This window comes from Arthrobacter sp. B3I4 (assembly GCF_030816855.1).
In the GTDB taxonomy this organism is placed as follows: Bacteria; Actinomycetota; Actinomycetes; order Actinomycetales; family Micrococcaceae; genus Arthrobacter.
The window spans coordinates 3116962-3172964 of the sequence record NZ_JAUSYK010000001.1; the positions used below are offsets into that span (position 1 = coordinate 3116962).

54 protein-coding genes and 3 pseudogenes (2 of these 57 only partly in view) are annotated in these 56003 nt (G+C 67.9%); 12 read left to right on the plus strand and 45 right to left on the minus strand.

Going from position 1 to position 56003, the window contains the following annotated elements; genetic code table 11:
* From QFZ61_RS14735 to QFZ61_RS14820, 16 genes and pseudogenes are all read right to left on the minus strand, one after another.
* Window positions 1-335: pseudogene (locus QFZ61_RS14735) on the minus strand (alpha/beta hydrolase); it reaches 572 nt to the left of the window's first position.
* Window positions 332-1027 (minus strand): TetR/AcrR family transcriptional regulator, encoded by a 696-nt coding sequence (locus QFZ61_RS14745; protein ID WP_307037266.1) that lies wholly within the window; start codon window positions 1025-1027, stop codon window positions 332-334. The pseudogene QFZ61_RS14735 and the gene QFZ61_RS14745 overlap by 4 nt, the downstream one beginning before the upstream one ends.
* Window positions 1024-2637 carry a class I adenylate-forming enzyme family protein gene (locus tag QFZ61_RS14750; protein ID WP_307037268.1) on the minus strand — a complete coding sequence of 538 codons (1614 nt, stop codon included), beginning with the start codon at window positions 2635-2637 and terminating at the stop codon, window positions 1024-1026. Before QFZ61_RS14750 ends, QFZ61_RS14745 begins: the two co-directional genes overlap by 4 nt.
* Window positions 2634-2801, minus strand: a complete 168-nt coding sequence (locus QFZ61_RS14755; protein ID WP_307038293.1) for a hypothetical protein — start codon at window positions 2799-2801, stop codon at window positions 2634-2636. Before QFZ61_RS14755 ends, QFZ61_RS14750 begins: the two co-directional genes overlap by 4 nt.
* On the minus strand, window positions 2794-3861 hold the full coding sequence (locus QFZ61_RS14765) for a branched-chain amino acid ABC transporter permease (protein ID WP_373427164.1): 1068 nt from the start codon (window positions 3859-3861) through the stop codon (window positions 2794-2796). The genes QFZ61_RS14755 and QFZ61_RS14765 overlap by 8 nt, the downstream gene beginning before the upstream one ends.
* The gene (locus QFZ61_RS14770) at window positions 3858-4733 is read right to left on the minus strand and encodes a branched-chain amino acid ABC transporter permease (protein WP_307037270.1); all 876 of its coding nucleotides are present in this window, start codon (window positions 4731-4733) and stop codon (window positions 3858-3860) included. Before QFZ61_RS14770 ends, QFZ61_RS14765 begins: the two co-directional genes overlap by 4 nt.
* Window positions 4730-5503 carry an ABC transporter ATP-binding protein gene (locus QFZ61_RS14775; protein ID WP_307037272.1) on the minus strand — a complete coding sequence of 258 codons (774 nt, stop codon included), beginning with the start codon at window positions 5501-5503 and terminating at the stop codon, window positions 4730-4732. The genes QFZ61_RS14770 and QFZ61_RS14775 overlap by 4 nt, the downstream gene beginning before the upstream one ends.
* Complete coding sequence (locus QFZ61_RS14780; RefSeq protein ID WP_307037274.1) at window positions 5500-6264, minus strand: ABC transporter ATP-binding protein; 765 nt, start codon at window positions 6262-6264, stop codon at window positions 5500-5502. The genes QFZ61_RS14775 and QFZ61_RS14780 overlap by 4 nt, the downstream gene beginning before the upstream one ends.
* A gap of 58 nt (window positions 6265-6322) precedes the next feature.
* The gene (locus QFZ61_RS14785) at window positions 6323-7528 is read right to left on the minus strand and encodes a substrate-binding domain-containing protein (protein WP_307037276.1); all 1206 of its coding nucleotides are present in this window, start codon (window positions 7526-7528) and stop codon (window positions 6323-6325) included.
* Window positions 7529-7755: 227 nt separating this feature from the next.
* Window positions 7756-8241, minus strand: a complete 486-nt coding sequence (locus tag QFZ61_RS14790; RefSeq protein WP_307037277.1) for a DUF1579 domain-containing protein — start codon at window positions 8239-8241, stop codon at window positions 7756-7758.
* Between the two features lie 164 nt (window positions 8242-8405).
* A complete protein-coding gene (locus QFZ61_RS14795) occupies window positions 8406-9749 on the minus strand; it encodes a pitrilysin family protein (protein ID WP_307037279.1) in 1344 nt (447 codons plus the stop codon).
* A 122-nt stretch (window positions 9750-9871) separates the two neighbouring features.
* A complete protein-coding gene (locus QFZ61_RS14800) occupies window positions 9872-12121 on the minus strand; it encodes a polyribonucleotide nucleotidyltransferase (protein WP_307037281.1) in 2250 nt (749 codons plus the stop codon).
* 241 nt (window positions 12122-12362) lie between these two features.
* A complete protein-coding gene (rpsO, locus tag QFZ61_RS14805) occupies window positions 12363-12632 on the minus strand; it encodes a 30S ribosomal protein S15 (protein WP_290258342.1) in 270 nt (89 codons plus the stop codon).
* 208 nt (window positions 12633-12840) lie between these two features.
* Window positions 12841-14097: a kynureninase gene (locus QFZ61_RS14810; protein ID WP_307037283.1), complete on the minus strand. Its 1257-nt coding sequence runs from the start codon at window positions 14095-14097 to the stop codon at window positions 12841-12843.
* A complete protein-coding gene (gene kynA, locus QFZ61_RS14815) occupies window positions 14094-14948 on the minus strand; it encodes a tryptophan 2,3-dioxygenase (protein WP_307037285.1) in 855 nt (284 codons plus the stop codon). Before kynA ends, QFZ61_RS14810 begins: the two co-directional genes overlap by 4 nt.
* 28 nt (window positions 14949-14976) lie before the next feature.
* Window positions 14977-15990 (minus strand): bifunctional riboflavin kinase/FAD synthetase, encoded by a 1014-nt coding sequence (locus tag QFZ61_RS14820; protein ID WP_307037287.1) that lies wholly within the window; start codon window positions 15988-15990, stop codon window positions 14977-14979.
* Between the two features lie 292 nt (window positions 15991-16282).
* Between QFZ61_RS14820 and QFZ61_RS14825 the strand changes: the two genes are divergently transcribed.
* Complete coding sequence (locus tag QFZ61_RS14825) at window positions 16283-17095, plus strand: DUF937 domain-containing protein (RefSeq protein WP_307037289.1); 813 nt, start codon at window positions 16283-16285, stop codon at window positions 17093-17095.
* Window positions 17096-17260: 165 nt separating this feature from the next.
* Window positions 17261-17707: a hypothetical protein gene (locus QFZ61_RS14830; protein ID WP_307037290.1), complete on the plus strand. Its 447-nt coding sequence runs from the start codon at window positions 17261-17263 to the stop codon at window positions 17705-17707.
* 31 nt (window positions 17708-17738) lie between these two features.
* Here the strand turns inward: QFZ61_RS14830 and QFZ61_RS14835 are convergent, their stop codons facing one another.
* The gene (locus tag QFZ61_RS14835) at window positions 17739-18311 is read right to left on the minus strand and encodes an adenylate kinase (protein ID WP_307037291.1); all 573 of its coding nucleotides are present in this window, start codon (window positions 18309-18311) and stop codon (window positions 17739-17741) included.
* 26 nt (window positions 18312-18337) lie between these two features.
* Between QFZ61_RS14835 and QFZ61_RS14840 the strand changes: the two genes are divergently transcribed.
* Both QFZ61_RS14840 and QFZ61_RS14845 read left to right on the plus strand, forming a co-directional pair.
* Entirely contained in the window at window positions 18338-18763 is a 426-nt protein-coding gene (locus QFZ61_RS14840; RefSeq protein ID WP_307037292.1) for a GNAT family N-acetyltransferase, read from the plus strand.
* Between the two features lie 212 nt (window positions 18764-18975).
* On the plus strand, window positions 18976-19350 hold the full coding sequence (locus tag QFZ61_RS14845) for a hypothetical protein (protein ID WP_307037294.1): 375 nt from the start codon (window positions 18976-18978) through the stop codon (window positions 19348-19350).
* Between the two features lie 163 nt (window positions 19351-19513).
* Here the strand turns inward: QFZ61_RS14845 and QFZ61_RS14850 are convergent, their stop codons facing one another.
* Window positions 19514-21469: an HNH endonuclease signature motif containing protein gene (locus QFZ61_RS14850; RefSeq protein WP_307037296.1), complete on the minus strand. Its 1956-nt coding sequence runs from the start codon at window positions 21467-21469 to the stop codon at window positions 19514-19516.
* 3 nt (window positions 21470-21472) lie between these two features.
* The gene (locus QFZ61_RS14855) at window positions 21473-21628 is read right to left on the minus strand and encodes a hypothetical protein (protein ID WP_307037297.1); all 156 of its coding nucleotides are present in this window, start codon (window positions 21626-21628) and stop codon (window positions 21473-21475) included.
* Window positions 21629-22190: 562 nt separating this feature from the next.
* Here QFZ61_RS14855 and QFZ61_RS14860 point away from each other — a divergent pair.
* On the plus strand, window positions 22191-22799 hold the full coding sequence (locus QFZ61_RS14860) for an NUDIX domain-containing protein (protein ID WP_373427165.1): 609 nt from the start codon (window positions 22191-22193) through the stop codon (window positions 22797-22799).
* Window positions 22800-22848: 49 nt separating this feature from the next.
* On the opposite strand, the gene QFZ61_RS14865 is transcribed toward QFZ61_RS14860, so the two are convergent.
* The 5 genes and pseudogenes from QFZ61_RS14865 to truB all read right to left on the minus strand — a co-directional run bounded on the left by QFZ61_RS14865 (window position 22849) and on the right by truB (window position 26836).
* Window positions 22849-23280 (minus strand): MarR family winged helix-turn-helix transcriptional regulator, encoded by a 432-nt coding sequence (locus QFZ61_RS14865; RefSeq protein ID WP_307037298.1) that lies wholly within the window; start codon window positions 23278-23280, stop codon window positions 22849-22851.
* A 317-nt stretch (window positions 23281-23597) separates the two neighbouring features.
* A pseudogene (locus QFZ61_RS14870) lies at window positions 23598-24823 on the minus strand (IS110 family transposase).
* 201 nt (window positions 24824-25024) lie between these two features.
* Complete coding sequence (locus QFZ61_RS14875; protein WP_373427206.1) at window positions 25025-25507, minus strand: hypothetical protein; 483 nt, start codon at window positions 25505-25507, stop codon at window positions 25025-25027.
* Between the two features lie 22 nt (window positions 25508-25529).
* Window positions 25530-25883, minus strand: coding sequence for a hypothetical protein (locus QFZ61_RS14880; protein ID WP_307037302.1), 354 nt, complete (start codon window positions 25881-25883; stop codon window positions 25530-25532).
* Between the two features lie 2 nt (window positions 25884-25885).
* On the minus strand, window positions 25886-26836 hold the full coding sequence (truB, locus tag QFZ61_RS14885; RefSeq protein WP_307037304.1) for a tRNA pseudouridine(55) synthase TruB: 951 nt from the start codon (window positions 26834-26836) through the stop codon (window positions 25886-25888).
* Between the two features lie 68 nt (window positions 26837-26904).
* Here truB and QFZ61_RS14890 point away from each other — a divergent pair, with 68 nt between their 5' ends.
* Both QFZ61_RS14890 and QFZ61_RS14895 read left to right on the plus strand, forming a co-directional pair.
* A complete protein-coding gene (locus QFZ61_RS14890; RefSeq protein WP_307037305.1) occupies window positions 26905-28098 on the plus strand; it encodes a pyridoxal phosphate-dependent aminotransferase in 1194 nt (397 codons plus the stop codon).
* Window positions 28099-28159: 61 nt separating this feature from the next.
* Entirely contained in the window at window positions 28160-28354 is a 195-nt protein-coding gene (locus QFZ61_RS14895; RefSeq protein ID WP_307037307.1) for a hypothetical protein, read from the plus strand.
* A 98-nt stretch (window positions 28355-28452) separates the two neighbouring features.
* Here the strand turns inward: QFZ61_RS14895 and QFZ61_RS14900 are convergent, their stop codons facing one another.
* From QFZ61_RS14900 to rimP, 7 genes are all read right to left on the minus strand, one after another.
* Window positions 28453-28800, minus strand: coding sequence for a CU044_2847 family protein (locus QFZ61_RS14900; RefSeq protein WP_307037310.1), 348 nt, complete (start codon window positions 28798-28800; stop codon window positions 28453-28455).
* On the minus strand, window positions 28797-29246 hold the full coding sequence (gene trxA, locus QFZ61_RS14905) for a thioredoxin (protein ID WP_307037311.1): 450 nt from the start codon (window positions 29244-29246) through the stop codon (window positions 28797-28799). The genes QFZ61_RS14900 and trxA overlap by 4 nt, the downstream gene beginning before the upstream one ends.
* 171 nt (window positions 29247-29417) lie before the next feature.
* On the minus strand, window positions 29418-29927 hold the full coding sequence (rbfA, locus tag QFZ61_RS14910) for a 30S ribosome-binding factor RbfA (protein WP_307037313.1): 510 nt from the start codon (window positions 29925-29927) through the stop codon (window positions 29418-29420).
* Window positions 29928-30171: 244 nt separating this feature from the next.
* Window positions 30172-33069 (minus strand): translation initiation factor IF-2, encoded by a 2898-nt coding sequence (gene infB / locus QFZ61_RS14915; RefSeq protein ID WP_307037315.1) that lies wholly within the window; start codon window positions 33067-33069, stop codon window positions 30172-30174.
* Between the two features lie 152 nt (window positions 33070-33221).
* Window positions 33222-33590, minus strand: a complete 369-nt coding sequence (locus tag QFZ61_RS14920; RefSeq protein WP_307037317.1) for a YlxR family protein — start codon at window positions 33588-33590, stop codon at window positions 33222-33224.
* A 175-nt stretch (window positions 33591-33765) separates the two neighbouring features.
* Window positions 33766-34746, minus strand: a complete 981-nt coding sequence (gene nusA / locus QFZ61_RS14925) for a transcription termination factor NusA (protein ID WP_307037319.1) — start codon at window positions 34744-34746, stop codon at window positions 33766-33768.
* Window positions 34746-35360 (minus strand): ribosome maturation factor RimP, encoded by a 615-nt coding sequence (gene rimP / locus QFZ61_RS14930; RefSeq protein ID WP_307037321.1) that lies wholly within the window; start codon window positions 35358-35360, stop codon window positions 34746-34748. The genes nusA and rimP overlap by 1 nt, the downstream gene beginning before the upstream one ends.
* A 407-nt stretch (window positions 35361-35767) precedes the next feature.
* Here rimP and QFZ61_RS14935 point away from each other — a divergent pair, with 407 nt between their 5' ends.
* The 3 genes from QFZ61_RS14935 to QFZ61_RS14945 all read left to right on the plus strand — a co-directional run bounded on the left by QFZ61_RS14935 (window position 35768) and on the right by QFZ61_RS14945 (window position 38680).
* Entirely contained in the window at window positions 35768-36718 is a 951-nt protein-coding gene (locus QFZ61_RS14935) for a DUF4439 domain-containing protein (RefSeq protein ID WP_307037323.1), read from the plus strand.
* Between the two features lie 147 nt (window positions 36719-36865).
* The gene (locus tag QFZ61_RS14940; RefSeq protein WP_307037324.1) at window positions 36866-37597 is read left to right on the plus strand and encodes a VIT family protein; all 732 of its coding nucleotides are present in this window, start codon (window positions 36866-36868) and stop codon (window positions 37595-37597) included.
* 27 nt (window positions 37598-37624) lie between these two features.
* A complete protein-coding gene (locus QFZ61_RS14945; protein WP_307037326.1) occupies window positions 37625-38680 on the plus strand; it encodes an aminoglycoside phosphotransferase family protein in 1056 nt (351 codons plus the stop codon).
* Window positions 38681-38700: 20 nt separating this feature from the next.
* On the opposite strand, the gene QFZ61_RS14950 is transcribed toward QFZ61_RS14945, so the two are convergent.
* The 10 genes and pseudogenes from QFZ61_RS14950 to dxr form a co-directional block, all read right to left on the minus strand.
* A complete protein-coding gene (locus tag QFZ61_RS14950) occupies window positions 38701-40101 on the minus strand; it encodes a pyridoxal-dependent decarboxylase (RefSeq protein ID WP_307037327.1) in 1401 nt (466 codons plus the stop codon).
* Between the two features lie 53 nt (window positions 40102-40154).
* The gene (locus QFZ61_RS14955) at window positions 40155-40949 is read right to left on the minus strand and encodes a TSUP family transporter (RefSeq protein ID WP_307037330.1); all 795 of its coding nucleotides are present in this window, start codon (window positions 40947-40949) and stop codon (window positions 40155-40157) included.
* 15 nt (window positions 40950-40964) lie between these two features.
* Window positions 40965-42777: pseudogene (locus QFZ61_RS14960) on the minus strand (proline--tRNA ligase).
* A gap of 376 nt (window positions 42778-43153) precedes the next feature.
* Window positions 43154-44041, minus strand: coding sequence for a GNAT family N-acetyltransferase (locus QFZ61_RS14965; protein ID WP_307038240.1), 888 nt, complete (start codon window positions 44039-44041; stop codon window positions 43154-43156).
* Window positions 44004-45170: a flavodoxin-dependent (E)-4-hydroxy-3-methylbut-2-enyl-diphosphate synthase gene (gene ispG, locus QFZ61_RS14970; RefSeq protein ID WP_307037332.1), complete on the minus strand. Its 1167-nt coding sequence runs from the start codon at window positions 45168-45170 to the stop codon at window positions 44004-44006. The genes QFZ61_RS14965 and ispG overlap by 38 nt, the downstream gene beginning before the upstream one ends.
* A 62-nt stretch (window positions 45171-45232) precedes the next feature.
* A complete protein-coding gene (locus tag QFZ61_RS14975; RefSeq protein WP_307037333.1) occupies window positions 45233-45526 on the minus strand; it encodes a YciI family protein in 294 nt (97 codons plus the stop codon).
* Window positions 45527-45574: 48 nt separating this feature from the next.
* Window positions 45575-46234, minus strand: coding sequence for a hypothetical protein (locus tag QFZ61_RS14980; protein ID WP_307037334.1), 660 nt, complete (start codon window positions 46232-46234; stop codon window positions 45575-45577).
* A complete protein-coding gene (locus QFZ61_RS14985) occupies window positions 46231-46953 on the minus strand; it encodes a MarR family transcriptional regulator (protein ID WP_307037336.1) in 723 nt (240 codons plus the stop codon). Before QFZ61_RS14985 ends, QFZ61_RS14980 begins: the two co-directional genes overlap by 4 nt.
* A 290-nt stretch (window positions 46954-47243) precedes the next feature.
* Window positions 47244-48575: an RIP metalloprotease gene (locus QFZ61_RS14990; RefSeq protein WP_307037337.1), complete on the minus strand. Its 1332-nt coding sequence runs from the start codon at window positions 48573-48575 to the stop codon at window positions 47244-47246.
* A gap of 40 nt (window positions 48576-48615) precedes the next feature.
* Complete coding sequence (gene dxr / locus QFZ61_RS14995) at window positions 48616-49800, minus strand: 1-deoxy-D-xylulose-5-phosphate reductoisomerase (protein ID WP_307037339.1); 1185 nt, start codon at window positions 49798-49800, stop codon at window positions 48616-48618.
* 207 nt (window positions 49801-50007) lie between these two features.
* On the opposite strand from dxr, the gene QFZ61_RS15000 reads away from it, so the two are divergent.
* Window positions 50008-51486, plus strand: a complete 1479-nt coding sequence (locus QFZ61_RS15000) for a lipase maturation factor family protein (RefSeq protein WP_307037340.1) — start codon at window positions 50008-50010, stop codon at window positions 51484-51486.
* 142 nt (window positions 51487-51628) lie between these two features.
* On the opposite strand, the gene QFZ61_RS15005 is transcribed toward QFZ61_RS15000, so the two are convergent.
* From QFZ61_RS15005 to QFZ61_RS15020, 4 genes are read right to left on the minus strand one after another with little or no spacing between them, the layout of a single operon-like run.
* Window positions 51629-53161: a tripartite tricarboxylate transporter permease gene (locus tag QFZ61_RS15005; RefSeq protein WP_307037342.1), complete on the minus strand. Its 1533-nt coding sequence runs from the start codon at window positions 53159-53161 to the stop codon at window positions 51629-51631.
* Window positions 53154-53675 (minus strand): tripartite tricarboxylate transporter TctB family protein, encoded by a 522-nt coding sequence (locus QFZ61_RS15010; RefSeq protein WP_307037344.1) that lies wholly within the window; start codon window positions 53673-53675, stop codon window positions 53154-53156. Before QFZ61_RS15010 ends, QFZ61_RS15005 begins: the two co-directional genes overlap by 8 nt.
* Window positions 53676-53677: 2 nt before the next feature.
* A complete protein-coding gene (locus tag QFZ61_RS15015; RefSeq protein WP_307037346.1) occupies window positions 53678-54706 on the minus strand; it encodes a tripartite tricarboxylate transporter substrate binding protein in 1029 nt (342 codons plus the stop codon).
* A 52-nt stretch (window positions 54707-54758) separates the two neighbouring features.
* A complete protein-coding gene (locus QFZ61_RS15020) occupies window positions 54759-54881 on the minus strand; it encodes a hypothetical protein (RefSeq protein ID WP_307037348.1) in 123 nt (40 codons plus the stop codon).
* On the opposite strand from QFZ61_RS15020, the gene QFZ61_RS15025 reads away from it, so the two are divergent.
* Window positions 54880-56003 carry the 5' portion of a sensor histidine kinase gene (locus tag QFZ61_RS15025; RefSeq protein WP_307037350.1) on the plus strand. 574 nt of this gene lie beyond the right edge of the window, so only the first 1124 of its 1698 coding nucleotides appear in the window; its start codon is at window positions 54880-54882; the stop codon falls past the right edge of the window. The genes QFZ61_RS15020 and QFZ61_RS15025 overlap by 2 nt on opposite strands.

A 56003-nucleotide genomic window follows, 5' to 3' on the forward strand; every position in this document is an offset into this window, starting at 1 on the left:
CGAAGCCGCCCATTGAATGTCCCACCACGACGACGGGGCTCCGGGGCCAGCCCTGTGAGTACGGCAGCCATGTCCTCTGCGTGCGAGGCCATGCCGTACGGCGCGGGCAAGGAGTTGCTGCGGCCACGGCCGCGCAGGTCAGGCGCGATGATCCGCACGTCGGGCAGCGCCGCAGCCAGATACGCCCAGCATTTGTGCGAGGCGGTGACGCCGTGGACGGCCAGGATGGTGGGGGCGTCCTGATCCTCGGGACCCCAGATGGCGGTGTGCAGCGTCCCGCCGCGTACCGCCACTTCGGTGGTCCGGTAGGTTTCCTGGTTGGTTGTCTGGGTCATGACGGTGTCCCTTCCTGGGGCGGGGTGGGGTTCGCGGTCGTTTCTTGGGGTGAGGCGGTGGGCCGGCCGGAGCCAGGGTCGGGCGCGAGGGCCCGTTCAATGAACTGCATCATTTCGTCGAAGACCTCTTCGGGCACCTCGGGCCGGGCTCCGGCAGCCGGTTCGGTTCCTTCCTCGTCCCACAGCACCCACCGCATGCCGATCAGCTCGCCGATGCCCATCAGGGCCCAGGCTGCCACGTTGGGGTCCATGGCCCGGACTTCACCGCTCAGCTGGGCGGCTTTCAAGCCTTCGATGTAGCCGTTGACGACTCGGGTGTAGTGCAGGCGGAGCGCTCCGGGTGAGACGAACTCGGCCTGGCGGATGATCCGGTAGAGGGCGGGGTGCTGCGCGGTGAAGCGGAAGAACGCCCGGAACCCGGCCCGTTCCGCCTCAAGCCGGGTGCCGGCGCTCCGGGCAGCGTCGGTCATCGCGTGCCGGACCCGGCGGTTGAGGTCTTCGACGACTTCGTCGAAGATGGCCTGCTTGCCGTCGAAATACAAATAGAAGGTGCCGAGGCCGACACCGGCCGCCTCGGTGATCTTCACGATCGAGGCCTCGTGGTAGCCCACGGAAGCGAAGAGCGATTCGGCGGCTTCGAGCAGCTTGGCCCTGGTGCGGTTGCCCCGGGCGGTGCGCGGCGCGGCGCTCACCGCCGGCCGCCCTGCGGCTGTGTGCTTCCGGACGCAGCATTTCCTGACGCAGGGCGGCCGGCCAGCTCCTGGCGCAATTTGGCGCGGAGTACCTTGTTCAGCGCGGTGCGGGGCAGCGCCGAGACCATTTCGATTTGTGCCGGCACCTTGAAGCGGGCCAGCTGGGCGGTGCAGTGCTCCAGCAGCTCCTGTTCGTCGGTGGCCATGCCGGGGCGGACCACCACGAAGGCCATGCCGGTTTCCCCCCAGCGCGGGTCCTCCACGCCGACGACGGCGGCCTGGGCCACGGCGGGGTGGGCCAGCAGGGCTGCCTCGACCTCGGACGGCGCTACGTTCTCACCGCCGGAGATGTAGATGTCCTTGAGCCGGTCCACCACCTTGATGTACCCCTCGGCGTCGCGTTCGACGAGGTCGCCGGTGCGCAGCCAGCCGCCGGCGAGGACGGCCGCGGTGGCCGCCGGATCACGGAAGTAGCCGGCGAACACGCCCGGGCCGCCCACCAGCAGCTCACCGGCGGCGGCGCCGTCGAGGATTTCGCCGGTGGCAGGGTCAGCCACCGCGACGACGACGTGCGGGTACGGCTTGCCGGAGTAGCCGATCATCCGCTCGGCATCCTCGTTGGGCAGGCAGAGCACGTTCGGGGAGGCCTCCGTGAGCCCGTACCCCTGACTCAGCGCCACTCCCCTGCGGTGCCAGATCCGCAGCAGGGGCGCTGGCATGGGCGCTCCGCCGACGACGGCGTGGCGCAGGCTGCCGAGTTCCGCGGAGGCGAAGTCCGGGTGTTCGGCGAGCATCAGGTACTGGGTAGGGACGCCCATCAGCATGGTGACGCCGCGTTCGGGAATCAGCTGCAGGACCCGGCCCGGGTCAAAACCACGTTCGAGCACCACCGTGGCACCGACCCACCAGGCCAGCAGCGGCTGGATGTTCCAGCCGCCCACGTGGAATTGCGGCAGCACGGCCAGGACGACGTCGTTGCTGCCCATGTCCAGGGTGCGGGAGAGTGAGAGGTTGTTCCAAAAGCAGTTGGCGTGGGTCAGCACCGCTGCCTTGCTGGCCCCTTCGGTGCCGGAGGTGAAGATCATCAGCAGGGCGTCGTCGTCGCGCACTTCCCTTCCGGGCGCGTCTGCCGGCACGGCGGCCACCCGGGTGGGAGCCGGCACCGACTTTTCAACGCCGCCCGGGCCCAGCGGGGCGGTCCTTGGCCGGTGCGCCAGCAGGCCGGACGCCGCCGCTCCAAGGGTCTCGAGGTCGCCTTCGACCAGCAGCAGCTGCGGCTCAGCAAGCTCCAGCTGGGCGGCCAGCTCCCTGGGTGAGAGCCGCCAGGACAGCGGGACCAGGACGAGTCCGGCCTTGGCGCAGGCGAAGAAGGCCACCACATGGTCCGAGCTGTTCCCGGTCAGGGTCGCGATCCTGTCGCCAATCCGATAGCCCGCCACCTGGAACCCGGCGGCCAGGGCGGCGGCACGGCGCTCCAGCTCGCTGTAGAGCAGGGTGCAGCCGCGGTCGTCGATGGCGACGCGGTTCGGGGTGGCGAGGCTGCGGTCGCTGGTCCAGCGGCCCAGGGTGTGCAGGCCATCGGCCAGGTGGCTTCGGGTTGTGCCGCTCATGCAGCGTCCTCCAGGATGTCTTGGGGCGTCTCCGTACCGCCGCTGCCGGCACGGCCGCCGCGGCGCCGTTGTGCCAGCCGTTCGGCGGTTCCCGCCAGACCCCCGGGCAGGAAGAGCACTACCAGGATGAAGAGCGTGCCGAGGATGAACAGCGGTTCAGACAACGGTACCCGCAGGATGTCCGGCAGGGACTTGACGGCCTCGGAGTTGGCGAGGGCAGTGAGCCGCTGGTCGAGGATGGTGTAGAACACGCCTCCGACGACGGCGCCCCAGCGCGAGCCGACGCCGCCCAGGACCACCATGACCAGCAGCGTGATGGTCAGATCCGAGGAGATGGCCCGCGGTATCGCACCGCTTTGCAGCAGCAGGAAGACCATGCCGACCACGCTGACCAGGATGGGCGGAAAGAACAAAAATCAGCAGCTTGACCAGGTAGGGCTGCAGGCCAAGGACCCGGACGCGCAGTTCGTTCTCGCGGACTGCCGCCGCGGAGTGGCCGGCCCGGGACGACTGCACCCAGGTGACGACGACAAACACGACGACGAGCACGGCCAGTGCCAGCCAGTACAGGTTGCGGGTGTTGACGACGCCGACCAGGAAGTCGGGCAGGTTGTCGGTCCGCAGCGTCAGGCCCTCGTCGCCTCCGGTCCGGCCCTCGGGATTGCGGCCCACGATCACGGAACCGGCCTGGGCGAAGGCGAGGGTGACCATGGCGAAGGGGATGCCGCTGACCCGCAGGCTGATGCTGCCGACGACGTGGGCCAGGACGATCACGATCAGCAGGGTGAGCCCCATGGCCGGCAGCAGCGGAATGTCCAGGTTCTGCAGGATGATCGCGAGCCCGTAGACACCGGCGCCGAAGTAGAGCGCGTGCCCGAAGGACAGCAGCCCGGCGACGCCCAGGAGCAGGTGGTAGGTCAGGGCCGCGGCCGCCATCAGCATGCACATCGCCAGCAGTTGGAGTGAGCCCGGGGTGTAGCTGGGGCCGGGCAGCACGCCGGGCAGTGAGATGTTCAGCAGCGGGAGCAGGACCAGCAGCAGCACCCCGGCCAGACCTGCGGCCCAGGACGCGAGGCGGCGGCCCGTGACGCGGCGGCCTGCGGTGACCGCTGTTGCGCCCGGCGCTCCCCCGGCCCCGCGTCTGCCGGTTTTGCCCGCCCCCGCGCGGGCGCTTCCGTCGGCTGCGGGCTGGCCGGTGTTGTTGGTGTCAGTGTCGGTGGTCATGCGGTTCTCCCGAGCAGGCCGGTGGGGCGGAACAGCAGCACGAGCGCCAGGGCCAGCACGACGACGAAGTCGCCGGTGCCGCCGAGGTAGAAGTTGGCGAACTGCTGCAGGATGGCGACGGCGACGGCGGCGATGGCCGCGCCGGTCAGTGAGCCGAGCCCGCCGATCACCGTGACGATGAAGGCGAAGATCAGCAGCGAGCCGCCGAGCATCGGGGAGACGTAGCCGAAGTAGTGCGAGGCGAGGACGCCGCCGAGGCCGGCCGCCGCCCCGCCGATGGTGAAGACGAGGGTGAAGGCTTTGCGGACGTCGATGCCGAGGGCGGTGACCATGGAGCGGTTTTCGACACCGGCGCGGATGATCATGCCGTAGCGGGTCTTCTTGAGGAAGAACACCAGGGCCAGCAGCACCAGGACCGCGGCGAGGATGCAGACGAAGCGGTCGTTCGGAACCCGGGCGCCCAGGATGTCGGTGGTGTCCTTGAACCATGCCGGGCCCTGGATGTAGACCGGGTCGGTTCCCCACGTTCCGTCGAACAGCGCGACGGCGGCGAGCGAGAGACCCAGCGTGACGAGCACCTGCTCGATGTGGCGTTGGTACAACCTGCGGATCAGAACAAACTCGGTGAAGGCGGCAAAGACGGCACCGGCCACGGCCCCGACGACGAGGGAGAGCAGAAAGATTCCCCAGTTGTCGGAGCCGGCGCGGCGGGCCATCTCCCAGCCCGTGAATGCGCCCAGGGTCAGGAACGCCCCGTGCGCGAAGTTGAGCACGCCCATCAGCCCGTAGATCAGGGACAGCCCTGCGGCCACGAGGAAGTACAGCGCACCGAGGCCGAGGCCGGTGAACAGCAACAGGATGACGGTGCTCACAGGGCAGCGCCTTTCTCGACCGGATCCGCGTGGGACGCCGCGTCGGTGGAGACACCGAGATGTCTGTGGATCAGCCCTGCGTCGTCGAGGAAGTCGAGCGCGCGGCCGGTGTGGACCACGCGTCCGCCGGAGAGCACGACTGCTCCCTCGGCGAGCTGGCGGACCACGTGCAGGTTTTGTTCAACGAGCAGGATGGGGACCGTTTTGGCCGCTTCGGCAAGGGTCTCGGCCACCTCGCCGACGATCTTGGGGGCAAGGCCCTTGGTCGGCTCGTCGACCAGCAGGATTTTGTTGGTGTTCAGCAGGGCCCGGGCCAGGGAAACCATCTGCTGCTGGCCGCCGGAAAGCGTTCCGGCCATCTGGCCGGCGCGGGCCAGCAGGTCCGGGAAGAGCTCCTCGACCAATTGCCTGCGCGGGTTGGCGTCGCGTTCGGCGAGCCGGAGGTTCTCCGCCACGGTCAGTTCGGAAAAGACTTCGCGGTCCTCCGGGACGTAGCCGACGCCGCGCTGGATGATCTTGAAGGTGGCTTCCTTTTCGATCCGTTCACCGGCCAGTTCCACTGTGCCGGTGCGGTCGATCAGGCCGATGATGGCCTTGATGGTGCTGGTTTTGCCGACGCCGTTGCGGCCCAGCAGTGCGGTGATGCCGGTGGCCGGCACGGTGAAGGACACGTCCTCAACGACCTGCTGCCCGGCGATCCGGGCGCTGAGGCCCTCGACCCTGAGGATGGGCGCGGCCTCGGCGGCGCGGTGGTGGTCAGCTGTGCTCATACTGGTTCTCCGAGGTAGGCGCTTTGCACGGTGGGGTCGGCCATCACGGCGTCGGGGCTGTCCAGGGCCAGCAGGCTGCCGTGGTGCATTACGGCCACCCGGTCCACCAGGCCCAGTACGACGTCCATGTGATGTTCGACCATCATCACGGTGCAACCGCGGTCGCGGTGCATCCCCCGGATAATCGCGGTGAGGGACGGGACGTCCCCCGACGCCACCCCGGCCATCGGCTCGTCGAGCAGGACGACGGCGGGATCGGTCGCCAGCAGCACGGCGATTTCGACCTTGCGCTTCTCGCCGTGCGAGAGGTCTCCCGCCGCCGTCGTCAGCTTGCCGGTGAGACCCACCTCGGCGATGGTGCCGCGGGCGATCCGGGTGGCTTCGTCCGAGGCAGAGGGAAAGCGCAGGATGCTGAAGCTGCCGCCCAGTTTGGCCTGGGCAGCGAGCCGGACGTTTTCCAGCACGCTGAGCCGGGGAAACAGATTCGAGGTCTGGAAGGTCCGTCCCAGCCCTGCCTTGGCCCGGCGATGGATGGGCGCGGCCGTGATCTCCCTGCCGTTCAGCGTGATGCTGCCCGCAGTGGGCCGCACGACGCCGGAAATCAGGTTGAACAAGGTGGTCTTGCCGGCCCCGTTGGGCCCGATCACGCCGACCATTTCGCCGGCGGCGACCGCGAAGCTCACATCCTGCAGGATGCGTGCACCGCCGATCTGCAGACCGAGGCCGTCCACCGCGAGGGCAGGCAGGGCTGGGGTTGTCATACGGATCCTTCGTTCTGGCTAGCTAGAGGCGGAGCGGGCCGAGGCGCGGCGCCGCCGGCTACTTCTTTTTTTCCGGCGGAGCGACGGTGTCGGCCGGGACGGCCTTGACCAGCTCGGGGGCCCAGGTGTCACCCTTCTGGACCAGCTTTGCCTGGTACATGTCCTGGATCAGGGCGTGGTCCGAGGCGCGGACGGTTTCCTTGCCCTTGGGGCCGTCGAAGCTGAAGCCTTCGAGGGACTTGACCATGGCGTCGGGGTCGGTTCCGCCGCCTTCCTTGATGGCTTGGGCGATCAGCTGGCCGAGGACGAAGCCGTCCGGGGTGAAGAGGTCAGCCTTGCCGCCGGCCTTCTCGACGCCAGCGATCATTTTCTTTTCCACTTCGGTGCCGGAGGCGCCCGGGAAGTAGTGGCTGAGGAAGCTGATTTTGGAGCTTGCCGGGCCGTAGGCGCCGAAGCTGGACGCGTCGCCCAGGCCGGTGACCACGGGCGCGGCGTCAAATACTCCCTGCTGGCTCAGCGACTGCCACATGGTGCCGGTGGTTGCCCCGGCCCAGGCGACGAAAACCATGTCCGGCTTAGCGTCCAGAAGCTGGCGGGCGAACGGGGTGAGTTCCTGGTTTTCGGGGACGAGCACCGAGCTCACCGCGGCACCCTTGGCACCAAGCACTGCCTTGACCGCAGCGACGTTGCCCTGGCCGAAGGCGTTGTCCTGCGCGAACACGACGACTTTCTTGTCCTTGGGGTCGATGAAGGTGCCGGCGGTGGCGACGTCCTGCAGGCTCTGGCGGCCCGAGCGGAAGGTGTACTTGTTGACGCCCTGGATCGCATCGGTGGCGGCGGCGCCGGAGATGTACAGGATCTTGTTCTGCTGCGCCTGTTCCGCGAGCTTTACAGCGATCCCGGAGGACGCCGTGCCGCCGATGATCTTGTAGCCCTTGCCGATCATGTCCTTGGCCGCGGTGACGGCCTTGTCCGGGTCGCCGGCGTCGTCAGCGTAGGTCAGGTTGATCTTGGCACCGTTAATCTCGCCAGTGCCGTTCGTGGCGTAATCGATACCGGCCTGCAGGCCCTGGTAGTAGGTGGCGCCATAGGCCGCGAGGGGGCCGGTCTTGGAGTAGATGATGCCGACGTTGACGGGCTCGGCAGCCTTACCGGCACCGGCGGACCCGGCCGGGGCGGCGGAACCACTGGTGGGGGCGCAGGCGCTGAGCGCGAGCCCGGTGGCCATGACGGCGGCCATCAGGAACTTCTTTGTATCCTTCACGGGATGCCTTTCGGTGAAAATCCGCGGAATGTGGGCAAGGGATCTGAGCCGAACCTGAAAGGTGATTCAGATTACGGCAAATCTATGATGCGGCTCACACGGTGTCAACGGATATCAAGCCCGGCTTTGCAACGAAATGGCAACGTTTCGGGGCATGGCGGAAACACGGCGGCCCGGTCAGGTCAGGCGGCGAAGCGCCCACCCTCCCCCAGATCAGGAGGGGAATGTCAGGCGGGGATGGCTGCCGTCTCAGGGACACGGCGGCACACAGTGGTCATGAACGGGATGAACTCCTCGGCGCTTCCCAGCCGCAGCCCGGCGGCGTGGGTGAGCACGCCATCCTCCACGGTGAAGGTGTGGCGGGCGGTGCCTCGGTCGCTGCGCCTTTCAATGGTCAGTGTGCCGTCCTGCCAGCTGGCCCGGGCCGGCCGCTCAGGCGGCAGTCCCAGGCTGTTGACGTGGTACCACAGGATGTCGGGACGGCTCCGGTCCACGGTGAAGACACCGACGCCGTCGGTCCGGGAGCCATCGGCGTCGGTGTGGCGGTAGCTCATGGTCACGGCCAGCCCGGCGGCCGCCCGGGCGAAAACGACCTCGGCTGATGCCGTCCTGGCCGGCCCCCAGGCGGTGGCTTCCCACTGCGTGGTGCCGCTCCATTGCCCAAGAAAGGCCTCGAGGGCCTCGGGTGCGCTGCCCGGCAGCTCTCCGTCCATGCTTCCTCCGCGTCAGGTCCTCCCGAGTGGCTCCGGCACCATCATCACGCCGGGCCGTGCGGCTGTAAAGGCGGCCGGCTCGACGGTACAGGCGGCCGGCTCGACGGCCTCGGCCCCTGGCCGCGGCGGCTGCACCGGTCGTACCGGTCAGCGGAGGCGGCGGTTCAGAACCCGAAGGTCTCCGTTTCCTCGAAGGGGCCCACCACTGTGACGGTCCGCGGGGCGGCCGCGAGTTCGCGCGCGAGCTCCTGGACCTCGGCCACGGTGACGGCCTTGATCTGCCGCAGCGTCTCGTCGATGTCTTGGTACTCGCCGGAAACCAATTCCGCGCGGCCCAGCCGGGACATACGGGAGCCGGTGTCCTCCAGGGCCAGGACGATCCCGCCGCTGAGCTGGCCGACGGCCTTGCGCAGTTCCTCCTCGGAGATGCCGCCCTCGGCCAGGTTGTCCAGTTCCGCGCCCAGCAGTTCCAGGACCTGGCGGACCTTTGTCGGCGTGCAGCCTGCGTACATGCCAAAGTAGCCGGCGTCGGCGTAAGAGGACGCGAACGAGTAGGTGGAGTAAACCAGGCCGCGCTTCTCGCGGACTTCCTGGAACAGCCGGGAGGACATGCCGCCGCCGAGGACGGCGTTCAGGACGCTCATCACGTAGCGGCGGTCGTCGGTGGCGACGATCGTGGGGCAGCCCATGATGATGTTGGCCTGTTCCACGGGCCGCTTGACCACGTGCAGCCCGGCGGTGCCGGTGATCGCGGCGCGTTCGGTGGAGCGGCGCTGCACCGGGGCGGCGTCGTGCTCAAGTTCCCAGCCAGCGGAATGCAGGGCACCTACCACCAGCTCGCAGACAACGTCATGGTCCAGTCCCCCGGCGGCGGTGATGACGAGCTCGTCCGGACGGTAATACCGGCGGTAATGATCCCAGACGGAGTCGCGGGCGACGGCGCGGATCGCATCCGGAGTGCCGCCGATGGGGCGGCCGAGCGGGTGCGTGCCCAGCACGGCAGCGACGAAGTGTTCGTGCGCGACGTCGGTGGGGTCGTCGCTGTCCATCGCGATTTCCTCGAGGATGACGTCGCGTTCCTGCTCCATCTCCTGCGGGTCCAGCACCGCCCCGGTGATCATGTCTGCGATGACGTCGATCGCCATCGGCAGGTCGGTGTCCAGGACGCGGGCGAAGTAGCAGGTGCTTTCCTTCGCGGTGGCCGCGTTCGATTCCCCGCCCACCTCGTCAAAGGCGGAGGCGATCTCCAGCGCGGTGCGCCGCCGGGTGCCTTTGAACAGCAGGTGCTCAAGGAAGTGGGTGGAGCCGTGCTGGCCCGGCGCCTCGTCCCGCGAACCGACGCCGACCCAGAAGCCGATCGTCGCCGAGCGTTGCCCCGGCATCGCTTCGGTCAAGACCCGGACGCCGCCCGGTAGTACTGAGCGCCGCACCTCTGAGCCGCCGTCGGCTCCGTGGATGAGGGAGTCCGAGTGCTGGTTCTGCTCTAGCGGCAGGGGGACGACAGTCATTAAGGCCTTTCCTCAAAAAACGTTCCACAAAATGGGCGAAATCTGCCTGCAATCCTACCTGCCTTTAACGGCAGCGGGGCCGGTGGAAGAATCCACCGGCCCCGCTGTTTGGCTTGGCAGAATTACTCTGCGGCCGCCTCGGCTACGTCAGCGCCCGCAGCGTCCTCGGATGCTGCTTCCTCAGCCACGACGGGCGAGAGGGAGAGCTTTCCGCGGTCGTCGATCTTGGTGATTTCCACCTGAATCTTCTGCCCGACGGAGACGACGTCCTCGACGTTGTCCACCCGCTTGCCGCCGGCGATCTTGCGCAGCTCGGAGATGTGCAGCAGACCGTCCTTGCCGGGGGTCAGCGAAACGAAGGCTCCGAAAGTGGTGGTCTTGACGACCGTACCCAGGTAGCGCTCGCCGATTTCCGGAAGCTGGGGGTTGGCGATGGCGTTGATCGCGGACCGTGCTGCGTCGGCAGACGGGCCGTTGGTGGCGCCGATGTAGACAGTGCCGTCGTCCTCGATCGAGATGTCGGCTCCGGTGTCTTCCTGGATCTGGTTGATCATCTTGCCCTTCGGGCCGATGACCTCGCCGATCTTGTCTACCGGGATCTTGACCGCGATGACGCGCGGCGCGAACTCGGAGAGCTCGTCCGGGGTGTCGATCGCGGAGTTCAGCACGTCCAGGATGTGCAGGCGTGCTTCGCGGGCCTGCTTCAGGGCGGCGGCCAGGACCGAGGCGGGGATGCCGTCGAGCTTCGTGTCCAGCTGGATGGCCGTAACGAACTCGGAGGTACCGGCAACCTTGAAGTCCATGTCACCGAAGGCATCTTCGGCGCCGAGGATGTCGGTCAGCGCGGCGTAGCGGGTCTGGCCGTCGACCTGGTCGGAAACCAGGCCCATGGCGATACCGGCGACGGCAGCCTTCAGCGGCACGCCTGCGTTCAGCAGGGACAGCGTGGAGGCGCAGACGGAACCCATCGACGTCGAACCGTTGGAGCTGAGAGCCTCAGACACCTGGCGGATGGCGTACGGGAATTCCTCCCGGGTCGGCAACACCGGCATGATGGCGCGTTCTGCCAGGGCGCCGTGGCCGATTTCGCGGCGCTTCGGGGAACCGACGCGGCCGGTCTCACCGGTGGAGTACGGCGGGAAGTTGTAGTTGTGCATGTAGCGCTTGCGCGTCACCGGGGACAGCGAGTCGATCTGCTGTTCCATCTTGAGCATGTTCAGCGTGGTGACACCCATGATCTGGGTCTCGCCGCGTTCGAAGATGGCCGAACCGTGGACGCGAGGCAGAACCTCGACCTCGGCGGTGAGCTGGCGGATGTCCGTCAGGCCGCGGCCGTCGATGCGGATCTGGTCCTTGAGGATGCGCTGGCGCACGACCTGCTTGGTAACGGAGCGGAAGGCTGCGGACAGTTCCTTCTCGCGGCCCTCGAACTGGCCGGCCAGGGAAGAGGTGACCTCGTCCTTGAGTGCGTCGGATGCGGTGTCGCGTTCCTGCTTGTCGGCGATCTGGAAGACCGCAGCCAGCTTCTCGGCGGCAGCGGACTCAACAGCGGCGTAGACATCGTCCTGGTAGTCCAGGAAGACCGGGAACTCGACGGTCGGCTTGGCGGCGCGGGCTGCCAGGTCGGACTGCGCCTCGCAGAGTGCCTTGATGAACGGCTTGGCAGCTTCGAGGCCCTCGGAGACGATCTCTTCGGTTGGGGCGGTGGCGCCCTGTTCCTTGATGAGGTTCCAGGAGTTGTCGGTCGCTTCGGCTTCAACCATCATGATGGCGACGTCGTCGCCTGCGATTCGGCCGGCAACGACCATGTTGAAAACGGCGTTCTCAAGCTGCGAGTGCTTTGGGAACGCAACCCACTGGCTGCCGTTTTCGTCGGCGACGAGGGCAACGCGGACGCCGCCGATCGGGCCGGAGAAGGGCAGGCCGGAGAGCTGGGTGGACATCGAGGACGCGTTGATGGCGACGACGTCGTACAGCTCGTCCGGGTTGATCGACAGCACGGTGACGACAATCTGGACCTCGTTGCGCAGGCCCTTCACGAAGGCGGGGCGCAGCGGGCGGTCCATCAGGCGGCAGGCGAGGATGGCCTCGGTCGAGGGACGGCCTTCGCGGCGGAAGAACGAGCCCGGAATGCGGCCGGCAGCGTACATGCGCTCTTCGACGTCCACGGTCAGCGGGAAGAAGTCAAAGCCTTCACGCGGGTGCTTGCCGGCGGTGGTGGCGGACAGCAGCGCGGTCTCTTCGTCGATGTAGACCATGGCTGCGCCGGCTGCCTGCTTGGCAAGACGGCCGGTTTCAAAGCGGATGACCCGCTTGCCGAAGCGGCCATTATCAATGACGGCTTCTGAGAACTGGATTTCGGGACCCTCCATAGAGAGTCACCTCCGTTTCTTGTTTCACGGAGTCCAGCCGCATCAACCCAGCCCAGCATCTGTCTACTGGCCTGCACTGCACCCGGTCATCGATCGAGACCCACGGGCCAAGGCTTCACTCGTTGAAGCCGTTCCCGGAGGTCACTACCGAGGACCGCGAATGCGTGATGCGGTTGATCCTCCTGTTGAGTTTTCTGAAGAGGGCGGCCCTTTCCAGTGGAAAGGGCCGCCCTAAAGCTGACTAGCGGCGCAGGCCGAGGCGCTCGATGAGCGCACGGTAGCGGTTGATGTCAGTGTTCTTGAGGTAGGTGAGCATGCGCTTGCGGCGACCAACCATGGCCAGCAGACCGCGCTGGGTGTGGTAGTCGTGCTTGTGCACCTTCATGTGCTCAGTCAGATCCTTGATCCGCTGGGTCAGGACTGCAACCTGGACCTCCGGCGAACCGGTATCGCCCTCGGACGTTGCGAAGTCCTTCATGATGGACTGCTTTACAGCGGCTTCAAGTGCCACGTTTACTCCTAGAGATGTGCCGTGAGGCCCGCATCAGTAATTCACTGCCGGGGATGCCGTGCGATTTCCGCTGCCCGCCGGGCAGATCGTTATCGCATGACAGGACCCAGCAACCACGGACTGCAGCCGGATCCAACGTTTAGTTTACGGGCACGCCGCCGAAGTTGTCTAAACAGCCCCGGCCCGCCCGGCGCCGCCCGGGTTCGTCTCAGCCGGCGTCCGGCAGCAAACCCCGGATCGCCGCGACGCCGCGGTAGAGCTCCGCGAAGGAGGTGCTGAGCGGTGAGAGCCCGATCCGGATGCCCTGCGGGGCGCGGAAATCCGGAATCACGTCCTGTTCCCACAGCGTCGCCGTCATTTCCCGGAACGCCGGGTGGTCGACGGTGATGTGGCTGCCGCGCAGCTCGGGGTCCCGCGGAGTTCCGAGGCGCACTCCGGCCGGTTCCAGCCAGGCGTCGTACAGCTCGACGGCGAACGCGGTCAGGAGTTCGGACTTCTCCCGGACGGCGGCCATACCGACTTCCTCGATCAGGTCGAGGGTGCCGCGCATGGCGAGCATGCCGAAAACGGCTGGGGTGCCGCTGAGGAACCCGCGGATGCCCGCGGCGGGTTCGTAGCCGGGGCCCATTTCGAAGGCATCCTTGCGGCCCATCCAGCCCCAGATGGGCTGCTGCAGTCCGGGCAGGTGCCGGGCGTTGACGTAGGCGAACGCGGGCGATCCCGGTCCCCCGTTCAGGTACTTGTAGGTGCAGCCTGCGGCGAAGTCGACGCCGGCGGCGTCGAGCTCAATCACCACGGAACCGGCGGAGTGGCAGAGGTCCCAGACCACCAGGGCGCCGACGTCATGCACGGCGGCGGTGATGCCGGGCAGGTCCGCGAGGAAGCCGGAGCGGTAGGCAATCTGGCTCAGGACCACGACGGCGGTGGCCGGGCCGGCGGCGGCGCGCACCTGGTCGACGGTGACGCCGGAGGCCGGGTCGGCGTCGATCCAGCGCAACGTCAGGCCCTCCTCGCGGGCGATGCCCTCAACGAGGTACCGGTCGGTTGGAAAATTGTCGGTGTCCAGCACGATCTCGGTGCGGTCCGGGTCTGTGACGGCGGCCAGCGCGGCACGGATCAGCTTGTAGAGCGCCACGGTGGTGGAGTCGGCGATGATGGTCTGCCCGGGCGCGGCGCCGAGGACGGCCCGGCCGAGCTGGTCGCCGATGACCTGCGGCAGTTCCAGCCATTCCTCGTCCCAGCCGCGAATCAGGCGTCCGCCCCAGCTGTCCTGGATGAAAGCTGCGATGTCCGTGGCGGTCCGCTTCAGCGGGCGGCCCAGGGAGTTGCCGTCGAGGTAGGACAGGTCCGTGTCCGTTCCGATGAAGTGCCCGCGGTAGGACGCAAGCGGGTCCGCGGCGTCGAGCCCAACGGCCCGCTGCCACAGGGCATCCGTGGACGCCGGCGCGGAGGGCTGGGCGCTCACTGGCCGATCTCCGTGCGGACGGCGAACAGCTCCGGGAAGAAGGTGAGCTCAAGGGCCTTTTGCAGGAAGGCGGCTCCGCTGGATCCGCCGGTCCCGGTTTTCATGCCGATGGTGCGCTGCACCGTGCGCAGGTGGCGGAACCGCCACAGCTGGAAGTTGTCTTCCAAATCCACGAGTTCCTCGCACGCCTCGTAGGCACCCCAGTTGGCGGCCGCGTTTTCGTAGATGTACTTGAACACCGGGACCAGTTCGGGGCGGAACTCATGGGCCTGGCTGACATCGCGGTCAAGCACCGAGGCGGGCACATCGAAGCCCTGGCGTTTGAGGTAGGCGAGAAAGTCGTCGTAGATACTCGGCGCTTCGAGCAGTTCCAGAAGCATTGCGTGGGCTTCCGGATCGGCTTCGAACACCGGCAGCATCTTCCGGTTCTTGTTGCCGAGCAGGAATTCCACCGCCCGGTACTGGCTCGATTGGAATCCGGAGGAGTTGCCCAGGAAGCCGCGGAACTGCGAGTACTCGGTGGGCGTCAGGGTGGCCAGCACGGACCATTGCTCGGTGAGCGTCTTCTGGATGTGCTTGACCCGCGCGATGGCCTTCAGCGCGGAACCAAGATCGTCCGCCCGCAGCCAGGCGGCCGCGCTGCGCAGTTCGTGCAGCACCAGCTTGAGCCACAGCTCGGTCGTCTGGTGCTGGATGATGAACAGCATTTCATCGTGGTGTTCCGGCGCGCTGACCGGCTGCTGGGCGCTGAGCAGGGTCGGCAGCTGCAGGTACGAGGCATAGCTCATCCGTGAGCTGAAGTCACGGACGATGTCCTTGTCCAACTCCCGGGTGTTCTTCTCAATCGTCACGTCTCGTGCCTTCCTTGCGCGTGGTCCGCTAGCCGGCGAACAGGAGGTCGTGTGCCTGGAGGACGTCCAGGCGCATCTGCTCAATGAGTGCCTCCGGGCCACGGTACGCGACCATGCCGCGCAGCCGGGCCACGAACTCGACAACCACTGTCTGGTCGTAGAGATCGAAGTCCTCAACGGCTTCGTCCGGACGATCAATGACGTGGGCCTCGACCTGCCGGCTGACGCCGTCAAAGGTCGGGTTCGAGCCGACGGAGATGGCGGCGGGCCAACGGGTTCCGGCCTGGTCGACGAGCCAGCCGGCGTAGATCCCGTCCGCCGGGATGTAGCCGCTGGCGTCGTTGGAAAGGTTGGCTGTGGGAAAACCCAGGTCACGGCCTCGGGCTGCGCCGTGGACGACGCGGCCGCGCATCCGGTGCGGCCGCCCCAGGACAGCAGCGGCCGTGGCGACGTCGCCTTCGCGCAGGGCTTCGCGGACCCAGGTGGACGAACAGCGGCGGTCGCGGGCCCCGCCGTCGTCCTCACTGATAGTGCTGCTGTCGCTGCGGTGCACCGGGTAGCCCTCGGAGCCGAACTCGCTGATGACCTGGACCTCGAAGCCAAGCTTCTCCCCCAGCTCCCGCATGGTGTCCAGGTCTCCGGAGTTGCCGCGGCCGAAGCGGGCATCGTGGCCGATCACGACGTGGCTGGCCTTGAGCGCGTCGACAAGCACGGTTGAGACGAATTCCTCCGGCGTGAGACTGGCCAGTTCAAGCGAGTACTTCATCACCAGGACGGCGTCCAGGCCCACCTCGGCGAGGGCGACGAGCTTGTCTTCCAGCCCCATGATCAGTTCGGGGGCGGATTCGGGGCGGTGCACCTGGGCGGGGTGCGGGTCGAAGGTGATGGCGACGGCGCGGGCGTGGTTCAGGCGGGCGGTGCGGATGAGCTGCGAGAGGACCTGCTGGTGGCCGCGGTGCACGCCGTCGAAGTTGCCAAACGTGACCACGGAGGGACCGAAGTCCGCCGGGACTTCGGACGGGTCGTTCCAGATGTGGACCATCTACCTCGCCTTTTGCTGCCTGCCAGAAACTCCTCCGGAGCGGTCGGGCCGGCTCCGGAACTCTCTAAGATTACCCGCAATCACCCCGGTTCCCGGACGCCGGCAGGACAGCACGGCTGCCAGCCCGGCCCCCTCTTCAGGGCACGGGTCGCGGGGCCGGGACGCGGCTCCGAGGCGAGCCGGGAGGCAGGCTAGGAGGCGGGCTAGGATGCAAGGGCAGCAGCTCTGCGCCGGCTACAGGCCCGGCGCTCCCAGCAACGCCGCGGGTGCCCGCGGCTGAAGGAGAAACGCTATGACTGAGCTTCAGGGCATCCTTGGGCAGATCCCCGTCGACCAACTCGCTGGCATGCTCGGCACAGACCGCCAGACCGCGCAGGCCGCCGTCGAGGCTGCCGTACCCACGCTCCTCGCCGGACTGCACGACAACGCGCAGGCGCCGGAAGGCGCCGCCTCGCTGGAGTCCGCGCTGGGCCAGCACGACAACGGGCTGGTTGACGGCGGGGTCGACGCGGCCCAGATCGACACCGCCGATGGCGAGAAGATTGTCGACCACGTCTTCGGCGGCCGGCAGGATCAGGTGGCCAGCCAGCTCGCGGGCACCGCGCCGCTGGGCGGGGTGAGCCGGGATCTGGTCCGCCGTCTTCTCCCCCTGCTGGCGCCGATTGTCATGTCCTACCTTGCCAAAAAGGTGCTGGGCGGGAGCCGGTCCGGCGGGGGTGCCGGTGCGGGCGGCGCCGGGGGCATCGACCTCGGCGGGATCCTTGGCGGGATTCTCGGCGGCGCCGCGGGCGGCGGCGGTCTTGGCGGCGGTCTTGGGGACATCCTCGGCGGCGTGCTGGGTGGTGGGCGCGGAGCCAACGAGGCTGTCCCGGGCTCTGCTGCTCCTGCGCCCGACGCCGGGCCCTCGCCGGAGCTCCAGCCCCAGGCTGCCCCGCAGACCCAGCCTTCCGGCGGAGCCCCGCAGCCGGGCGAGCTGATCGACATCGACCTCCCCGGGCAACAGGACGAGGCGCCGCAGACACCTCAGAACGATGCCCGGAATGACGGCCAGAACAACGACGGCGGCCTCGGCGGCCTGCTGGGCGGGCTGTTCGGGAAGAAGTGAGGCCGGCCCGCTGGTTTCCGGGGCGGCTGCCCGGCGGGTGTCCGAGGGACTGTGGCCCCCGGTCCGAGTAGCGCCCGGCCCGCTGGTTTCCGAGCCACGCCCGCGGGCCGGCGCGGTCAGGGCCTGTTAAGCTCGCGGTAATTTCGTTCAATGTTGGGGGACATCTTGAAGAACAGAACCGTGGCCCTCGTTGGCCTCACCCTGTTGGCTGCTGCACCGCTGGTTGCCTGGGCAGGCCAGCCTGTTGTCTATGAGCAGTTCGGGCAGCCTGGGCAGGCTGCGGCTTCCCCAGAGTCCGGAGGAGCTGCGGCGGCCCGGGTGAACGGCTCCGTCGGCGGCTACGAGGGCTGGTGGAATGCAACTCCGGCATCGGGAGATACATCCGGACTTCCTCAGGAGGCCGTCGCCGTCAACACCGAAACCGGCGAAGTGGTAGACGCCTTCAATCGCAGGATCAACGATGCAGGCCGACCCACCCAGCTCACGGACGTGAACTACAACGTCACGGCCGACCCTGCCTGGCCAGCTAACTCTGTGGTGATCATCGACACCGCCACTAACCGCGTGATAGCGGACTTCCGCGTCGACGCGCAGGGCGAGCCGGTCCGCTGACTCTGTAACTGACCGGTCTGTGCTCCCTGCGTTAGGAGCGTGCCGGCTGCGGATCTGCTGTCGGGAGCTGCCCCAGCCACGCCTCGAGTTCGCGGGGATGGCCGAAGACGAGGACCTTCGCAGAGCCGGGGGTGCGCTGCAATTCGCGCATTACCCGGCGCTTGCGGTTAAAAGAGCGGAAGTGCCAGCCGATGATCGAATCCCTGGCGAAGAGGCGCCGGAACGACTCATGGTTTCCGTTGCAGACTTTTTCCTTCGTCCTGACCCGTCGCAGCGAGCGGCGGAGCAGCCTCAGCAGCGAAAGCCACCGGGGATAGTCCAGCCCCACGATCAGCTCTGCTCGCGGGACAACGAGGTCGCGCCACACGCCGTAAGCGCTGTCGAGAACCCACTTGTCCTGCTCGGCGATGCGCGCCGCCAGTTCCCGCTGTTGTTCAATACTCGGTTGCCGCCAGCCCGGAAGCCAGCCGATATCGTCGTCGGCGGAGTATTCAGGAAGCCCGGTTTGCGCCGCGTAAGCGCGCGCCGCTGACGATTTGCCGCTTCCGGTGACACCGTAGAAGAGGACCCGCGAAGGGACGGCAGGTGGGGTTCGGGGATGCACGGACCTCAGCATGCCACACTGGTGCAATGCCTGACTTCACCATCTCCACGGGCGCGCACGTGTCCGACGCGGAGGTGCTGGCGCTGTACTCATCGGTCGGGTGGACCGCTTACACCCGGGACCCGCAGCTGCTTATGCGGGCCATCCGAAACTCCTCGTTTCTTGTGGCTGCCAGGGACACCGGCGGCGGGCTGATCGGCTTCGCCCGCACGGTGTCCGATGATGCGACCATCTGCTATCTGCAGGACATTCTGGTTGAACCTGCCTACCAGGGAGCCGGTATCGGCAGGCGACTTTTGGAAGCAATCCAGGCCCGCTACGGGCATGTCCGGCAGACGGTGCTGCTCACCGATAACGAACCCGGCCAGCGCGCGTTCTACGAGGCCTTGGGCTTTACCGAAGGTGCCGACTTCAGCCCGGACCCGTTACGGGCGTTCGTCTTGATCAGGTAGGTCTGAGTCCCCCGGGTCATGGGACCCTGAAGCGGTTGCCGCTGGGGCCTTGTCCAGCGGCGTTGCATGGGTGGCGCTCCGCGAACCCGTCTGGAAGGCCGTCCATGGACTCCCGAAAAAGCGGCCACTATGGTCTTAGCATGTGGAGGCTTGGGGCAGTCTCGATGGTTGGCGTGTCAACTTTGCTGCTTAGCGGTTGCTGGCTCGTGCCGGTGGCTCGCACGGAAGTCTGTGCGGACTGGGTCCGCTTTGACACGATGCAGCAGCGCTATGACCACTCCGGCGCGGTAGCTGTCGGGACATCGGTTAAGCGCGACGGCGAAGTCCGCATCTACGGCTATCAAGCCAACGTCCACATCGTAGAAGTGCAGCAGGTGCTCAAGGGCAAGCTCGGACAGGGCAGCGCTCGAATCGCTTCCATGCCGGTCACATGCGGAGAGACCTACCCCGACGGTGACCCCCTCGACAACGGAGACCGGCAACTATTCTTCCTGACCGAGCTAAACGACGGGTGGTTCACGATGTCCCCCGGCCAAGGATCGGCGCCATTCCCCGACGGCGCTGCACTTCCTTTCGGCACCGGCTGAAGGACGGTCCGCATCGGCCAGCTCACTGAGTTGAGTCGCCGGTCAGGCGTTCAAGAACTTCCCCACACCATTCGGCTCATGCGACCCGGTGCAAGGCATGCTGCCGTGTCAGGCCAACCCCGCATCCACCGTTATTTAGACAATCCCCCACGGCGCGCTGCCGTCATGAGCGGAAGTAGTGGTTTTGTCTTGGTGTTTGGCGTGGGTCGAGGTGGGGTGGCGGGATGAACCACGGTACGCCGCTTCGCAGCTGGATGGTCCAGGCTTCTTTGTGGATTAGATGGTGGTGGTGGGAGCAGAGCAGGGTTCCGTTGTCGGTTCCGGTGGTGCCGCCGCGGGACCAGTAGGTGATGTGGTGGGCTTCGCACCAGGACGCGGGGATGGTGCAGCCGGGGAAGGTGCAGCCCTGGTCGCGGGCGGTGAGGGCTTTGCGGATGTGGGGCGGGAAGACCCGGCTGGTGCGGCCGATGTCCAGGACCCGGCCTTGGGAGCCGAGCAGGACGGGGATGATGTCCGCGTCGCAGGCGATCTTGCGGATCGTTGAGGCCGTGACAGGTCCGGTGAACGCCAGGGTCCCGGTTCCGGTGAACCCTAGCGGCCCGGCTCCGCCGCAACTGAGGCCAGCGGAACCCTGGCCGGTGTTCTGACCGGCGCCTGTACCGAAGCCCTGGCCGACGCTGAATGCGTTACCTCCCTCTGCACTTTGGACGGTGACCCGCCCGAAGCCTTGGCCGAAGCTGGATCCGTTACCGCTCTCCGCGTTGGTGGTGGTGCCGCTGTTGCCGAAGGTGAATCCGTTACCGTCACCGGCGTTGGTGCCGGTGCCGCTGTTGCCGAAGCTGAATCCGTTAGCGCCGGTCTCGGCGTCGGCGCCGCCCCAGGCTTCTGTCCCGGCTGTGGCTGTTGTGGCGGCAGCTGTATTGGTGGTGGTGTGTTGGAGGCGGTCGAGGAGGTCGCGGTAGTCGATGGTGACCATGACCTGGGGCCGGAGGGCGCCGGTGGCGGGCATCCCGCCGGAGGCGAGGGCTACCTTGGAAGCGCCGACGAGGCCGTCGAGGAGTTTCTGCGGCCGGGACCGCCAGTCCAGTCCCGGAACGAACACATCCTGCTCGGCCCGGTCACCTGCGTACCCAGCCCCACCGGCGACCGCAGTGCCGGCTCCTCCTGTCGCGGCGCCCGCAACGCCGGTTGCGGCGGTTCCTTGTGCGGCGGTTCCTTCTGCGGGGGCGTCCCGGGTGCCGGTTCCTGCCGTTTCTTTGGTGTTGGCGTTGGTGCCAGGGCCGGTGCCGGAGCCTTGAGGGCCGGGGTTGCGGGGGTTGGTGGCGGTGTTCATGGCGGTGAGGAGGTGTTCGAACTGTTCGTTGGTCGCGAAGATTTCCAGGTGCTGCAACCCGTGGCGGGGCCGGCGAATGAACACGCCCTGAAGCTGGCGCAGGAGCTCTTCGGAAGGTTCTCCGCCGTCCTGGTCGATGCCGTCCACCCAGCGCCGGGCCAGGCGGGACAGGAAGTCCGGGTCATGCTCGGCCGCGGCCCGGGTCAGGGAGTGTTCCATCCGGGCCGCGGTCTCCGCGTCACAGAGGGGCCGGACCCGTTCCAGGGCCTGGTTGATGATCGTCGCCGACCGGGTCGGGACGTCCCCGGCAGCGAACGCGTCGGCGAGTTCCTCGTGCACCGGCGGCAGCCGGCCCCCGGTGATGCCGGTGCGCGGCAGCACGGTGCGGGCCAGAGACAGGCGGCGGTGCGCTTCGGCGGCGCTGATCTGCAGCCGGTCCCGCAAGAAGTCCTCGGTCCGGCGGTACCCGTCTTCCCCGGCCGGGACCGCGTCCGGGGCGGACGTGCGGGTCCGGTCCACCGCCCCGGCGGCCATAACCTGCAGGTACTCCAGGGCCCGGCCGGCTTCCTCGATCTGCCCGGCGTACGCCGCCGCGTCGCGGAAGCCCAGCCCAGCAGTGTCTTCGGCAGCGGTTGCCGTCAGCTCACGCAACTGGCCCAGCACATCATCCAACAATGGAGTCGTCGGCCCGGTCTCCAGCGGCGGGGCGGTCGGCCCGGCACCGCAACGGCCGTCAGCGTCCGGCCGGGTGGCCGGTGAAGAGGTGACCGCTGCGCTGGTTCCCATGAACTAAGCCTGCCGCAGACCTATGACATTAATTGCGGCAGGATGATCGGCCGCGGCCGGCTCAGCAGCTCGGGGTTCGGCGTCGAGGGACGCCAACCGGCGGCCGTCAGCGTCCGGCCGGGTGGCCGGTGAAAAGGTGACCGCTGCACTGGTTCCCATGACCTAATCCTGCCGGGGACCTCTGACAATTGATTGCTGCAGGATGATCGGCAGCACGCGACGTAGGCGCTCCGGGTTCAGCGTCGATGGACGAAAGCTGGCGGCAGCATCCGCCGGCCGGATGGCCGGTGAAAAGGTGGCCGCTGTACTGGTTCCCATGAACTAAGCCTGGCGGAGACCTATGACAGTAAGAGTTTTTGCAGGATGATCGACCGCAGCCGTATCGGCAGCAGCACGAGGCGCTCCGGACTCGGCGTCGACGAACGCCGACCAGCGGCCATCGCTTGCCGGGCGGGTGGCTGGTGAAAAGGTGACCGCTGCGCTGGTTCCCTTTGACGTAATCCTGCCGGAGACCTATGACAATAATTGCTGCGGCATTTGAGGCAGGCAGGACCGGCTGCTGCAGCACGTCCTTCGCCCCGGGTGCAACGCTCTCCCGCCGGGCGCCAATCGCCAGACTTCCGCCGCTCCCCCGCCAGCGATAGCGGCAGATTACTTCGGGTGACCCGGAAAGTGAGCCGGATGGAGGCCTTCGCGGGAATGGTCGTGACAGACTGACGGAATGGACAGCTCAGCCGCCCCGCAGCCCGACACCCACCAGAGCGCCGGAGCGCCTGGCGGGGACCGTCCAGCCGGAACAGGCTCCCCGGAGTCTCCGCCAGCAGCGAAAAACCCCTACCTCGAACCCCGCCGGCCGCTCGGGCCCCGCGACCCTGGCGATGCCTGGGTGGAGGGCGAGCACGGCCGGTTCTGGGGCCGGTTCGGCTCGGCGGGATTGCTGGTGCACGATGCCGCTAAGGGAGTCCTGCTGCAGCACCGGGCGACGTGGAGCGACCAGGGCGGCACCTGGGGTCTTCCCGGCGGCGCCCTGCACCAGGGCGAGGACGCGGTCGACGGGGCCCTCCGGGAGGCCAAAGAGGAGGCTGCGGTGCCGCCAGCGTCCGTCCGGGTACTGTTCACCTCAGTCTTCGACGTCGGGTATTGGTCCTATACGACCGTTGCTGCACAGGTTGTGGAGCCGTTCGAACCAGTCATCAGTGACCCCGAGAGCCTGGAACTGCAGTGGGTGGACCTCGACGGCGTCGGCGAGAAGAACCTGCACCCCGGCTTTGCCGCAGCCTGGCCCGCCCTGCGGCGCAGGTTGGACGACGGACACCAAAGCAGCAACTGAAGATCGCAAGCGGCGCGTTTAGGAACGAACGTCGACTGAGATCAGCTGCTCAGGATTTTCCGGGCCCTTGAAACGCTGCCAGAATCCTGGCCAGATCGTGCTGAAGATTGGTCCAGCCTTCCAGATCCTCGGGAAGTGCATCCCGCTCGATCTGGTGCGCCGTCGCCAGCGCCGCGCTCCCGGCAGGCGTCAAGGCGACCGCGAACTGCCGCCGGTCGTGCTGATCACGAGTCCGGGTCACCAGACCCGAGTCTTCGAGGCGGCCCAGCACCTTGCCGAGGGACTGGCTTTGCACGGCAATGCGCCGCGCCAACTGTTCCTGGTTCATCGGCCCGCCGGCAAGCCCCTCAAGGGCAATGACACCTGCATGGGTGAGGCCCAGGGCCGCCAGCGCCTTATCCTTGCGGCGCTCAACCACTCGGGCCGCCATGGACAGCAACTGGTCGGTCCGCCACTTCTTCGAGTCTTGGCCTGCGCTCATTTCGGGCACCCAGGCCGACGGCGCTCCCCCGGACGGCCCGCGCCCGGATTCGGCCCCGCAGTTGCGCCTGTCGGCTCCCATGTTGCTCGGGGAGCGGCGGTCAATGTGCCCATGATGCCTCCCTCGCTGTGGTGGACAAACGCGGCTGCCCGGCTGACGCAGTCCGCGTCGCTGGTACTACCATAAGCATGCTTACTATGCCTTTGGCAAGTTTGCTTACTATTCCGCTTTTGGCGGGGCACGGCCAACCTCGCCCCGGACCGGAGCGAGGGAGGGGCAGAGTGTATTAGGCCCGGGGGGTGCCTCTATGGTTTTCGTCAAGCGGCTGAGGGTAGCCGTGGTTCGTAGAAGGTGCCGTCCCTGAGCATGGCGTAGAGGGTGTCGCAGCGGCGGCGGGCCAGGGCGATGAGAGCCTGGTTGTGACGTTTGCCTTCGGCTCGCTTCCGGTCGTAGTAGGCCCTCGACGGAGGATCTTTTAGCGCGGCGAAGGCGGAGAGGAAGAGGGCTCTTTTGAGGATCTTGTTTCCCTTCCGCGATGCGTGGTCTCCGCGGATTGATGTTCCGGATCTCCAGGTCACGGGGGCGAGGCCTGCGTAGGAGGCCAGGTGCCCGGCAGATGCGAAGTCTTTGCCGACGATCTCTGTGAGGATCCGTGCTGCGGTCCTGACGCCGACCGCCGGGAGTGACGTCAGGACCGGGTGAAGAGGGTGGGCCTCCACGAGGGCTTCAACCTGGGTGAAAACGGTGTCGCGGGCCTGCCGGATGTCGGCGAGCATCGTCGCCAACTGTGGCAGCACGATCGTGGCAGCGTTTGTCCCGACGACGGTGACCGTTTGTTGGTCCAGTGCGTCGATGATCTCGTCGGCGAGGCGTTCGCCCATCCTGGGTGCAAGCTTCGTGAGCCGGTTTGCGATCCTGCGCCGGCCGGCATGGCGGAGGGCTTCGGGGGTCGGCCAGGTCCGCAGCAGGTCCAACACTGCCGGGTGGTCCAACCGCGGGCCCAGGACACGCTCCAGTGCGGGGTGGATCTGGGTCAGCAGGCCCCGGATCCGGTTCGAGGTTGCGGTGGCCTGTTTGGCCAGGTCGTCATCGAAGCCGCAGAGCATGGTCAGTTCCGCGAGCTGTTCGTCTGCGATCTGGATGGAGCGCAGTGTGTGCGGCATGGTCCGTGCCGCTTCGGCGATGATGAACGCGTCCCGCGCGTCGGTTTTCGCTTCGCCGGGGTGCAGGTCCGCGATTCGACGCATCGCCAGCCCGGGCAGGTATCCGACTGTGACGCCGGCGGCCCGGGCAACCGCGACGGGGAGTGCACCGATCGTGGCCGGCTGGTCAACCACGAGCAGGATACTGCCGTGCCTGCTCAAAGAGCCGAGGATGTCGCGCAGCCGGGCCTCGTCGTTGGGCAAAGCCTTGTCGAAGAGTTTCTTACCGGCCCGGTCCACGGCAACGGCGTGGTGCTCGCCCTTGCCGACGTCCAGGCCGATGAAGACATCAATGCTTTCGTGGTTTCCGATCACCTGTACCTCCAGTCGCAGCAGCTGATACCCAGTGCTGGACTGTCCGCGGTGTCAGAGCCCGGCACCCACGTTACGCACGACGATCCCAACCTGTCCTGCCTCTATTAGCGGTCTCTCCGGCACCTACCGGACCCGGTGACAACACCCCCCGGATCATTGACGACTGGGGGCGGCAATCATGCCGGGGCCGGCAGGCCAGCACACCCATATCCTGCAACAGGAACGGGCTACGAAAAAGGTAACGTGGGGCGGCGGCGGTACAGCCAGATGAGACCAAGGACCGGCAGCAGCAGTGGGATGAAGCCGTAGCCGCGTCCGAACAGCGACCATACCGTCTCGTGCGGGAAGTTCACCGCGTCGAACAGGCTGAGCGCGCCCACTACCAGCACCCCGATAAGTTCCACTAGTACAGCGGCGACCGATACTTTGAACCAGGTGCGCCCGGCTTTCGCGAGCGAAACCGTTGCCACGATGTAGACGACGGCGGCGAACGCGGAAAGCAGGTACGCCAGCGGCGCCTCGGAGAATTTGGTGAGGATTTGATAGCCGGCCCGCGCCGTGGCCGAGAGGGCGAAGACCGCGTACACAGCAATCAGCAGCCTGCCCGGTCCGGTGTTGCGGGTGTCCTTGCCCGGGGCCGCGGAACCGGCCGGAGCGGCCTGGGAAGACCCGGAAGCGGTAGCGCCGGTGTTCTGCTGGAAAGCCTTCATGTTCTTCTTTGCCTCTTCCACGTCAATACCAGATCTGGTTCATCCGGGCCGCCATCACCAAGGCGGTGACACCCACGGCCGCCAGCACGAAGTTGCTCCACCGGGTACGTTCCAGGATCGCCCAGTAAACCGCGCCTACCGGCAGCATCAGCGCTGTGACCAGGTAGCCCCAAAACTCCCAGGGCTCCCCCGCGATCCGCTCGCCGGACACCACCCGAACAATCGAACCAACCAGGTACACCAGCAGGGACAGCTCGACGGCGGCCACTGACAGGATGGTTGCGTCGTTCGGTGCCTTCTTCAGGACACCCGCGCCGACGCACAGCACGGTGGAGAGCAAACCCACCACCAGGATGATGTAGAAATACGCGTCCACCGCTAGCCCACCGGCTTGTCGACGGCGGGCTTCGCCGCAGCAGGCTTCTCATTGTCCGGAGCGAAGACCAGTACCGGCTTGGCGTAGTTGCCGGCGTCGGCCAGCAGCGCCACCAGCGAGCCATCCGGCGCGAATGCCGCCGCCGGGTTTTCCGCTGTGGCGGCCTCCGGCGAGCCGGCTGCGGCACCTGCCGGAATACGACGGCCGAAGGACAGTTCAACCGTCTCGTCGGCGCTGAGTTCGCGGTTGGGCATTAGCGCCCGGGCCGCCTGCGACATCTCCAGCAGGTCGAGCTCGACAGCCAGCTCCTCAAGGGTGTGCGCCTGGTCCAGGCTGTACGGTCCCACCTGGGTCCGCCGGAGTGCAGTGAGGTGGCCGCCCACGCCCAGTGCGTCGCCGAGGTCCCGGGCCAGCGCCCGGATGTACGTGCCCGAGGAGCATTCCACGGTCACGTCCACGTCTAAGAGTGCCCCCTCCTGCGGCCGGCGGAGCTCGTGAATGTCGAACCTATGGATGGTCACCGGCCTTGCTGCGAGTTTGACGTCCTCACCGGATCGGACGCGGGCGTAGGCACGCTCGCCGTTGACCTTGATGGCACTGACGCTGCTGGGTACCTGCTGGATCTCGCCGGTGAGGGCCGCGACGCCGGACCGGACGTCGTCGTCCGTGACCGCGGCGGCACTCCGCGCGTGGGTGATCTCCCCCTCGGCGTCGTCCGTGATGGTCGACTCACCAAGGCGGATGGTGGCGGTGTACGTCTTCGAGGTGCCGACGATGTACGTCAGCAGTCGGGTGGCTTTATTGATGCCGAGCACCAACACGCCGGTGGCCATGGGATCGAGGGTCCCGGCGTGGCCTACCTTTCGGGTACCGGCGATCCGCCGCATCCGTCCAACCACATCGTGGCTGGTCCAGCCTTGCGGCTTGTCCACTATCACCAGTCCAGAAAGCACGCTTCCCAGTATATCCGCGCTGCGGCGGCTCCCCGGCGCGGTCCAAGCCTGCCGCTAGGATGGCAGACATGCCCGAGCTTGCCCCGCACGTCAGTGAAGTTCCCGTCAACCAGATCCGTGAAATCACCGAAGCCGCCTGGCACACGCCGGGAGCCATCGTGCTGAGCATTGGCGAGCCCGGCTTCGCCCTCCCCCGGCATGTGCTCGATGCCGGCATGGCCTGCCTGGACCGGGACGAGACGGACTACACCCCCAACGCAGGCATCCCCGCCCTGCGGGAAGCCTTCGCCGCGCGGTTCCGGGAACACAACGCGACGCCGGTCGGCGCGGAGCGGGTGTACGTCGTCGACGGCGCGCAGCAGGGGCTGCACTTCGCCATGAGTCTGCTGCTGTCCCCCGGCGACGAAATCCTGATTCCCAACCCTGGTTACCCGACCTTTGCGATGACGTCCAGCCTGCTGCACGCGGTTCCGGTCCGGTACCCGCTCTACCCGGAGCACGACTTCCAGCCGCGGATCGAGGACATTGAAGAGCTGATCACGCCGCGCACCAAGGTACTGGTCCTCAACTCGCCGTCGAACCCGCTCGGGGCCGTGCTTGGCGAGGACCTGACCCGCAGCCTGGTGGAGCTGGCCCGTCGACGCGACCTGTGGATCATCTCGGACGAATGCTATGAGGCCTTCACCTACGATGTCCCACATGTCAGCCCGGCCCGCTTCGACAGCGACGTTCCCGGCGAGGCCCGGGTCTTCACCTCTCTGACCCTGTCCAAGACCTACGGACTGACCGGCTTGCGGATCGGGGCCCTGATCTGCCCGCCCGGACTCGAGCAGAAGATGAACAACGTGATGGAGGCGATCGTCTCGTGCGTTGCGTCGCCGTCGCAGTACGCGGCCCTGGCCGCCCTGACCGGTCCACAGGACTACGTGAGCCAGGCCCACGCGCACTACCGGGCCAACCGGGACGCCGCCTCCGCGGTACTGGCGGCCAAAGGGATCCCTTTCCTTACGGCGCAGGGCGCGTTCTACCTGTGGGCGGACGTCTCGCATGTCAGCGAAGGCGATGTCCGGGCCTGGGTCCGCCAGTTCCTCCGGGAGGCCGGTGTGGCTTTCGCGCCGGGCACCGCGTTCGGCTCCATCGGCGAGGGCTGGATCCGCATTGCCTTGTGCGGTAGCCCGGCAGACCTGGTCGAGGGCCTCACCAGGCTTCCCGCACGGGTCGCAGCTCCGGAGTCCCTACCGCAGGAACTTTCCCCGCAGTAGCCTGTCTCCACGCGGGTCCGTGCGGCTCACGCACCCGGACAGCGTTACGAGGAGGACCCTGATGTGGTGGCAGGACTTGTTATGGGGCATCTGGAACGGCATCACGGCCTGGATCGTGCTCATTGCACACGTCTTCGGCGCGTGGAAAGAGTTTCCCTTCTACAACATGGGCCGTGCCGGTAACTGGTATGACTTCGGTTTCCTGCTGGGAATGGGTTCTCCCCTGCTCGGCACCCTGGGCCGACGGCGGCGCTGACGTCCGACGTCGGGAGCAGCTGTCGGGAGCGGCGGCGTTAACGTCCGACGTCGGGAGCGGCTGCCGGGCGCGGCGGAAGCGGCTGCGACAGGAGCGGGTCAGAGCCTGATTTCGTCTTCCGGCGCGGACAGCGGCACCGGCGGCGCCGTGAAGGACATCTTGACGACAAAGTGCGCCTCGGCACAGTTCCGCGCAATGATCGCCCCCGCTTCGCCCGCCAGCTTCACCCCGAACTGCAGTTCAAGGTGTTCCGGAGCCAGTTCCCTCATCACGTCGGCGGCGGCCTTCGCGGCGGGCCTGTCGGCAGCCAAGGCGTCTTCCAGCCGCCGCCCGGCGTCAAGGATCCCCAGCTCATTGCGGGCGGGCCGGTCCACGCCGAAGCTGCCCTCCTCCACCTCGACCAGCACCGTTCCCGAGCCGACCTCGTAGCGCATGATCTCGGTCATTGCCTGCTCCCTTCAGGTCTGGCGGCCAGCGCGCCGTCCAACCAGCTCCGCAGGGCGGCCGCCGGCGGTGCCCCTGCCTGCCGCGCCACGACCTTGCCGTCGATGATGACCAGCAGCGTGGGAATGGCCTGGACGTCGAAGCGCCGGGACAGCGCCGGGGACTTGTCCACATCGACCTTAACGAGCTTGATCGTGCCGGCACGATCCTGTGCCAGTTTCTCCAGTACCGGGCTGACCATGCGGCAGGGGCCGCACCACGCCGCCCAGAAGTCCACCAGGGCCGGCACCGGGGACTGCTCCGCTACGGCGGCGAAGTCCGCATCGCCGGCGTCGGCAATCCAGGGCAGGTCCCGGCGGCATTTGCCGCAGCGGGGACGCCCGGCCGCGGCGGCAGGAACACGGTTCATCGCGCCACAATGGGAGCATTTGACCACGGCGGCGGTCATGGCGTCCCGCCGTCGTTCCGTCCGCCCGCAGTCATGACTCCATGGGACGCCCCGTCCCGCACCGGGCATAGGGTCCAAGGTCCCTGCCTACGGCAGGCCCGCTCAAGCACCCGGACCAGACGCAACTGGCCGGCCCCGCAGACGGAACCGGCCAGTGCTGGTGCTGCAGATTTACTTATTGGCGTCTTCGTCGAAGTCGTCGCCGGCGCTGAGGTCGCTGTCTTCTTCATCGAAGTCGTCTTCGTCAAGTTCGACGTCCTCGGGGATGTCGCTCTTGTACGGATCGGCGTCGCCGGCGTGCTTGGCGCTGGCTGCGAGGGCGGCCACTTCCGCGTCACGCTTCTTGGCCTCCCGGAGCAGTTCTTCGAGGTTCGAGGCCACCACCGGAATCTGGTCGGCGACGAACTCCAGGGTGGGGGTCAGCCGGACCGTGATGTTGCGGCCGACCTCCTGGCGCAGCACACCCTTGGCCTTCTCGAGCCCCTTGGCCGCATCAGCCTGGGCGACGTCATCGCCGAACACGGTGTAGTAGATCGTGGCGTGCTGCAGGTCATTGGTCACCCGCGCATCGGTCACGGTAACGCCCTCCAGCCGGGGATCCTTCACCCTCCGACCCAAAGCCTCGGCGACCACAACCTTAATCCGCTGCGCCAACTTGGCAGCCCGTGCGGGATCAGCCATTTCCACTCCTAAAAAAATTTGGATGTACGACGTCGCAATGGCGACCGGTACACGCTTCAGTTAGTTGCCACGCGCCTAAGGCAAGCCTACGACGGTCTCCCGTTGGATTTTTCCGGCGGCCTGGGAGTGGCATCGGGCCTGTCGGAGCTGGGCGGCCGACGTCGTCAGACGTTGGCCGCCCAGCGCAGGGGCGGGGCCGCCGGAAAAATCCAACGGCCCCGCACCTTTGTAACGCTAGCTACGACTAGACGCGCGGCTTCTCGCGCATCTCGAAGGTCTCGATGATGTCACCTTCGTTGATGTCGTTGTACGAGCCAAGACCGATACCACACTCGAAGTCCGTGCGGACCTCGGTGGCGTCGTCCTTGAAGCGCTTGAGCGTCTCGACGGCGAGGTTGTCACCGATGATCTTGCCGTCGCGGCTGATGCGGGCCTTCGCGTTGCGCCGGATAACACCGGAGCGGACGATCGAGCCTGCAATGTTGCCGAACTTGGAAGAACGGAACACTTCGCGGACCTCGGCGGTGCCAAGCTGGACCTCTTCGTACTCCGGCTTGAGCATGCCCTTGAGGGCTGCTTCGATGTCATCGATTGCTGCGTAGATGACGGAGTAGAAGCGCATGTCCACGCCTTCGCGGTCTGCCAGTTCGGCAACGCGCTCGGCGGGCTTGACGTTGAAGCCGATGATGACGGCGGAGTCGACAGTGGCCAGGTTGACGTCGTTCTGGGTGATCGCACCGACACCGCGGTGGATGACGCGGAGCTGGACGCCCTCGCCGACATCGATCTTGAGCAGCGCGTCTTCGAGGGCTTCCACGGCACCGGACACGTCACCCTTGAGGATGAGGTTGAGGGTGTCGATCTTGCCGTCCGCGACGGCCTGGTCGAAGTCTTCCAGGCTGATGCGCTTGCGGCGCTTGGCCAGGGCGGCGTTGCGGTCGGCAGCTTCACGCTTCTCGGCGATCTGGCGGGCGGTACGCTCGTCAGCGGTCACGAAGAAGGTGTCACCGGCGCGCGGGACGTTGGACAGACCCAGCACCTGCACGGGGCGGGACGGGCCTGCCTCGGTCAGGGCGCTGCCGTCGTCGTCGAACATAGCGCGGACGCGGCCGTGGGCCGTGCCTGCCACGATCGTGTCGCCGACGTGCAGCGTACCGGACTGGACCAGGACGGTAGCAACGGCACCGCGGCCCTTGTCGAGGTTGGCTTCGATCGCGATACCGCGGGCGTCCTTGTTCGGGTTGGCGCGCATGTCCAGGGCGGCATCTGCGGTGAGCAGAACGGCCTCGAGCAGCTCGTCGATGTTGAGGTTCTGGCGGGCAGAGACCTCCACGAACATGGTGTCGCCACCGTACTCTTCCGGAACCAGTCCGTATTCGGTCAGCTGGCCGCGGACCTTCTCCGGGTTGGCGCCTTCCTTATCGATCTTGTTCACGGCCACGACGATTGGCACGTTGGCGGCCTGGGCGTGGTTGAGGGCTTCAACGGTCTGCGGCATAACGCCGTCGTCCGCTGCGACCACGAGGATGGCGATGTCGGTGACCTTCGCACCACGGGCACGCATGGCGGTGAACGCCTCGTGGCCCGGGGTGTCGATGAAGGTGATCTTGCGATCTTCGCCTTCATGGTTGTGCGTGACCTGGTAGGCACCGATGTGCTGCGTGATGCCGCCGTGTTCGCCGGCCATGACGTCCGACTTGCGGATGGCGTCGAGCAGGCGGGTCTTACCGTGGTCGACGTGGCCCATGACGGTGACAACCGGAGGACGGGCCTCGAGTTCCTCGTCGCCTTCAGCTTCCAGCTCGGCCTCGAAGTCGATGTCGAAGCCGGAGAGCAGCTCGCGCTCCTCATCTTCCGGGGACACGACCTGGAGCTTGTAACCCAGCTCCTCGCCCAGCAGGGCAAAGGTCTCTTCATCCAAGGACTGGGTGGCAGTAGCCATTTCGCCGAGGTGGAAGAGCACGGTCACCAGTGCGGCCGGGTTCGCCTCGATCTTGTCGGCGAAGTCCGTGATGGACGAGCCGCGGCGGAGCCGGACTACGGTGTTGCCGTCGCCGCGGGGTACGCTCACGCCGCCCAGCGACGGGGCACTCATCTGCTCAAGTTCCTGGCGCTTGGCACGCTTCGACTTGCGCTGCTTGCCGCGGCCTGCGCCGCCCTTACCGAAGGCACCCTGGGTGCCACCGCGACCGCGGCCACCCTTGCCGAAGCCACCGCCGGCCGGAGCGCCGCCGCCTGCACCGGGACCGCCGGTGCCGGGAGCACCCGGGCGGCCCGGACCACGGCCACCGCCGCCGGGACGGCCAGCACCGGCAGGTGCGGGACGCTCGGTGCGGTTAGGCATCATGCCGGGAGTCGGACGGTTTCCGCCGGCTCCGGGACGGGCGCCGGGAGCACCGGCCGGACGCGGAGCACCCGGACGGGGACCACCGGCACCGGCTGCGGGACGGGGCCCACCGGGACGGGGACCACCGGCACCGGCTGCGGGACGGGGGCCGCCGGGGCGTTCGCCCTCGGTGCGGCTACCGCCCGGACGGGGCATGCCCTGGGAAGGTGCGAACGGGTTGTTGCCCGGGCGGGCAGGACGTTCGTTGTCGCCGCCGCGGCCGCGGGGCATGCCCTGCGACGTTGCGAACGGGTTGTTGCCCGGACGGGGACCGCCCGGACGCGCCGCGGAGCCGCCCTGGCGTGCCGGAGCAGCCGGGGTCTCAGCCTTGGGGGCCGGGCGTGCGCCGGGCTTGGCACCGGTGGACGGGCCAGCCGGAGCCGCTGCGGCGGGGGCCGCCGGAGCTTCTGCAGCCGGAGCGGCGGGCGCCGCTGCGGGTGCTTGGGCCGGAGCCGGTGCGGTAGGGGCGGCTGCGGCCGGAGCTGCAGCTGCGGGTTCGGCGGCCTTCGGCGCGGCCGGTGCCGGCGCGGGCGCCGGTCGGTTTGCTGCCGGGCTGGCCTGGGGGGCGGTCGCGGGAGCTTCGGTCTTCGAAGCGGCCGCGCCGGGGAAGGCGTTGCGGAGTTTCCGCACCACCGGAGCCTCAATGGTGGAAGAGGCAGAGCGAACGAATTCGCCCAGTTCCTGCAGTTTGGTTACTGCATCTTTGGAAGTAATACCGAGCTCTTTAGCAAGCTCATGTACGCGGACCTTGGCCACATTTCTCCTGTCTCGGTCCGCACCGAGCCAGGCACGAACCGTCTACTTCTTACTGCGGGCCTCCGCCGCGTGTGCAGCTGAAAGGCCCATTGCAGAGCGCAACAAAGTTGTCATCGTTGCGCACTCATCGCTGGGAACTCATCGGGTTTCCATCAGTTTTCTGACCCGCTTTCAGGTTGGACGGTTGTTGCTGCGGCCACCGGAGTGTCCACTGCTTGTGTGCCTGCCAGAATCCGGCGTTCGACGTCGGCAGTTCCCGAGGCGCCGTTGAGGGCGCGTCCGAACGCTCGACGTTTAACCGCCAGTGCCAGGCACTTTTCGCTGGGGTGCAGCCATGCCCCCCTGCCAGCCATCCGGCGTCGTTCATCCACCACGACAGCGGATGTTCCGCTGGCATCGGCGACGAGCCGGAGTAACTCCGACCGCAGACCCTTCTTCCGGCATCCAATACAGGTGCGCTCCGGCTGATTCCCGAGGTGTTGCACTTCTGCCACTACGAGTATCTTCCTGCCAGTACGCATCTGCGGGCCCGCCGGCGTCGGGCCACGGGGGCGGACGAGATGGGGCACGCGGATACCGGCCGTTAGGCGCGGTCATGTCCATTCTAGCCCCTCCGGCGCCTGACCCCCGAAACGAGGGGCAGGCCAAGCCGGCGGAGGCCGGCAACGCAGGTGCCGGCGAACGGCTCCTGCGTAACTACTTGTCGCGGTTCTCCGCCGCGTCCGAGACGATGTCAATCCGCCAGCCGGTGAGCTTGGCTGCCAGGCGGGCGTTCTGGCCTTCCTTGCCGATCGCCAGCGACAGCTGGTAGTCGGGCACGACGACGCGGGCGGACCGGGTGGCCTCGTCCGTGATCGTGACCGAATTCACGCGCGACGGCGAGAGCGCGCTGGCGATGAACGTGGCCGGATCGTCGCTGTAGTCGACGATGTCGATCTTTTCGTCGTTCAGCTCGGTCATCACAGCCCGGACCCGGGATCCCATCTCACCGATGCAGGCGCCCTTGGCGTTCACCCCGGGAACGTTCGGCTTGACCGCGATCTTGCTGCGGTGGCCGGCTTCGCGGGCCAGCGCCACGATTTCGACCGAGCGGTCGGCGATCTCGGGAACTTCCAGCTCGAAGAGTTTGCGGACCAGCCCGGGGTGGGACCGGGACAGCGTGATGGACGGACCCTTGGTGCCGCGGTGTACGTCGATCACAAAGGCGCGGAGCCGGTTGCCGTGGGTGTACTTCTCACCGGGAACCTGCTCCGGCGGCGGCAGCAGCGCCTCCACCGTTCCAAGGTTGACCTGGATCATGTGCGGGTTGTTGCCCTGCTGGATGGTGCCGGCGACCAGTTCGCCCTCGCGGCCCTTGAACTGGCCCAGCACGTTGTCGTCTTCCGCGTCGCGCAGGCGCTGCAGAATGATCTGGCGTGCGGTGCTCGCCGCGATCCGGCCGAAGCCGGCCGGGGTGTCCTCGAACTCGCCGATCGGCGCGCCGTCGTCGTCGATCTCGGTGGCCCAGATGGTCACGTGGCCGCTCTTGCGGTCCAGCTCGGCGCGGGCCTTCTCGAACGCCCCGGGCGTCTTGTGGTAGGCCACCAGCAGGGCCTGCTCGATGGTCGGAATCAGGAGATCCAGCGGGATTTCGCGCTCACGCTCCAGGAGTCTCAGTGCGCTCATGTCAATATCCATTAGGCCTCCTCGGAAGGTCCATTGTCGTTCTCCAGACCGGCCTCTTCGAGGTGGCTGAACTCTATTTCGACTTTTCCGCTGCGGATCCTGTCGAAAGGAAGCTTGACGGGGTCGCCCTGCTTGGGCTTCATTCCCTTTTTGACGGCCAGTTCCGGGATCAGCGTTACGCCGCCGTCGTCGACGGACTGGATCCGCCCGGTGACGTTTTCACCCTGGATGACCTTGACAGTGACAAGGCGTCCGCGGGCGCGGTGCCAGTGCCGCTGCTCGGTGAGCGGCCGGCCGACGCCGGGCGAGGACACCTCAAGGTCGTAGGGGCGAGAGTCGGTGCTCGGATCGCCGTCCAGGATGTCGGAAAGGGTCTTGGAGATCTCGGCGATGACGTCCAGGCTGACGCCCCCGGTTTCCTCCTGAGGGAGGTCCACGACAACGTGGACCACGCGGTTGGCGCCGGCGACGTGAATGGAAACGTCCTCCAGATACAGCCGGTTGGCCAGGACTGCAGGCTCAAGGAGCGCGTGCAGGCGCTCGGCCTCCAGGTTGTGAGCGGAGGCGGCGTCAGCCTTCCCCGTCCCGGTCCGGTCTGTCGAAGTCGTGGCTTCTGCGTTGGTCATGATGCCGCCCGCCTCCCATTAGATGATGTTGTGTCTACTAGCCTAGCGATATTCCCGGCGCCGTGGTGCACTCGTGTTCCGCAGCCGGCATGGCACCATGGTTTGTTGTGAACGAGGACAGCGGGGACGAACGACGGCGGACCAGCTTGCCTCGGCATCTCCCCCGAATCGCGCTCCTTGTCTGCCTCGCCCTTGTTATCGTCAGCCTCGGCATGGTGCTGCGGCCCGGGAATCCGGCGGAACCGGAGCAACCGTCCGCGTCTGAGCGCTTCCGTGCCGCCGCACTGACTGAGGCCCTGCGGCTGCGGACCGCCGCCGAGCAGCTGGGCGGCGCACCTGGCGCGACAGCTGTTCCCCCGGCTCTCCCCCCGGCCACCGAGGCCGCTCGGCCGGCAGTGGCCACAACTGTGACTTTGCTGACAACCCAGGCCCGGGCGCTGCTGCGCCCTGACCCGGCTGCGTCGCCGCCCGCGCCCGGCGCATCGGGCGCGACGGGTTCAACGGGCGCGACGGGCACGACGGGCACGACGGGCGCATCGGGCGCGACGGCGGCAGCGGCTCCTGCCGCCCCGGCCACGGCCACCGTGCTGGCAGCGGACCTTGCAGGCAGTGGGCGCCAGCGACTCGCCGACGCAGCCTCGGCTGACGGCGGGATGGCAAGGTTGCTGGCCGCCGTCGGAACTGCCCAACTGCTTCAATCATCTGCCCTTGCCCGGGCGGCCGGCGCCCCGGACCCGGCCGCGGGCTTGCCGGATATTGGCATACCGGAAACTGGCTTGCCGGGCGCCGGCCCCGACGCCAGCGCGTCCGCTCCGGCCGCCTCGGCCGGGGCCCTGCCCTGCCCTTCGGAACCCGCATCGCCGTCGGGCGCTTCTGCTGCCGGCGGCACCCCCGCGGCCGGGACCTCCGCGGGAGGCACCGCGGATCTGCCCGGCGCCCTGGCGGCAGTGATCAGCACCGAACTGGAAACCGTCTACGGCTATCAGGTGGCGTTGACCCGCCTTGACGGCGGCCCCGCCAAAACCGCCGCCGAGCAACTTGCCCGGCACGAGGCGCTTGTCGCCGCCGCGGAGTCCCTGGGCAGGGCGCACTGCGCGCGCGTCCCGCCCCGGGAGGCCGGTTACGCCTTGGAGCAGGGGTTCCTCGCCTCCCCCGGTCCCGCCTTGGCGGCGCTTGAGACCGCGTCGCTGAACGCCTACGGCGACCTGGTGGCGCTCAGTGACGGCGACGTCCGGCAATGGGCCATGGCGGGGCTGGTTGGGGCCGCCCGCCGGGCCGCGCTCTGTGGTGGAACGCCCGGGCCCTTGCCGGGGCTGGCCGCCGATCCGGCGTCGTTCCCCAGCCTGCCCGCGGGCTGACCTGCACTCTGCCGGCGGGCGGACCGGCACCCCGCCGGTCCGGGCGCGCCCGCTCCGGTCCGGATCCCGCCGCCGGGGAAGGTCCGGCTTACCTTGCTTAGCCTTCCTATACTGGCCAGCCGGCAGGGGTGGTGGTTTGCTGTAGCCATGGATATCGCCGGGGCAGCAGCCTTTCATGACAACGAGCCGCATCACAACGACATTGCGCACCGGCTGAACTGGCTGCGCGCCGGTGTGCTGGGCGCCAACGACGGCATCGTCTCGGTCGCCGCCATTGTGGTCGGTGTCGCGGGCGTCACCACGGATTCGGGACCCATTCTTATTGCGGGCGCCGCCGGCGTGGTCGGCGGTGCCATCTCAATGGCACTGGGTGAGTATGTCTCGGTCAGCAGCCAGAAGGACAGCCAGCAGGCGTTGATCGAGAAGGAACGCCGCGAACTGGCCGAGGAGCCCGAAGAGGAACTGGCCGAACTGGCCGCGATCTACCAGGGCAAGGGCCTCAGCGCGGAAACCGCGCAGCAGGTCGCCACGGAACTGACCGCGCACGATGCCCTCGGCGCGCACCTGTCGGCCGAGCTGCACATTGATGAGACAGACATCGTCAGCCCCTGGCACGCGGCCTTTGCCTCGGCCATCGCCTTCCTGGTCGGCGCCATCCTGCCGATGCTGGCCATCCTGCTGCCGCCGGAAAACATCCGCGTTCCGCTCACGTTCGTGGCCGTGCTCGTGGCCCTGGCCGCAACCGGAGCCATCGGCGCCTGGATCGGCGGCGGCTCAAAGATGAAGGCGGCCATCCGGGTGGTGATCGGCGGCGCCGCGGCACTCGTGGCGACCTTCCTGATCGGCAGCTGGCTTGGCGCCAGCGGCATCACCGCCTGACCCGCGGCAGCTACTACGCTGGGACCGATGACTTCACCGCCAGCCATTCCGATTCCGCCCGCGCTCACCCGCCGTTACACAGCGCGTGCCGAGGGCCGGTCCTGGCTGGCGTCGCTCCCCCGGCTGATTGAACGCTGCCTGGAGCAGTGGCAGCTCGTCGCCGACCTGGCGCCGGGCAGCCAGCCGTGGAGCGGCCAGGGCGCCGTCGTGGTTCCGGTCCAAAGGAAGACGTGCGACGGCGACCGGGACGCACCGGGGACCGCGACGGCGGCACTGAAGATCGCTTACCCGCATGAGGAGGCGCTCCAGGAGCGCCAGGCCCTCCTGCTGTGGTCCGGGATCGGCGCGGTGCAGGTGCTGGGCGCCGATCCGGACGCCGGTGCCCTTCTGCTGGAACGGCTGGATGCCGGACGTTCGTTGCAGGACGTGCCGCTGGACACCGCGGCGGAGATCTGGGGCGGCCTGGTCCGCCAGCTGAGCCTGCTGCCGGACGGCCGTCCGGAGTGGAGTGAGTTCGATTCGGTGGCGGCACGCGCCGAGCGGTGGAGTGACGAACTTCCGGAGAGCTGGGAGCGGCTGGGCCGGCCCTTCCCCCGCTGGCTGCTCGAGGCGGCCCTGGAGGTCTGCCAGACCCGGGGCGCCGTCGGCCGGCGGTCCGGCACCGATGTGCTGGTACACGCCGACCTGCACTTCCAGAACGTCCTCGCCCTTGCCGGCGGGCCCGCCCTTCCCGGCGGCTACAAGGCGATCGACCCGCAACCGGCGGTCGGCGAAGCCGAGTTCGCGGTGGCGCCGCTGCTGTGGAACCGGCTGGCGGAACTGCCGTCCGCCGGCGCGGGCCCGGCCCTGCTGCAGCGCTGCCGGGACTTCAGCGCGGCTGCAGGACTTGACGGTGAGATCGCACGGCAGTGGGCGCTGGCGCGGGAGGTAGACAATGCCTTGGAGTACGCCGCCGAGGGCCGCGACGGCGACCTGGTCCGGTCGCTGTGGGTAGCCAGCACCCTGGCCAGCAACACTCTTCCGCAGCTGCCGCAGCCCTCCGAGCTGCCGGCGCCGGCGGAAACCGCTCACCGGCCTGGCTGAGCCCCGGGCTAACCCCCGACCTAACTCCGGACCGTTTCGAGCGCGTCCCGCACGGCAGCCACAGCGACGGCCACGTCGTTCTCGTCGGTGCTCCAGTTGCTGACCGAGATCCGCAAGATGTCCCGGTTACGCCAGTGTGAGCCGGACATCCAGACGCGCCCGTCGGCGATGATCCGGGCGGTCACCGCCCGCGTGGTGGCGTCGTCGCCGAAGGCCAGAGACACCTGCGTGTAGTCGACGTCGTTGAGAACCTCGACGCCATCCAGCGCGGCCAGTTCCTCCGCGAGCTGGCGGGCCCGCTGCACCAGCCCTCGGACCTGGCCGGCGACGCCGTCGCGGCCCAGTGATTTCAGCGCAGCCCAGACCGGTACGCCGCGGGCACGGCGGGACAGCTCGGGTACCGTCTCGAAGGGATCGGCCGCGCCGTCGGCGTCCTGGATCAAGTAGCTGGTGTGCACGCCCATGGCTGACCGCAGCGCCTGGGCGTCCCGGACCACGGCGATGCCGCAGTCGTACGGGACGTTGAGGGTCTTGTGCGCGTCGGTGCCCCACGAGTCGGCGCCGGCCAGCCCGGCGGTCAGGCCGGCGAGCTCCGGTACGGCGGCCGCCCAGAGCCCGAAGGCCCCGTCGACGTGCACCCACGCCCCATGGGCTTTGGCGACCGCGACGGCCTCCTTGAACGGGTCGAAGGCGCCGGAGTGCAGGTTCCCGGCCTGCAGGCAGACCAGCAGCGGGGTGCGTCCGGCAGCACTGGCCCGGTCAAGGGCGCAGTCCAGTTCAGCCGGATCGATTCGGCCCTGCGCATCTGCCGGCACCACTGTGGGCCGGCCCAGTCCCAGGTACCGCAGGCCGAGGTCGATCGTGTCGTGCCGTTCCTGGCCCACGAAACACTGAATCCGGGGTGCGCCGGCGAGGCCGTCGGCGTCGAGGTCCCAGCCGGCGTCAGCCATCAGGCGCCACCGCGCCGCCGCCAGGCCGGTGAAGTTGGCCATGGTGGCACCGGTGGCGAAGCCGACGTCGGAGCCGGCGGGGAGGCCCAGCAGATCGAGCAGCCACGCGCCGGCGGCTTCCTCGATGGCTGCCGTGGCCGGCGTGGCGAAGCGCAGCCCGGCGTTCTGGTCCCAGGCGCTGACCAGCCAGTCCGCGGCCAGCGCGGCCGGCAGGGTGCCGCCGATAACCCAGCCAAAGAACCGTCCGGACGGCATCGCCATCAACCCGGGTTCGGCCTTCGCCGCCAGGTAATCGACCACCTCCGCGGCCGGCATCCCTTCGGCAGGCAAGGGGCCGCCGAAGTCGGCGGCGAGGTCGGCAGCGGTCAGGCGCGGACCCACCCGCCGCGTCGCCTGGCTCTCCAGCCACTGGTGCGCGTGCCGGGACGCGGCCGCCAGGGCTTCGCTGTAGCGTTCTTCCGGAGCTGACATAGCTGCATGCTACGCCGGCGGACAGCGTGCGGGCAGTGCCTTGGCGACTTCCGCTACGCGAAGACGTCCTGCCAGACGTCGGAGCCGAGCTTGATGATCAGCGCCCCCACCACCACGAGGAACACAATCCGGATGAACTTGCTGCCGCGGCTCACGGCAGTCCGAGCGCCGAGGTAGCCGCCGGCCATGTTCGCAGCCCCCAGCACCAGACCGAGGCCCCAGAGCAGTGACCCGTGCGGCAGGAAGAACATCAGGGCGCCGGCGTTGGTGGCCATGTTGACGATCTTGGCCTTGGCGCTGGCCTCCAGGAACGCGTAGCCCATCGCGGAGACCAGCGCGATGATCAGGAACGACCCCGTGCCGGGGCCGATCATGCCGTCGTAGAAGCCGATGACGGCCCCGATCAGGGAGGCGATGACGTAATGCCGGTGGCCGTTGTGGCGGAGCTTGGTCAGCTCGCCGACGTTAGGCCGGAACGCGGTGAAGAGCGCGACGGCGACCAGCGCCGCGACGATGATCGGCTTGAACACGCTCGCCGGCAGGGTCGCCGCCAGCACCGCCCCGCCGAAGCTGCCGACCAGTGCGATTGCGGCCATCGGGATGGCCGTGCGCAGGTCCGGCCGGACGCGCCGGTAATACGTGACAGCGCTCGTGGTGGTGCCGAAGATGGAGCCCATCTTGTTGGTCGCCAGGGCCTGCACCGGGCTGATGCCTGGAATCAGCAGCATGACCGGGAGCTGGATCAGTCCCCCGCCGCCGACGACGGCGTCCACCCAGCCGGCGGCGAAACCGGCCACCACCACGAGGATCAGCGTGGCAAGCTGAATCGATTCGAGCCCGGAAACCATCCCCTGGAACTCGGGTCAGCTGTTGCTGCCGGCGTTGACGACGAAGTCAACGGCCTTGTCCACGGCAATGTTCTCGGCGTTGCCGCTGCGGCGGTCCTTGATCTCCACGACACCGTCAACCAGCCCGCGTCCGACGGCGAGGATCGTCGGGACACCGACGAGTTCGGCGTCGCCGAACTTCACGCCCGGGGAGACCTTGGGCCGGTCATCATAAATGACCTCGAGGCCGGCGGCCTCCAGTTCGAGGGCCAGTTTCTCCGCGGCGGCGAAGATTTCCTCGCCGCGGCCAACAGCGACGACGTGGACGTCCGCCGGCGCGACGGCCCGCGGCCAGATCAGGCCCCTCTCGTCGTGGTTCGACTCCGCGAGGGCAGCCACCGCGCGGGTGACCCCGACGCCGTAGGAGCCCATGGTCACGACGACCTGCTTGCCGTTCTGGTCCAGGACCTTCAGGTCCAGCGCCTCGGCATACTTGCGGCCGAGCTGGAAGATGTGGCCCATCTCGATGCCGCGGGCGGTCTCCAGCGGGCCTGAGCCGTCCGGAGCCTCGTCGCCGGCGCGCACCTCAGTGGCTTCGATCACGCCCGTCCCAGCCAAAGTCGCGGCCGGCGACGAGGCCGAAGACGTGCTTGCCGGCTTCGTTGGCGCCGGTGATCCATGCGGAACCGCTGACCACGCGGGGATCCACGAGATAGAGCAGCTTGGCGGCGCCCTCGGTCCCGAGCAGCGGCGCCTCCACGGACAGGCCGGGGCCGATGTAGCCCTTGACCAGGAGCGCCTGCTTCTTGAGGTCCTCCTCGTTGGCTGCTTCGAGCGTGATTTCGCCGCCGATAGGCAGGAAGGAGCCGACGTTCGCCTCAACGCGCTTGAGATCGACGCCGCGGTCGCCCGGAACGCCGATAACGACAAGCTGCCGAACACCTGTGGGCAGGGTCACGGCGAGCACGACGTTCTTGAGCGTGTCCGCGGCGGTCCACGCACCGCCGTCGGCCTCGCTTCGCGGGGCCAGGGAATTGGCGGCCTCGACCAGGGTTTCAATCGTCGGGGTGTCCGGGGTGTCGCGGACCTCCGCGGCCGGGGCGTTGGAATAGTCGATGGCTTCGGGCACCACGGTGGTGACCGCCTCGACGTTGGCGGCATAGCCGCCGGCGGAGCGGACGAAGGTGTCTTCGCCGATCTCGGTGGGGTGCAGGAATTCCTCGCTCTTGGAGCCGCCCATGGCGCCGGCCGTCGCGGTGACGGGGACGACCTCAAGGCCGAGGCGCTCGAAGATCTTCAGGTAGGCGGCGCGGTGTGCCGCGTAGCTGGCGTCCAGGCCGGCGTCGTCGACATCGAAGGAGTAGGAGTCCTTCATGATGAACTCGCGGCCGCGCAGCAGGCCGGCCCTGGGACGGGCCTCATCGCGGTACTTGTTCTGGATCTGGTAGATGCTCAGCGGCAGGTCCTTGTACGAGGAGTACAGGTCCTTGACCAGGAGGGTGAACATTTCCTCGTGGGTGGGGGCCAGCAGGTAATCGTTGCCCTTGCGGTCCTTGAGCCGGAAGATGCCGTCGCCGTACTCGGTCCAGCGGTTGGTGGCTTCGTAGGGTTCCTTGGGCAGCAGCGCCGGGAAGTGGACTTCCTGGGCGCCGATGGCCGTCATTTCCTCGCGGATGATCTGCTCCACCCGGCGCAGCACACTCAGTCCCAGCGGCAGCCAGGTGTAGATGCCCGGGGCCGCACGGCGGATGTAGCCGGCACGGAACAGCAGCCGGTGGCTGGCCACTTCGGCGTCGGCCGGGTCTTCACGCAGGGTGCGCAGGAAAAGCTTGGAAAGTCGAAGGACCACTGGAGGGGTATCCGTTTCTGAGGAAGTGCGGGGCTTGCTGGAGCTGACGAAATGTCCAGCTACTAATCTACCGTCTAGCCGCGGGCGGCACTCCCGTGCGGAAAGGGAAGAGCCACGCCATAAGGAAGAAGCCCCTGGCCGTTTACGGCTGGTCATCCCCCAATGGCGTGGCCCCCGCGACCCCAGTGCCGCTAAGTCCATGGCTGCTTACTTCTGGCTAGTCCTGCCAGCGGGTGGCACCCGCAGCCGATGGTTCATTCCTCCCTGAGACCGCTCGCACCTGCTCGGCGCGGCTAGGACGAATTTATGTGATCTACGTCGCCAAAACAAGAGCTTGCAACCACATTCTTGTCACATATCTCTGTCAATAACCTGTCTAGAAAAGAACGGTCGCGAAGGTGCCCACCTGGTGGAAACCCACCCGTTCATAACTGGCCCGCGCGCGGGAGTTGAAGTCGTTAACATAGAGACTAGTGACCGGCGCGAGAGTCTGGGCGAAGACTACGACGGCGGCCATATAGCCGGCGCTCCGGCCCTGCCCGCGGAAAGCCGGATTCATCCAGACGCCTTGCACCTGCGTCGCGTCTGCGGTCACGGCACCCAGCTCGGCCTTGAACACCACCTCGCCGTCGGCGCCGATATGCACCAGCGAGTGTCCGGCCCGGATCAGTCCTTTGACCCTGCGGCTGTAATACTCACGGCCGCCCAGATACGGCGAATAGCCTACTTCTTCCTCGAACATGGCCGCGCAGGCAGGCAGGATCCGGTCAAAGTCCGCGAGCTGGCCCCGGCCAAGGGCCGGGTCGGGCTCGATCAGGGGAGGCCCGGAGATGGCCAGAAGCGGTTGCTCGGCCCGGATTTCCTGCGCCGAGTGGCCTAGCTCCTCCATGGCTGCATGAAGGGCCAGAACCGTCGCTGCGGGACCAAAGATGGAGGCATAACGACGGCCCGAGTTGTGCGCTGCGGCCGCCACCAGCCCGGCAAGTTCCGGTTCCAGCTGTACCGGTACCAGGTTGGCTCCGGCCCAGCACGCTCCCACAAGCGTGCCGCCGTCGAACACTCCCAGGATGCTGGCGCCGCCCGCGGTCGGCGAAGCGGTGCCTGCCGACTCCAAGTGCGACAGGAGAAAGACGTTTGCGACGGCGTCCTGCCGGGCGAGGTCCAGGAGGGCGCCGGTGTCGCTGTCCCCCAGTACCCGGACGGCGGCGCCGGCAGCGGCACCGTCCCTACGAGACGCTAACCACGGGGCTACCCTGGACAGCATCTTCGCCATCGGACTCCCCCATCTCTTCAGCGAGACGCATTGCCTCTTCGATCAGTGTCTCAACAATCTGGTCCTCGGGGACAGTCTTGATGACTTCGCCCTTGACGAAGATCTGGCCCTTGCCGTTGCCCGACGCGACGCCGAGGTCAGCTTCCCGGGCCTCCCCGGGGCCGTTGACGACGCAGCCCATGACCGCCACACGGAGCGGAACCTCCATGCCCTCGAGCCCGGCCGTGACCTGCTCGGCCAGCGTGTACACGTCCACCTGGGCGCGTCCGCAGGACGGGCAGGAGACGATCTCGAGCTTGCGCGGGCGCAGGTTCAGGGACTGCAGGATCTGGTTGCCCACCTTGATCTCTTCCACCGGCGGGGCGGAAAGGGAAACCCGGATGGTGTCACCGATGCCGCGGGAGAGCAGCGCGCCGAAGGCAGTGGCGGACTTGATGGTGCCCTGGAACGCGGGACCGGCCTCGGTCACGCCAAGGTGCAGGGGCCAGTCGCCCTTCTCGGCCAGCATCTCGTACGCGGCGACCATGATGACGGGGTCGTTGTGCTTGACCGAGATCTTGAAGTCGTGGAAGCCGTGCTCTTCGAACAGCGAGGCTTCCCAGACAGCGGATTCCACCAGGGCTTCCGGGGTGGCCTTGCCATATTTCTTCAGGATGCCCGGCTCCAGCGAGCCGGCGTTGACGCCGATTCGGATGGACGTGCCGTGGTCCTTGGCTGCCCGGGCGATTTCCTTGACCTGGTCATCGAACTTGCGGATGTTGCCGGGGTTCACCCGGACCGCGGCGCAGCCGGCTTCGATTGCGGCGAAGACGTACTTCGGCTGGAAGTGAATGTCCGCGATCACCGGGATCTGGGACTTCCGGGCAATGATCGGCAGGGCGGCGGCGTCATCTGCGGACGGGCAGGCCACGCGGACAATGTCGCAGCCGGACGCCGTGAGTTCGGCGATCTGCTGCAGGGTGGCGTTGATGTCCGTGGTCGGAGTCGTTGTCATTGACTGCACGCTGATGGGCGAGTCGGACCCGACGCCGACCGATCCCACCTTGATCTGGCGGGTCTTCCGGCGCGGGGCTAGTACGGGGGGTGGTGCCGACGGCATTCCCAGGCTGACCGAGGTCACGTGGACTCCTCTTGAAAAATCGAAACTTGGATCGAAGAACCGCTAGCTCGCGGCGGGACGGCCTAGCTGGAGTGCTCGGCCAGCAGGCCGGTGACCGGAGCCCACTCCGTGGTGCGGATGCCGGAAATTGCGCTGGCCGCAGCAAAGGGATCCTGCTTGAGGATCGCACTCAACGCCTCTTCGTCAACGGCGCGGACGATGAGCAGGGCGCCTGCACCGTCGGAGTACGGGCCGCTGGCGAGGAGTGTGCCGTCCTGGGCCAGTCCGGCGGTCCATTCGCGGTGTGCGGGCCGGGCGGCGGCTCGGGATTCGGCGGATTCGGCGTCGTAGACGTACTCAACAGCAAAAACAGTCATACCGCTACCCTATCCCCCCGCCTGCCCGGTTCCCATCCGCTCCCGGCGTCAGGCCAGGAAGACGACCTTGGCCAGCGCTGCGATCCCGGCCGCCCAGAGCATGGAGGTGAGGGTGCCGATGATGAACCGCTCGGCGGCCACCGGGGTTTCCTTCAGCTCCGCGAACCGGCCCAGACCCTTGATCGCCACCACGTAGGCAATCGCCACCGGCTGGCCGGCCAGGATGGCCAGGCATACCGCCAGCCGTTCCAGCACGCCGATAATCGCTCCGCCACGCAGGATGCGGGTGCCGGCTCCGGGCGCCGCCGGGGCAGTGCCCGGGGCCCCGCCTGCGGCCCCGCCTGGGGCCGCGCGGGACACGCCTGCGGCGGGCACGGTCGCGTTCGTAGGCACGGTGGGCGGCGGGGACGGCACGGTGATTTCGCCGTCGACCGTGGCGCCATGAACGTTTTCCGGCGCGGCGTTTTCCGGCGCGGCAGCGCTACCTGCCGCGGCGCTGCCTTGGGAGGCAGCGTCTTCAGTGGCGCCGGGGACGGCGCTGTCCGGAACGCCGGCGCCCGCGGCGCTGTCCGAAACGTCGGCGCCGGCGGCCGACCGGATGTCGGACCTGTCATCGATGGTCCGGGCAAGACGGAACACCAGGGCGGTGACCGGCCAGCCGGCGAAGCCTGCGACCAGCAGGGCCAGCGTGATCCAGAGGGCGCTCACCGGTCTCCTTTGCTAGGGGCTTGCCGGGCGGCGTTGTCCGTTCCGGCGGTCAGGCTGTGGGCCAGGGCCAGGAGCATTTCCGCCGCCGGCCTCGCCGCCCATTCTTCCTGCCAACCGGAGCGCAGGAGCGAACGGCTCACCGACTGTTCCGTAATTCCCAACTGGCGGGCAGCGACCTTCTGCATCCCGTGCGTGCCGGGCTGGCCGTCCCGGAGGCCGCGCACCGCGTCGACGACCTTCCACTGCGCGGTGGTCCGGTCCTGGACCAGACGCCCGATGAGCCGCAGCACCGCCTCCGCGTTGGCGCACTCGAGCGTCCCAGGCGGCCCGTCCCCGGGGGTTCCCCCCTTCCCGGCGGCAGCACCGCGCGCAACCGTCCCGGCGGCCACGGCCAGCGGGACATGGGAGGAAGCGGCCTTGGCCCGCTCCACCGCATGGCGGGCGGCGACAAAGGCCCGGCCCGATCCCTCCCTCGGACTGGCCGGCAGCGGAAGGTCGACCGGGCCGACGCCGATGCCCACGTACCACCGTCCGTTGCGGAGGGCGTGCAGGGCGACGTCCACGGCCTCTTCGGGGCGGTCCAGGACACCCTGGACTTCATCGCCGACCGAGCGTTCGAAACCCGCGCCGGGGCAGAGCTCCCCGAGTCCGGCGAGCAGCTCGGGGACGCGGTCGACGTCGGTGCTGCTGCCGCGTTGGTCAATGGTGAGGACGTACATGCTCCAACCATAAGCGGCTGATTCGGCACAATCAACCATTCATAGCTGATTATGCAGAATCAGCCGGTATGGGTTTGCGTCCGGCGGCCAGCCGGACCGCGCTGCTACGACGCTCCCGCCCAGTTACTTCGGTCCTGCCCCGCTGCCAGTCCCGGGAACACACGGACCTGCGGCGCAGACCGCGGTCCGCGCGGAGGTAACTGGGCGGGAGCGGAGGTAACTGGGCGGGAGCGTCGGCACTGGCCCCGGGAGGTGCTGAGGTCACGCCGGGGGCTTGGGCGCGGGCCGGGTCAGCCGAACAGGTTGACCGGTTTGACGATGTCCGCGTAGATGAGCAGCGCGGACATGCCCATCAGCAGCACGGCCACCACGTAGGTCACCGGCAGCAGCTTGGCGATATCGAACGCACCGGGGTCGGGCCGGCCGAAGAGCTTGGCGATCCGCCGGCGGGCCCCCTCGTACAGCGCCCCGGCGACGTGGCCGCCGTCGAGCGGCAGCAGCGGGACGAGGTTGAACACGGCCAGCGCGAAGTTCAGCCCGGCAAGCAGCCCGACCAGGGCGGCCAGCCGGCTCTGCAGCGGAATCTGCTCCATGGCGGCGACTTCTCCGGCCACGCGGCCCACCCCGACGACGCTGATGGGGCCGTTGGGGTCGCGGGGTTCCTCACTGAAGGCGGCCTGCGCCACGCCGGCCACCCGGGCCGGCAGGTTCAGCACGACGCCGGCGATCTGCTGGATGTTCTCGCCGGCCATCGGCAGCACGGACGTTGCCGGCTGCGGGACGAGCGCGGTCTGGGCGCCGATGCCAAGGAAGCCGACGTCCTGGTAGCGGGGTTTGCCGGCGGCGTCCTTGGCCTGCCGGCCGTCCTCGCCGACGACGGGGCGGGCAGACAGGACGGGGGTGACTGTGGTGGTGACCGGGGCGCCGTCGCGCTCCACCGTGATCCTGACCGGCCGGTCCGCGGAGGCCCGGATCCAGCCGGTGAGCTCCTCCCAGCTGGTGACAGCCTTGCCGTCGAAGGACGTGATCCGGTCGTTGGGCTTGAGGCCGGCGGCGGCCGCTGGGGTGAGCTTGCAGTCGGCGGAGTTGGGGTCGACGGTTTCGCCGGCCTTGACCTGGCACTTGGAGACGTCGGCGATGGTGGTGGTGGAGGTCGCGACGCCGAAGCCCATCAGCAGCACGGCGGTCAGCACCACGCCGATCAGCAGGTTCATCGCCGGCCCGCCGAGCATGATGATGATTTTTTTCCAGACCGGCAGCCGGTAGAAAACCCGGTTGCCGTCGTCAGGGCCGATTTCCTCGTGCGCCAGGGAACGGGCGTCCGAGGCCAGCGACTGGAACATGCCGGTACTGGAGGTCCGGACGCTGCCGTCCGTCTTGTTCGGCGGGTACATGCCGATCATCGAGACAAAACCGCCGAGCGGGATGGCCTTGAGTCCGTATTCGGTCTCGCCGCGGCGCCGGGACCAGAGCGTGGGACCGAAGCCGATCATGTACTTCGTCACGCGCACCTTGAAGAGCTTGGCCGGGACCAGGTGCCCCACCTCGTGCAGGGCGATGGAGACGGCGATGCCGATTACGACGAAGACGACGCCGAAGATAAAGAGGACAACGGGGCTCATGCTGGGCTTTGCTACTTCCTGGGCATTGGTCGGCTAGGTGTCAGGCGCTTCCAACGGCCAAACGCTCGAGGGCCCGCGCGCGTGCCCACTGTTCAGCATCCAGCACGGTGTCGAGTGTCAACCCGGAGGATCCCGAGTGCTCGCTGAGGACTGCTTCGATGGTGTCAACAATATCGGGAAAGCGGATCTGGCCGGCGTGGAAGGCCATCACGGCTTCCTCGTTGGCGGCATTGAAGACCGCGGGGAAGGTGCTCCCCCGCCGGGCCGCTTCCTTGGCCAGGCCGACGGCGGGGAAAGCCAGGGTGTCCAGCGGTTCAAAACTCCAGCTCGTCGCCTTCGTCCAGTCGCAGGGTTGCGCGGCGCCGGCCACCCGGTCCGGCCAGCCCAGGCCCAGGGCTATGGGCAGCCGCATGTCCGGCGGCGACGCCTGCGCGATGGTGGAACCGTCGACGAACTGGACCATGGAGTGCACCACCGACTGCGGGTGGACCACGACGTCGATTTTCTCCAGCGGAATGTCGAAGAGCAGGTGGGCTTCAATGACTTCCAGGCCCTTGTTCACCAGGCTGGCGGAATTGGTGGTAACCATCAGGCCCATGTCCCAGGTGGGGTGGGCCAGGGCATCCTGCGGTGTGACGTCCTGCAGCTGCTCGCGGGTCCTGCCGCGGAACGGTCCGCCGGATGCGGTCAGCACCAGCCGGTCCACCTCCGCGGCCGTCCCCGAACGCAGGCACTGGGCGATCGCGGAGTGCTCGGAGTCGACCGGGACGATCTGACCTTCCCGCGCGGCCGCCTTGACCAGGGCGCCACCGACAATCAGTGATTCCTTATTCGCCAGCGCAAGGGTAGCGCCGGACTTCAGCGCCGCGAGAGTGGGGGCGAGCCCGATCGAGCCGGTGATCCCGTTGAGCACGACGTCGGCCGGGATTTCCGCAATCCGGGTGGAAGCATCGGGGCCGGCCAGAATCTCCGGTCGGTAGCCGTGGACGCCGGCTGCGCGGGCGGCGTCGTCGATCAACTGCCGCAGGGACGCCGGGTCTCCGCTGGCAATGCCGATGGCCCGCGCCCGGGTGTGCACGGCCTGCCGGGCGAGGAGTTCGAGGTTGCCGCCGCCGGCGCTGAGGGCGACGATCTCGAAAAGGTGCGGGGCGCCGTCGACCACGTCGATGGCCTGGGTGCCAATGGACCCGGTGGATCCGAGAAGGACTATGGTGCGCGGCTGCATGGTTTAAGTATCCCGCACCGGGTTCCGTACCCTCGCCGTGCACCGAGTTCGCACTTCGCGGCAATCATTGCGCGCGACACTGCCGCGAAATGCGCACTCGACGGCGGTCAGGTGCGCACCGACGGCGGCGAGGTGCGCACCCGACGGCGGCACTGCCGGGCGGTGAGGGCCGTTGACGCCGCAGAGCGCAGGCGTAACGTGGGGACCGTGGAGTGGACGGCCTGGTTTGACGCACCGGAGTACGAGTTCGCCCGGCAGGTGCTGCAGCGAGGCATCGCCGCCATCTACTTCGTGGCCTTCCTGTCCTCCCTGAACCAGTTCCCGGCGCTCCTCGGCGAGCGCGGACTCCTGCCCGTGCCGGACGTCCTGGCCCGTTCCCGCCGCCGGGACCGGCCGACCCTGTTCAGCTGGCGGTACTCGGACCGGCTGCTGCGGGCCGTCTGCTGGGCCGGCCTGCTGATCTCCGCGGTGCTGGTCCTGGGCGTGCCGCAGCAGGGACCGCCATGGGTTCCGCTGCTGGCGTTTCTGACGCTGTGGCTGCTCTACATGTCCATCGTTAATGTGGGGCAGACGTTTTACGGCTTTGGCTGGGAGATGCTGCTGCTGGAGGCCGGCTTCACCGTGGCGTTCCTGGGCTCGGACCAGACTCCCCCGCCGCGGACCATCCTGATCCTGCTGGCGTGGCTGGTGTTCCGGCTGGAGTTCGGCGCCGGCATGATCAAGATCCGCGGTGGTTCGGAGTGGCGTGACCTCACTGCGCTGTACTACCACCACGAAACCCAGCCGATGCCCGGGCCGCTCAGCCGGCAGGCCCACCTGCTGCCCAAGGCGTGGCACCGGATTGAGGTTCTGGGCAACCACTTCTCCCAGCTGGTGGTGCCGTTCTTCCTCTTCGCGCCGCAGCCGGTGGCCAGCGCGGCCGCCGGGGTCATCATCCTCACCCAGCTCTGGCTGGTGGCCAGCGGAAACTTCGCCTGGCTCAACTGGATGGCGATCCTGCTCGCCTTCGCCGCCGTCAGCGACCCGGTAGCGCACGCCCTGGTCCCGGCGATCCCGCTCGACTGGCACACCGGTGTGTGGGGCGCGGGCGCTCCCGCGGGCGAGGGTAGCCAGGCGCCGGTACCGTGGCTGGTAGTGGTCTTCCTGGCCACGGTGCTGTTGCTAGTGCTCAGCTACCGGCCGATCGAGAACCTGCTGTCGAAGTACCAGCTGATGAATGCCGCCTTCAACCGCTGGCAGCTCGTCAATGCCTACGGCGCCTTCGGCTCGGTCACCAAGCAGCGGATTGAAATCATCGTGGAGGGGACCCTCGCTGCGGAACCCGATGACACGGCGGAGTGGCGGGAGTACGGCTTCCGGGGCAAGCCCGGGGACGTCCGCCGGGTTCCGCGCCAGTGGGCGCCGTACCATCTGCGTCTGGACTGGCTGATGTGGTTCCTGCCGCTGCGCAGCGTGCACGAGCAGTGGTTTTACGCGTTCCTCGAGAGACTGCTGGAAGCGGACCGCCCCACCCTGCGCCTGCTGCGCCATGACCCGTTCGACGGCGCCCGTCCCCGCTGGGTGCGGGTCACCAGCTACCTTTACCGCTTCGCCACCCGGGCGGAGTTCCGGCAGACGGGCCAGCGCTGGATCCGGCTCCAGCTGGGCGAGTCCATTCCGCCGCTGTCCCTGCCGCCGGACACCTGAGGTCGGCCGGGCAGCCGGGAATGCAGCCCGGGACGAGGCAGCGACGGCGAGCGCGCCGACTGCGGTGGGCCCATAGGACGCAAATGGCCGGAATGGTGGGTACCATTCCGGCCATTTGCGGCTACTCGATGAAGCATCCGGCCTACACGGACACCTCTTCCTTCTCGGGGACCGCTTCGAGGGCGGCCTGGCGGCGGCGCAGCCACCAGGACCCGAGGAAGATCAGCGCCATGGTCGCGTAGACCACGATGGCGAACGGCGTCGAGAACAGGGCCGCCGGGTCGTTCTGGGAGAGCTGCAGCGAACGCCGCAGCTGCACTTCGAACATCGGGCCCAGGATCATCGCGACCACCATCGGCGCTACCGGGTAGCCGTAGCGGCGCATGAAGTAGCCCAGGATGCCGACCACCAGCAGGACACCGACGTCGCTCGGCGAGAAGTTAACCGAGAAGGCGCCCAGGGCGGCGAAGACCAGGATGCCGGCGTACAGGTAGGGCCGCGGGATCTGCAGGATCTTTACCCAGAGGCCGACAAGCGGCAGGTTGAGCACCAGCAGCATGAGGTTCCCCACGTACAGGGAGGCGATCAGGGTCCAGACCAGGGCGCCCTGGTTTTCGAACAAAAGCGGTCCGGGCTGGATCTGGTAGCGCTGGAAAGCCGTGAGCATCATGGCCGCCGTCGCCGTCGTCGGGATGCCGAGGGTCAGCAGCGGCACCAGGACGCCTGCGGCCGCGGCGTTGTTCGCGGCTTCCGGACCGGCGACACCCTCGATAGCGCCCTTGCCGAACTGGGCTTTGTGGGTGCCCTTCGCCAGTTTCCGCTCGGCAGCGTAGGACAGGAACGTGGAAACGTCGGCGCCGCCGGCCGGCACCGTGCCGATCGGGAAGCCGATGAAGGTGCCGCGCAGCCAGGGCTTCCAAGACCGCTTCCAGTCCTCCTTGGACAGCCAGGCGTTCTTGCCCTTGCTGACCGGGATGACTTCAACCGGGCCGTGCCGGAGCTTGGACGCGACATACAGAGCCTCGCCGAGCGCAAACAGCCCCACCGCGACCAGCACCATGTCGATGCCGTCGACCAGGTTCGGGTTGTCGAAGGTGAAGCGCTGCTGCGCCGTGCTGTCGTCGATGCCGATCAGGCCGATGAACAGGCCCAGCGCCAGCGAGGCCAGGCCGCGCAGCACCGAAGCGCCCAGCAGCGCGCCCACGGTCAGGAAGGCCACCACCATCAGCGCCACATAGTCCACCGGGCCAAGGCCGACGGCGAGTTCCGCAACCACCGGGGCGAGGAAGGACAGCAGCACCGTGGCGATGGTGCCGGCGATGAACGAGCCGATGGCCGCCGTCGCGAGCGCCGCCGCTCCCCGGCCTGCCTTGGCCATCTTGTTGCCCTCCAGCGCCGTGACGATCGAGGAAGACTCGCCTGGCGTGTTGAGCAGGATGGAGGTGGTGGAGCCGCCGTACATGCCGCCGTAGTAGATGCCGGCGAAGACGATCAGCGCCGCCGCAGGATCCAGGGCGTAGGTGATCGGCATCAGCAGCGCCACGGTCATCGCGGGCCCGATCCCGGGCAGGACGCCGACGGCGGTGCCGACGAAGACGCCGCCCAGGGCGTAGAGCAGGTAGATCGGCTGGAGCGCCGTCGAAAACCCTTCAAGCAGGAGCAGGAAACTATCCATGGAAGAACGGCACCCCCTCAAGCAGCGGGCCCGGCGGAAGCGAGACGCCCAGCAGGCCGCCAAACACGTACTGCAGCACGAGGGCCATCACCACGGAGACCAGGACCGCCTTCCACAGCGGTTTGGCCTCCAGCGTCCAGGCCGCCCCGCTGAACAGGACGGCCGCCGCCACGGGCCAGCCCGCCGGTTCGATCAGGAAGATGTGCAGCACCACGAAGGCGACGAGCTTGGCCAAAGCGATCCAGTCCGTCTTGGCCGTGACGTCAAGGTCTTCCCCTTCCTCGGCCTGGCCGACCTTGCCCCGTAGGACCTGGACGACGATGCCGGCGCCCACGAGCACCAGCATGCTGCAGACGATGTAGGGGAAGGCCCGCGGCCCGATGCCGGTCTCTGACGGCGGGATCGGAATGGATCCCGCCGTCAGGAGCCCTGCCGCGCCCACGCTCACGAACAACAGGGCAAAGAGAATCTCCCCCGTTGGCCGTTTGGCGGGCGTGAGAACTTGCGAAGACATTGTTACTTGACCAGGCCGATCTGCGTCAGGGTGGTCTTCACCTTGGTGATGTCCTCGGAGAGGAAGGTCTTGAAGCCGTCGCCGGCGAGGAAGGCGTCGTCCCAGTTGTTCTTCTTCAGCGTGGACTTCCAGGTCTCCGACTCATGCAGCTTGGTGACGAGTTCGGTCAGTTTGGTGCGCTGGGCATCGTCGATGGAGCCCGGCGCCACCACGCCGCGCCAGCTGGTCAGTACGACGTCGATGCCCTGGTCCGTGAGCGGCTTGACGCCCGGGAGTGCGGGGACCTCGGCCTTGCCGGAGACGGCGAGCGCCCGGACCTTTCCGGCCTTGACCTGCTCGGCGTACTCGCCGATGCCGGAGATGCCGGCCTGGACCTTATTGCCCAGCAGCGCCGCGAGGGATTCCCCGCCGCCGGAGTAGCCGATGTAATTCAGTTTGTCCGGTTCGATGCCCTGGGTTTTGAGGATCTGTCCGGCCAGAATGTGGTCAGCACCGCCGGCGGAGCCGCCCGTGATGGCGACGCCCTTGCCGTTGGCTTTGATGTCGTCCACAAGGTCCTTGACGGACTGGTACTTCGACGACGCCGGGACCACAAGCACCAGCGGCTCCTCGGTCAGGCGGGCGATCGGGGTGGTGTCTTCAAGCCGGGTCTTCGCCCCGTTGGTCTCCACAGCGCCAACCATTACGTAGCCCATCACCATCAGGGTGTTGGCATCCTTCTCCGTGGCGAGCTTGGCCAGGCCGTTGGTGCCGCCGCCGCCGCCGATGTTGGTGACCTGCGCCGAGGACACAAGCTTGTTGGACTGCAGGTCAGCCTGGATGGCCCGGCCGGTCTGGTCCCAGCCGCCGCCGGGGTTAGCGGGCACGATGATGCTGAGCTTCTTGATCGGGTCGGCACCGGCGTTAGCCCCGGCGCCTGCGCCGGTGCCGGTACCCGTGCCGCCGCCGGCGCAGGCCGAAAGGGCGAGCATGAGGCCCGCTGCGCCGGCCGTCAGTGCGGCCCGGCGGGTGAAGTTGGGGTGGGACGTCATTGTTTCTCCTTGGACGAATGTGATGCACATCATTGGAATCACTTCCCCGACCCTAGGGACGGGTGCGGTCGCGGAACAGTATTCGGACGTAGAGGTAGTAGTGGTCATATTGGTCACGGCGGGCGGGCCGCCATCCGGCCAGTTCCGGCAGCGCCGGATGGGAGACTTGTGACATGTTTCACAGGATCCCGCTTCGCTTCCAGCTGGTCGCCCTCCAGCTCGGAATCGTGCTGGCCGTCCTCACCGCCGTGGGTGCCGTGACGATCCGGATGCAAGAACAGCAGCTGCGGGACGCCTACAAGGGCCGCCTGATCGGCGTCGCCGAAAGCGTGGCGCGGCTGCCCTCGGTGATCGACGCCTTCGGCACCGCCTCCCCCGCGGAGACCATCCAGCCGATCGCCGAAGTCATCCGCCAGGCGTCGACCGTGACCTACGTGGTGGTCACGGACCGCGACGGCGTGCGGCAGTCGCATCCGAACCCGGAGGAGATTGGCAAGCACGTTTCCACCGATCCTTCCGTTCCGTTATCCGGTGACATTTACGTGGGAACCCAGACGGGTACGCTGGGCGAGTCCTGGCGGGTGAAGGTGCCCATCTTCGACCGAGCCGGTTCGGTGATCGGCTCCGCCTCGGTGGGGGTTCTGGAGAGCACCCTCGCCGCGGACCTGTATGAGGACCTTCCGCAGCTGTTCGGCTGGCTCCTTGGGGCCGCGCTGCTCAGCTCCCTGGGCGCCATGTACGTCTCCAAACTGGTCTGGCGCCGGATCTACAAGCTGGAGCCGGAGGACATCGCGGCCCTGCTGGAGACCCGCGACGCCATGCTCCATGGCCTGGGTGAAGGTCTGGTGGCGGTCGACGCCGACGGCCGGGTCGCGTTGGTTAACGATGAGGCCCGCCGGCTGCTCGGCGTGGGCGAGGAGATCCTCGGTTCACCGGCGACAGCGTCGCTCGAACCGGGCATCCACCGCCTGCTCGCGGCCGGTTCCAGCACCGAGGAACTGGTGCTCTCCGGCGAGCGGATCCTGTTGGGCAAGGTCAACGCCGCAACGGTCGACGGGCGTGAGGTGGGCAAGGTGCTGATTTTGCGGGACCGGACCGAGCTGCACACCATGCTGCGCGACCGCGACGGCGCCCTGGACGTCACCGAGGCGCTGCGGGCCCAGGCGCACGAATTCGCCAATAAGCTGCATGTGATCTCCGGTCTGCTGGAGCTCGGCGAGCAGTCCAAGGCGGTCGAGTACCTTGGCCGCAGCCACAGCGACGCTGCCTTCGTGAACCGGCCGCTCGCCCCGGGGAT

Bases quoted from the DNA above. Each gene is read 5' to 3' on its own strand.
- rbfA (WP_307037313.1), bottom strand. From the start codon at position 29,927: ATGGCTGATCCCGCACGGGCTGCCAAGTTGGCGCAGCGGATTAAGGTT.
- QFZ61_RS14895 (WP_307037307.1), top strand. From the start codon at position 28,160: ATGTGGTGGCAGGACTTGTTATGGGGCATCTGGAACGGCATCACGGCC.
- QFZ61_RS14860 (WP_373427165.1), top strand. From the start codon at position 22,191: ATGGACAGCTCAGCCGCCCCGCAGCCCGACACCCACCAGAGCGCCGGA.
- QFZ61_RS14975 (WP_307037333.1), bottom strand. From the start codon at position 45,526: ATGACTGTTTTTGCTGTTGAGTACGTCTACGACGCCGAATCCGCCGAA.
- rimP (WP_307037321.1), bottom strand. From the start codon at position 35,360: ATGACCAACGCAGAAGCCACGACTTCGACAGACCGGACCGGGACGGGG.
- QFZ61_RS14800 (WP_307037281.1), bottom strand. From the start codon at position 12,121: ATGGAGGGTCCCGAAATCCAGTTCTCAGAAGCCGTCATTGATAATGGC.
- QFZ61_RS14820 (WP_307037287.1), bottom strand. From the start codon at position 15,990: ATGGTCCACATCTGGAACGACCCGTCCGAAGTCCCGGCGGACTTCGGT.
- QFZ61_RS15015 (WP_307037346.1), bottom strand. From the start codon at position 54,706: ATGACGTCCCACCCCAACTTCACCCGCCGGGCCGCACTGACGGCCGGC.
- QFZ61_RS14795 (WP_307037279.1), bottom strand. From the start codon at position 9,749: ATGACTGTCGTCCCCCTGCCGCTAGAGCAGAACCAGCACTCGGACTCC.
- QFZ61_RS14765 (WP_373427164.1), bottom strand. From the start codon at position 3,861: ATGACCACCGACACTGACACCAACAACACCGGCCAGCCCGCAGCCGAC.
- QFZ61_RS14840 (WP_307037292.1), top strand. From the start codon at position 18,338: ATGCCTGACTTCACCATCTCCACGGGCGCGCACGTGTCCGACGCGGAG.
- QFZ61_RS14775 (WP_307037272.1), bottom strand. From the start codon at position 5,503: ATGAGCACAGCTGACCACCACCGCGCCGCCGAGGCCGCGCCCATCCTC.
- QFZ61_RS14945 (WP_307037326.1), top strand. From the start codon at position 37,625: ATGACTTCACCGCCAGCCATTCCGATTCCGCCCGCGCTCACCCGCCGT.
- QFZ61_RS14790 (WP_307037277.1), bottom strand. From the start codon at position 8,241: ATGGACGGAGAGCTGCCGGGCAGCGCACCCGAGGCCCTCGAGGCCTTT.
- QFZ61_RS14750 (WP_307037268.1), bottom strand. From the start codon at position 2,637: ATGAGCGGCACAACCCGAAGCCACCTGGCCGATGGCCTGCACACCCTG.
- QFZ61_RS14950 (WP_307037327.1), bottom strand. From the start codon at position 40,101: ATGTCAGCTCCGGAAGAACGCTACAGCGAAGCCCTGGCGGCCGCGTCC.
- QFZ61_RS14940 (WP_307037324.1), top strand. From the start codon at position 36,866: ATGGATATCGCCGGGGCAGCAGCCTTTCATGACAACGAGCCGCATCAC.
- QFZ61_RS14920 (WP_307037317.1), bottom strand. From the start codon at position 33,590: ATGCGTACTGGCAGGAAGATACTCGTAGTGGCAGAAGTGCAACACCTC.
- QFZ61_RS14825 (WP_307037289.1), top strand. From the start codon at position 16,283: ATGACTGAGCTTCAGGGCATCCTTGGGCAGATCCCCGTCGACCAACTC.
- QFZ61_RS14985 (WP_307037336.1), bottom strand. From the start codon at position 46,953: ATGTACGTCCTCACCATTGACCAACGCGGCAGCAGCACCGACGTCGAC.
- QFZ61_RS14875 (WP_373427206.1), bottom strand. From the start codon at position 25,507: ATGAAGGCTTTCCAGCAGAACACCGGCGCTACCGCTTCCGGGTCTTCC.
- QFZ61_RS14850 (WP_307037296.1), bottom strand. From the start codon at position 21,469: ATGGGAACCAGCGCAGCGGTCACCTCTTCACCGGCCACCCGGCCGGAC.
- QFZ61_RS14865 (WP_307037298.1), bottom strand. From the start codon at position 23,280: ATGAGCGCAGGCCAAGACTCGAAGAAGTGGCGGACCGACCAGTTGCTG.
- QFZ61_RS14780 (WP_307037274.1), bottom strand. From the start codon at position 6,264: ATGACAACCCCAGCCCTGCCTGCCCTCGCGGTGGACGGCCTCGGTCTG.
- QFZ61_RS15005 (WP_307037342.1), bottom strand. From the start codon at position 53,161: ATGGATAGTTTCCTGCTCCTGCTTGAAGGGTTTTCGACGGCGCTCCAG.
- nusA (WP_307037319.1), bottom strand. From the start codon at position 34,746: ATGGATATTGACATGAGCGCACTGAGACTCCTGGAGCGTGAGCGCGAA.
- QFZ61_RS14990 (WP_307037337.1), bottom strand. From the start codon at position 48,575: ATGAGCCCCGTTGTCCTCTTTATCTTCGGCGTCGTCTTCGTCGTAATC.
- dxr (WP_307037339.1), bottom strand. From the start codon at position 49,800: ATGCAGCCGCGCACCATAGTCCTTCTCGGATCCACCGGGTCCATTGGC.
- QFZ61_RS15010 (WP_307037344.1), bottom strand. From the start codon at position 53,675: ATGTCTTCGCAAGTTCTCACGCCCGCCAAACGGCCAACGGGGGAGATT.
- QFZ61_RS14955 (WP_307037330.1), bottom strand. From the start codon at position 40,949: ATGGTTTCCGGGCTCGAATCGATTCAGCTTGCCACGCTGATCCTCGTG.
- QFZ61_RS14890 (WP_307037305.1), top strand. From the start codon at position 26,905: ATGCCCGAGCTTGCCCCGCACGTCAGTGAAGTTCCCGTCAACCAGATC.
- QFZ61_RS14965 (WP_307038240.1), bottom strand. From the start codon at position 44,041: ATGCTGTCCAGGGTAGCCCCGTGGTTAGCGTCTCGTAGGGACGGTGCC.
- QFZ61_RS14855 (WP_307037297.1), bottom strand. From the start codon at position 21,628: ATGGGAACCAGTGCAGCGGTCACCTTTTCACCGGCCACCCGGCCGGAC.
- QFZ61_RS14900 (WP_307037310.1), bottom strand. From the start codon at position 28,800: ATGACCGAGATCATGCGCTACGAGGTCGGCTCGGGAACGGTGCTGGTC.
- trxA (WP_307037311.1), bottom strand. From the start codon at position 29,246: ATGACCGCCGCCGTGGTCAAATGCTCCCATTGTGGCGCGATGAACCGT.
- QFZ61_RS15020 (WP_307037348.1), bottom strand. From the start codon at position 54,881: ATGTCACAAGTCTCCCATCCGGCGCTGCCGGAACTGGCCGGATGGCGG.